Origin of the sequence: Sphingomonas sp. OK281, assembly GCF_900115295.1 — a bacterium.
In the GTDB taxonomy this organism is placed as follows: Bacteria; Pseudomonadota; Alphaproteobacteria; order Sphingomonadales; family Sphingomonadaceae; genus Sphingomonas.
In genome coordinates this window covers 855,808-913,478 of the sequence record NZ_FOVZ01000002.1, presented here as the reverse complement: position 1 = coordinate 913,478, position 57,671 = coordinate 855,808, and the positions used below count along the sequence as shown (strand labels likewise).

Below are 57,671 nucleotides of genomic sequence, written 5' to 3'. Positions count from 1 at the left end.
GGCCGGCGGGGGATGTGAGGCTCAGCACCAGCGGTACGCGAGCCTCGCCGATCGTCGGATGCACCGCGAGGCCGAACAGGGCTTGCACGCGGAGTTCGACTCGGGGCCCTCCTTCCGCGGCGTAATCGATCGCGTGCGTGCTGCCGGCGGGGCTGGTGAAATCGGGCGGGGCGAGCCGGTTGATCGTCTGCATCGCGTCCCAGCCGAGCAGGTTGCGCAAGGCTTCGGCGAGCGCGCCGGAGACGATCGCGTCGAGTCGGCGCTTGCCGGTCAGAAGCGGGGCGAGCCATTCGTCGACGCGGTCGAGCAGGGTTTCGTCGTCGAGCGGTACGCCCGCATAGGCGGCACGGTCGCGCAGGGCTCGGGCGCCATCGCTCCACGGTAGCAGCGCGAAGCCGTGCTCGCGGACGCCCTCCACCAGTGCGGCGAGGATGGCGTCGGGATCGGCGCCACTGTCGGGACCGCTCGACAGGCGGATCGCGCCGAGGCGGCGTTCGCGCAGCGTCTGGATGCCGCCGGTTGTGGAATCGAACGTGACGGTGCGACGGGATTCGATGCGATCGGCGAAGAGAGTTTCGACGGTGGCCTGGTCGATCGCTACGGCGGAGAGAATGCGCGCGCCAGCGGCCGAGCCCTGCGTGTCGGCGACGGCGAGCCATTCGGAGCGGGCGAGCTGCGAGGTCGGGTCGAGCTTGAACCCGCGGCCGCCGACCGAGGCCCAGGTTTCGCCGGACGGGTCACGGCGGCGTGCGACCCGGTCAGGGAAGCCGAGCGCGACACACACTTCTGCCCCCCCTCCCGCAAGCGGGAGGGGGCTGGGGGGGGGGCGCCCGGCCTCGACGTCGCGCGACGCGGATGGCGCGAGCCCACCCCCCAGCCCCCTCCCGCTTGCGGGAGGGGGGGCAAGTTTCGCCCACCTATCCGCCATGGCGCGTGCCGCCTGCGCCTTCGAACCGCGTTCGGTTTTCCAGCGGCGGAGGCGGGTTTCCAGATCGACGTCCTGCCCGCCAATGCCGCGTTCGCCTAGCAGCACCGCGATTTGCGCCGCTACATTTGCCAACCCGCGCTCCCCCGCTCGCAGCAGCATGTGCGCCAGTCTTGGTGGCATCGGGAGTTTAGCTATCGCGCGGCCATGCGGAGTTGGGCGGCCATCCTCGATCGCCTCCAGCGTCGTCAGCCGCGCCATCGCCTCGTCGATCGCGGCGGCGGGGGGCGGGTCGATCCAGCGGAGGTCGCGCGGATCGCCGACACCCCATAATGCACAGGCGAGCACCAGTGCGGACAGGTCCGCCTCAAGGATTTCGGGCGGATCGTACCGCGGAAGCCCGGCGGTCGCCGCCTCTTCCCACAACCGATACGCGACGCCCGGCCCCAGCCGCGCGGCGCGGCCGGCGCGTTGCGTGACCGCCGCCTGGCTCGCACGCTCGGTGACCAGGCGCGTCATCCCCGCCGCGCGGTCGTAGCGCGGGCGTCTCGCGAGCCCGGAGTCGACGACGATGCGGATGCCGTCGAGCGTCAAACTGGTCTCGGCGATGCTGGTAGCGAGCACGACTTTGCGCCGACCGTCGGGCTCGGGGAGGATCGCCGCGCGTTGCGCGGCGGGATCGAGGCTGCCGTGGAGTTCGTGCAGGACGATGTCGTCGGGGAGGTTAGCGAGGCGGTCGGCGGTGCGCTCGATCTCCGCGACGCCGGGGAGGAAGGCTAGCACGCCCCCCTCCGCTTCGCCGAGTGCGCGGCGGATCGCGGACGCGACCGAGTCCTCGATGCGGAGTTCGGCTTGGCGGCCGATGTGACGGAGGGTCAGCGGATAGCTTCGGCCTTCGCTCTCGATGACGGGAGCCTCGTCCATTAAAGCCGCGAACCTTGCACCGTCGAGCGTTGCGGACATCGCGACGATGCGGAGATCAGGGCGAAAGCCGGCTTGCACGTCGAGCGCCAGCGCGAGGCCGAAATCGCCGTCGAGGCTGCGTTCGTGGACTTCGTCGAACAGCACGGCCGAGACGCCAGCAAGTTCGGGGTCGGCCTGGATACGGACGACGAATATGCCCTCCGTGACCACCGTCACGCGGGTCGCGGCGGAGCGCTTGCTGTCCATGCGGGTGGCGTAGCCGAAGGTCTGGCCGACGGGCTCGCCAACGGTCGAGGCCATGCGTTCGGCGGCCGCGCGCGCGGCCAGGCGGCGGGGGGATAGGAGGAGAATCTCGCCGGTGCACCAGGGTTCGGTGAGGAGGGCCGGCGCTACCGCGGTGGTCTTGCCAGCGCCTGGGGGGGCAACGAGGACCGCGGAGGTGCGGTCGCGGAGAGTGGCGAGGAGGTCGGGAAGTACGGCGAGGATCGGGAGCGGCGGCGGGGTCATGCGCGCCTGCTGCCACAGTAGCGGGGTTGGCGACAGGTTTTGTCGTCGGAAGCAGTACTCACTGCGCTGTCATTCCCGCGGAGGCGGGAACCCATATTGGCTGACCTCGCGATGAAGTCGCAGGTGCCGGAGGTTATGGGCCCCCGCCTTCGCAGGGATGACGTGTTCGGAGAGAACACTCCCCGGCCTTCAGCACGGTTGGCGGACCTTGATCAGCCAATCACGTATATTCCATCCCACACCGCCCCGGCGAAGGCCGGGGTCCAATTGGGAAACGGCGGTGAAGGCCGTTGCGCTCCGTTACTGCCACGTCTCCAATTGGGCCCCGGCCTCCGCCGGGGTGGTGCACATATCCGGATGGATCGGGCACCGAACGAGTTTGTCGCTGACGAACGCGTTGCGACAGCCCGCCTCGCCCCCCGACCACCGAAGGCTGGCAAGCGCCCGCGAACCTGCTAGACGCTGCGGCAGTAATCATGGCGTCCGATCCCTCCCCCACCTCGACGACGGCGACAGGCCGCACTTCCGACCGGCTGCGCGGCAGGGTCGCGCGCGCCTGGGCGAGTCGGTGGACCAAGGCGGCGCTGGTGCTGGTCGTGCTCGGCTTCGTCGCGATCTTCGCGTTCTGGTTCGCGGTCATGCGCGACCTCCCTTCCGTGGACACGCTGCGGACGTACGAGCCACCGCTGCCGACCAACGTCCGCGGAATTGATGGCACGCCGATCCACAGCTACGCCCGCGAACGCCGCGTGGAACTGAGCTACGCCGAATATCCGCCGCTGCTGGTGAAGGCGTTCCTCGCCGCCGAGGACAAGTCGTTCTTCGAGCATCACGGCGTCGATTATCCCGGCCTCGCCGGTGCGGTGTACGATTATGCGACCAAGCTCGGCACCGGCAAACGCGCCAAGGGCGGCTCGACGATCACGCAGCAGGTCGCCAAGAACCTGTTGATCGGCAACGCCTATTCGCCGTCGCGCAAACTGCGCGAGGCGGTGCTGGCGTACAAGATCGAGGATACGCTGACCAAGGAACAGATCCTCGAGCTGTACCTCAACCAGATCGCGCTCGGCCGCAACGCGTTCGGCGTCGAGGCCGCGAGCCATGCGTATTTCGACAAGGAGCTCGACCAGCTCGATCTCGCGCAGATGGCGTATCTCGCGATCCTGCCCAAGGGTCCGTCGAACTACGATCCGGTGCGCAACACCGAGCGCGCGATGACGCGGCGCAACTATGTGCTCAACCGGATGCTCGACAACGGCTTCATCACGCGCGCGCAACATGACCAGGCCAATGCCGAGCCGCTCGGCGCGGTGATGCGGCGGACGCCGAAGTTCGAGAGCGTCGGCGGCTATTTCGTCGAGGAAGTCCGCCGTCAGCTGATGGCGAAGTTCGGCGAAAATGCGAAGGACGGACCCTACAGCGTCTATTCGGGCGGGCTGTGGGTGCGGACGTCGTTCGACGCGAAGCTGCAGGATCTCGCGCAGCAAGCCTTGCGTGATGGTCTGGTGCGGTTCGACAGCGGACGCGGCTGGAACGGCCCGATCCGTCATGTCGAGATCGAGGACGACAACTGGCTCCAGCCCCTGCTCAACAGCAATATCGCGCTCGACTACCGCGACTGGGTCGCGGCGATCGTGACGGGCAAGGACGGCAACGCCTGGAGCCTCGGCTTCCGCACCGGCAAGACCGGCACGCTGCCGCGCTATGCGGCGCAGATGCCGGTGCGCGGCAAGGGCGGCAACGCGTTCGGCGCGATCAAGACGGGCGACATCATCGCGGTGGCGCCGGACGGTGGCGAATTCTCGCTGCGAGCGATCCCCAAGGTCTCGGGCGCGTTTGTCGTCGAGGAGCCGGCATCGGGCCGCGTTCTGGCGATGCAGGGGGGCTTTGACGACCGCTTGCAGGCGTTCAACCGCGCGACTCAGGCAATGCGCCAGCCGGGCTCCACCATCAAGCCGATCGTCTATTCCGCCGCGCTCGACAACGGGATGACGCCCGCGTCGATCATCGTCGACGGGCCGTTCTGCGTGTATCAGGGCGCGCGGCTGGGGCAGAAATGCTTCCGCAACTTCGGCAATTCGCGCGGGTCCGGCCCGCACACGATGCGCTGGGGAATCGAGCAGTCGCGCAACCTGATGACCGTGCGCGCCGCCGCGCAGACCGGCATGCCCAAGGTCGTCGCGACCATCAAGAAGATGGGCGTCGGCGATTACGCGCCCTATCTCTCCTACGCGCTCGGCGCTGGCGAGACGACCGTCGGGCGGATGGTCAACGCATATTCGATCCTCGCCAACAACGGCAAGGGCGGCCCGCCGTCGCTGATCGACTTCGTCCAGGACCGTCACGGCAAGGTGATCTGGCCCGAGAACTGGCGGCCGTGCGATCGCTGCAACGCGCCCGACTGGGATGGCAAACCGATGCCGCGGCCGATCACGCGCCAGCGCCAGGTGCTCGACGCGATGACCGCGTACCAGATGGTCCACATCACCGAAGGCGTCGTCCAGCGCGGCACCGCGGTGACGTTGCGCGATCTCGATCGACCGATGTTCGGCAAGACCGGCACCAACAACGGCCCGACCGACGTGTGGTTCGTCGGGGGTACGCCGCAGTTCGTCGGCGGGCTGTATATCGGGTTCGACACGCCGAAGAACCTTGGTGGCGCAGCGCAGGGCGGTACGCTCGCCGCACCGATCTTCAAGCAGTTCGCGGTGAAAGCGTATGAGGACCTCCCCAAGCTGCCGTTCCGCGCGCCGGCGGGCATCCGCATGGTCCGGATCGATCGCGCGAGCGGTCGGCCGGTCTATGGCACGTGGCCCGATACGAGCGATCCCAAGCCCGCGGTGATCTGGGAAGCGTTCAAGCCCGAGAGCGAACCGCGCCGCGCTGCACGACGCTCGGATGTCGCCCCCACGGCGACTACGACGACGACCGCGGTGAAGAAGGCCGAAGCCCCGCGCGACAGCGATTTCTTGCAAAGACAAGGCGGAATCTACTAGCGCGCTTATATAGACGTCATCCCGGCGCCCGCCGGTGACCCGCCCCGCTCGCTTGGGACGGCGATCCCGGCCTCCGCCGGGACGACGAAATTTCCCCGGCCTCCGCCGGGGCGGCGGAATTTTTGGAGAATATCATGCGCGCCGAAGCGCAGGCTCACGTAGACACCATCAACGACGCGCTGGCGCTGCTGCGCCGCTTCCTCGACTGGGACCGCGCGCTGCGTCGTCTCGACGAGCTGAACGCGCGCGTCGAGGATCAGGCGCTCTGGTCCGATCCCAAGGCCGCGCAGGAGGTGATGCGCGAGCGTCGTCGTCTCGACGAGGCAATCAGCGCGACGCGCGCGATCCAGAGCGAGCTGTCGGACACCGCCGAACTGATCGAGATGGCCGAGGCCGAGGGCGATACCGAGATGGAAGCGGACGGCGTTGCGTCGCTCGCCGAACTCGCCGCGCGTGCCGACAAGGACAAGATCAAGGCGCTGCTGGCAGGCGAAGCCGACGCGAACGACACCTATATCGAGGTCAACGCGGGCGCCGGCGGGACCGAGAGCCAGGACTGGGCAGGCATGCTCAGCCGAATGTATTCGCGCTGGGGCGAGCGTCACGGTCTCAAGGTCGAGCTGGTCGACCAGCATTCGGGCGAGCAGGCGGGGATCAAGTCGGCGACGCTGCTGCTGAAAGGCGAGAACGCGTACGGTTACGCGAAGACCGAGAGCGGCGTGCACCGGCTCGTCCGGATCAGCCCGTACGACTCGGCGGCGCGGCGGCATACGTCGTTCGCCAGCGTCTGGGTGTATCCGGTCGTCGACGACAATATCGAGGTCGAATACAACGAGAGCGACCTGCGCATCGACACGTATCGTGCGTCGGGTGCCGGCGGCCAGCACATCAACACGACCGATTCGGCGGTGCGCATCACGCACATCCCGACCGGGATCGTCGTGCAGTGCCAAAACCAGCGCTCGCAGCACAAGAACAAGGCCGAGGCGTACAACCAGCTCCGCGCACGTCTGTACGAGCGCGAACTGGCGATCCGCGAGACTGCGGCGAATGCCGAGAACGCCGGCAAGACCGACATCGGCTGGGGTCACCAGATCCGATCGTACGTGCTTCAGCCGTACCAGATGGTGAAGGACCTGCGCACCGGCGTGGTGTCGACCAGCCCGTCGGACGTGCTCGACGGCGATCTCGAGATGTTCATGGCAGCGGCGCTGTCGCAGCGCGTGACCGGCGAGGCCGTCGAGGTGGAGGACGTCGATTGAGCTTGCGGGGTGTCCTTGCCCTGATGCTGTCGCCGGTGTTCCTGCTCGCAGCGTGCGACGGTAGCAAGCCGCTGATCAAGCGCGAGCCCAAGGGGCCGGTCTTCCCCGCCGCCGACCGTCCGGTCGCGTCGATCGTCTCGACGCGCTGGTCGAACGAGGAAGCGCGCGACCGGCTCAACGAGGCCGGCGAGGTCATGAACAAGGGCGAGATCCGCAAGGGCATGACGGTCGCGGATATCGGCGCGGGCGAAGGCTATTACACGATCCGTCTCGCGGCGCGGGTCGGCAAGGACGGCCGCGTGCTCGCGGAGGACATCATCCCGGCGGTGCGCGACCAGCTCGCGGAACGCGTCGCGCGCGAGGACCTGGCGAACGTCAGCGTGAAGCTGGGCGAGGCGAACGATCCGAAACTGCCCGAGGCGAGCTTCGACCGAGTGCTGATGGTCCACATGTATCACGAGATCGAGCAGCCGTACGAGTTCCTGTGGCGGTTGCGGCCGTCGCTGAAGCCGGACGGGCTGGTGGTGGTGGTCGATGCGAACCGGCCGACGCAGAACCACGGCACGCCGCCTGCGCTGCTGAAGTGCGAGTTCGCGGCGGTCGGCTATACGCAGGTCGATACCGACGACATGCCCTCGGCGGGCGGGTACATCGCGACGTTCCGCGCGACCGGGCCGCGGCCGGCGCCGGAAGCGATCCGGGCGTGTCGGCTGGGGTGAGATTGGATTCGGGTCGTGACCGATCCCGAGGCACCACCCCGGCGGAGGCCGGGGCCCAATTGGAAAGGTCACAGTAACCGCGAACTGCGCGTCGTTGGCGACGTCCCCCAATTGGGCCCCGGCCTCCGCCGGTGTGGTGGATTTGGGGGCAGGCACTCCTCACATCACGCCATTCCCGCAGACTTGTGAATGCGTCGCCCGCAATCCGACGACAGCCCATGCTTCCTTGTACTCCCGCGAAGGCGGGAGCCCAGTCTGGGTCCCCGCCTTCGCGGGGAAACAAGCTTTTCTGTCGTCATCTGAAAGACGACGCCCCATCTCGCTGATGCCAGCTACAGGTTCGGTAGGAATCGATGCGACACGTCAGACGATCCCCATCGCGCGCAGGCTCGTCACCTCGTCAACCGCGATCACCAGGTGATCGAGCAGCACCACCTCCAACGTCCGCAACCCCGCCGCCAACGCCCGCGTGAACGCCACGTCCCGCGCGCTCGGCGTGGCATCCCCGCTCGGATGGTTGTGCGCCATCACCGCGCCGACCGCGCCGAACGCCAGCGCATCCATCGCGACCGTCCGGATCGAGATCGCCACCTGATCCCGTCCGCCGACGACATGCCGCATCCCGAGAATCCTCCGATTCGGATCAAGATAGACGACCGCCACCGTCTCGACCGTGGCATCGCGCAGCCCGGCGAACAGCGCGCGCGCCATCGTGAGGTCGGCGATGCGACGGGAAGATATGGGCGGCGGCAGCACATACCCGACTGCGCCGCCACGCGGGCGGCTGCACGCGCAACCGCGTCCACATCGGCTTGAGCCGCCGCCGCTACGCCGCTACGCCCCCGGCATGCGCCAATATCTAGACCTCATGGACCGCGTGCTCTCGACCGGCGTCGAGACGATGGACCGCACCGGCACCGGCACGCTCAGCGTGTTCGGCGCGCAGATGCGCTTCGATCTCGCACAGGGCTTCCCCGTGCTCACCACCAAGAAGCTTCACCTCCGCTCGATCATCGTCGAACTCCTGTGGTTCCTGCGCGGCGACACCAACGTCCGCTGGCTACAGGAGCGCAAAGTCGCGATCTGGGACGAATGGGCGGACGAGAACGGCGATCTCGGCCCGGTCTATGGCAAGCAGTGGCGCGACTGGGTCGCCGCGGATGGACGCCACATCGACCAGATCGCCGAACTGATCACGCAGATCAAAACCAACCCTGCCTCGCGCCGCCAGATCGTCAGCGCGTGGAATCCCGGCGACCTCCACGCGATGGCGCTCGCGCCGTGCCACTGCCTGTTCCAGACGCATGTCGCGGGCGGCAAGCTGTCGCTCCAGCTCTACCAGCGCTCGGGCGACATCTTCCTCGGCGTGCCGTTCAACATCGCCAGCTACGCGCTGCTCACGCACATCCTCGCGCAGCAATGCGGGCTGGAGGTCGGCGAGTTCATCTGGACCGGCGGCGATTGCCACCTCTATTCGAACCATCTGGAGCAGGCGCAACTGCAACTGACGCGCTCGCCGGGGCCGTTGCCGCGGCTTGAAATTCTCCGAAAGCCGGACTCGATCGACGCCTACGAATATGAGGATTTCGTCCTTCACGACTATGTCGCGCAGGCGCACATCAAGGCCCCCGTCGCGGTCTGAACAGAGAGTAACCCCGCGACAGCGCCGCGCGACCGAATCGCAATAGGAACCGCCCGTGCGCTGTGCGGTTCAGATGCGCATGGATATCACACAGCTCATTCTCGACGAACACGCGCAGCAGCGCGCATTGTTCGCCCAGATCGATTCGATCGACGCCAAGGACACCGAGGCGCTGTCGGCGCTCTGGACCCGCCTCAAGAACCTGCTCGACGCGCACGCCGAGGCGGAGGAACGCTTCTTCTACCCGCGGCTGATGAAGATCGGCACTGGCGGCAACGACGCCGACTCGGCCGCTGAAGAGACCGAGGACGCGATCGAGGATCACAACGACATCCGCGACACCGGCGAAGCGGTCGACAAGCACCCGGTCGGGTCGGACGCATGGTTCGAAGCGGTGGGCGAATGCAACAAGGCGAACAGCGATCATCTGGCGGAGGAAGAACGCCAGGGCCTCACCGACTTCCGCAAGCATGCGACGCTTGAGGAGCGGCATGAGCTTGGCGTGCGGTTTGCGGCGTTCGAGGCGAATCACCTGAACGGGGTGAAGGTCGTCGAGAAGGATCCCGAGGCGTATGTGAAGGAACACGCGCCGGGTTGAACCCCAAACTCCACCTCCCCGGCGAAGGCCGGGGCCCAGTTGGAAAGGTGGGAGTGACGGGACGCAGCGCTTTGTTAGCAACGTTTCCCAACTGGACCCCGGCCTCCGCCGGGGAGGTGCTGTAGGTTAGGTTTGGACGTGATTGACGGAGTAGCCCTCCGCCTCTCATTCCGGCATGACCTGGAGCATGATCACCTTCTACCTCGCCCGCGCCACCAACGGCGTCATCGGCCGCAACGGCCAGCTCCCCTGGCGCATCCCCGCCGACCTGAAGCGCTTCAAGGCGCTGACGATGGGCAAGCCGATGGTGATGGGCCGCAAGACATTCGAGAGTTTCCCGAGCCCCCTGCCCGGCCGCCGTCACATCGTCCTCACGCGGGGCGACTGGACCGCGGACGGCGCTGAGGTCGCGCATTCGGTCGAGGAGGCGCTCACTATGGCGGGAGACGACGTCGCGGTCATCGGTGGCGCGCAGATCTATGCGCAGTTTCTCCCCCATGCGGACCGCATCGAACTGACCGAAGTCCATGACGAACCCGAAGGCGACGCCGTCGTCCCCGCATTCGACGGCTGGCACGAGATCGCCCGCGAGGATCACCCAGGCGAAAAGCAACGGCCCGCTTATGGCTTCGTCACCCTCACCCGCCGCTGAGTTGTTCTCCCGCGAAGGCGGGAGCCCAGGCTGGAATCCCGCCTTCGCGGGAGAACAAGGAGTTGCGGGAGACGACCGCACAGAAGGACTATCGCCTTTCGCGGCGGCTGGTTACTGAACCGCGCATGCAGCGGCTCGACGGCGGCGCGTCCATTCCTTCGCATCTCGCGAACGGGATCGTCGCGCTGGGCAATTTCGATGGATTCCACCTCGGTCACCAGGCAGTGGTCGCGCGCGCGATCGCTTGGGCCAAAGCCGAGGGCCGCCCCGCGCTGGTGGCGACGTTCGATCCGCATCCGGTCCGCCACTTCCGCCCCGACACCGCGCCGTTCCGCCTGACCACGCTCGACCAGCGCGAGCGGCTGTTCGCGGAGGCCGGCGCCGACGCGATGGTGGTGTTCCATTTCGATGGCGATCTCGCCGCGCTGACCGCCGAGGAGTTCATCGCCCAGCGGCTCGAGGACAATCTCCGCGTCGGCGGCGTCGTCACCGGCGAGGACTTCACCTTCGGCAAAAGCAAGGCCGGCACCGTCCATACGCTGGCCTCGCGCGGCCCGGTCCACGGATTCCGCGCGGAGACCGTCGGCGCGGTGGCGCTGAACGGCGAGACCGTCTCGTCCACGCGCATCCGCGATGCCCTACGCAGCGGCGACATGGCGACCGCGACGCGACTGCTCACGCGGCCGTTCGCGATCGAGGGCGTGGTGCAGCACGGCGACAAGCTCGGCCGCACGATCGGCTACCCGACCGCCAATCTCGACATGGGGAATTATCTCCGGCCTGCGTACGGGATCTATGCGGTGACCGGTCGGCTGGACGACGGCCGCGTGCTGAAGGGCGCGGCGAACCTCGGCATCCGCCCGAGCTTCGATCCGCCGAAGGAATTGCTCGAGCCGTATTTCTTCGACTTCTCGGAGGATCTGTACGGCCGTCGCGTCGAGGTATCGCTGGTCGAGTACCTCCGGCCGGAAGCGAAGTTCGACAGCCTCGAAGCTCTGACGACGCAGATGGATGCCGACTGCGATCGTGCGCGCGCGATCCTGGGCTGACTTCTCCCCTCCCTGAAAGGGAGGGGTCGGGGGTGGGTCGGCCGCTTGGCGGACGTGACGGCAATTCCGAACCAACCCACCCCCAGCCCCTCCCTTCCAGGGAGGGGAGCAAGAGCGGGACAGGGATGGCAACACGCCGCGCGACCGGCTACAGCCCGGCCCACTTATGACCGATACTCCCGCGCCCGCCCGCGATTACCGCGACACCGTCTTCCTGCCGAAGACCGACTTCCCGATGAAGGCGGGCCTCGCCGCGAAGGAGCCGGCGATCCTGGAGCGCTGGGCGAAGCTCGGCATCTACGACCGGTTGCGCGAACAGCGGCTTGGGCGCGAGCGGTTCATCCTGCACGATGGCCCGCCGTACGCGAACGGCGACATCCACATGGGCCACGCGATGAACAAGGTCCTGAAGGACATCATCGTCCGCTCGCAATCGCTGATGGGCAAGGACGCGCCCTACGTCCCCGGCTGGGACTGCCACGGCCTGCCGATCGAGTGGAAGGTCGAGGAAGCGTATCGCGCGAAGAAGCTCAACAAGGACGACGTCCCCGTCGACCAGTTCCGCGCCGAATGCCGCGCCTATGCCGAGAAATGGGTCGCCGTGCAGAAGGCCGAGTTCGAGCGCTTAGGCGTGATGGGCGACTGGGCCGATCCGTACCTGACGATGAAGTACGAGGCCGAGGCCGCGATCGTCGGCGAGCTGCTCAAGTTCGCCGAGAGCGGCCAGCTGTACCGCGGTGCCAAGCCGGTGATGTGGTCGCCGGTCGAAAAGACCGCGCTCGCCGAGGCCGAGGTCGAGTATGAGGACATCGTTTCCACGCAGATCGACGTCGCGTTCGAGATCGACTCTGCGCCGAACGCGCCCGAACTGGTCGGCGCGCATGCGGTGATCTGGACGACCACGCCGTGGACGATCCCGGTGAACCAGGCGCTGAGCTATGGGCCTGAGATCGATTATTTCGTCTTCAATTTGTATTCTGATCCCGGAATGGGCGCCGAAGAGACTGCTCGATCTGACGAACGACTGAGCGCACTTGGCTTGCCGATTGGCGTTAATTTGTTGGTTGCCAACGAGTTGTTTGACAGTTTCATTGCACGCTTGAAAAAGCGGGCTGAAGCTGCCGACTGGTCTGATCTTGGTGGACGTGTTCCCGAACTATTGGCGTTGTTCGAGACGAAGCACATCAAAGGCTCGCAACTCGAAGGCGCGACCGCGCGTCACCCGATGCACGCACTCGGCGGGTTCTTTGCGAAGCCGCGCCCGTTCCTCCCCGGCGCGTTCGTCACGACCGACGCTGGCACCGGGCTCGTCCACATGGCGCCGGACCACGGCGAGGACGATTTCGAACTCTGCAAGCAATACGGCATCGACCCGGTCTTCGCGATCGACGGCGCGGGGATGTACCGCGCCGACTGGGCATGGCTCGGCGGCCAGGGCAGCGTCATCAACAAGAAGTTCGTGAGCGCCGACGGCCCGATCTGCTCGGACCTGCGCGAGGTCGGCGGGTTGCTGGCGGCGAGCGACGACTTCAAGCACAGCTACCCGCATTCGTGGCGCTCGAAGGCCAAGGTGATCTTCCGCGCGACCCCGCAATGGTTCATCCCGATGGATGCTTCGACGTCGCTCAGCACCGACGGGCGTGCGACAGAATCCCCCTCCCGCCTGCGGGAGGGGTTAGGGGAGGGCAGTGCCGCAAATGCTGCGCTCGACGCCTCCCCTCCCCCAACCCCTCCCGCAAGCGGGAGGGGAGCAGAAGCAGTGAGCGGCAACGGCGCCACCCTCCGCGAAATCGCGCTCGACGCGATCGCCGCGACCACCTGGATCCCCGCGCGCGCGGAAAACCGGATCACGTCGATGGTGCAGGGCCGCCCCGACTGGGTCATCTCGCGCCAGCGCGCCTGGGGCGTGCCGATCGCGCTGTTCGTCAACCGCGCCACCGGCCAGTACCTCAACGACCCCGCCGTCAACGCGCGCATCGTCGAAGCCTTCCGCGAGAACGGCGCGGATGCGTGGTACGCCGACGGCCACCAGGCGCTGCTCGGCCCCGACTACGACCTCGCCGACTATGAGGTCGTGAAGGACATCCTCGACGTCTGGTTCGACTCCGGCTGCACGCACGTCTTCACCGTCGAAGCACGCTATGGCGAAGGCACGCGCGCGAACCTGTACCTCGAAGGCTCGGACCAGCATCGCGGCTGGTTCCAGTCGTCGCTGCTCGAAAGCTGCGGCACGCGCGGTCGCGCACCGTACGACGCGGTCCTCACGCACGGCTTCGCGCTCGACGGCCAGGGCCGGAAGATGTCGAAGTCGCTCGGCAACGTCGTCGATCCGCTCAAGATCATCGGCGAGTCCGGCGCGGACATCCTGCGCATGTGGGTCGCCTCGACCGACTATTTCGACGACGTGAAGATCGGCAAGGAAGTGCTCGCCACCGCCTCCGACGCATACCGCAAGCTGCGCAACACCTTCCGCTACATGCTCGGCGCACTCGAAGACTTCGACGAGTCGGAGCGCGTCGCGGTGTCCGACATGCCCGAGCTGGAGCGCTACGTGCTCCACCGCCTCGGCATGATCGACACCGAGCTGCGCCAGGCGGCCGAAGCGTACGAGTTCAACCGCTACACGCGCCTGCTGACCGACTTCGCGAGCGAGGACCTGTCCGCATTCTTCTTCGATATCCGCAAGGACTCGCTCTATTGCGACGCGCCGAGCGACATCAAGCGCCGGTCGTACCGCACCGTCCTCGACGTGCTGTTCCACGCGCTCGTCCGCTACGCCGCGCCGGTGCTCTGCTTCACCGCGGAAGAAGTGTGGCAGTCGCGCTTCCCGAGCGACGACAGCTCGGTCCACTATCTCGAATGGCCGTCGCTGCCGTCGCTCGACGCCGACGACGTGGTCGGCAGCAAGTGGCACGAAATCCGCCAGTTGCGCGTCCAGGTCACCGAGGCGATCGAACCGCTCCGCCGCGAGAAGACCGTGCGCTCCAGCTTGGAAGCGGAGATCACCGTGCCGTCGATGCTGCTCGACGCGGACGCGCTCGCCGAAGCCTTCATCGTCGCCAAGGTGACCCCGGGCGACGCCGTCACCGTCGCCCGCACCGACTTCCACAAATGCGGCCGCTGCTGGCGCCACCTCCCCGAGGTGACCGTCGATGGCGAGCTCTGCAACCGGTGCGACGAGGTGGTGGCCGATGCGTAACCTGCCCAAGGCCGGGTTCGGGGCAGCCGCCGCCCTCTTCCTCGCCGACCAGATCAGCAAATGGGCGGTGACCAAGCCGCTCGGGATCGACTCGCTCGGCGATTCGCAGACCATCACCTCGTTCTTCGACCTGCGCTTCGTGCCCAACATCGGCATCTCGCTCGGGCTGCTCCCCGCCGACGGGCACCTCACCCGCTGGGCGCTGGTACTGCTGACCGGCGCGATCGCGGTCGGCGTCGCGGTGTGGATGACGCGCGAGAAGAACCCCACCGATCAGGTCGCTCTCGGCTTCGTGCTCGGCGGCGCGATCGGCAATATCCTCGACCGGATCCGGCTCGGCTATGTGGTCGATTTCGCCGACCTGCATATCGGCGAGTGGCGTCCGTTTTTGGTCTTCAATGTCGCCGATGCAGCGATTACTGTCGGCGTGCTCGTCCTGCTTGTTCGGGCGCTCCTCGTGCGCGAGAAGCCCCCTGTGGAGAATTCCCATGCGTAAGTTCGTACCCCTGGCTGCCGGTCTGGCGAGCGCGGCCCTCCTGTCCGGTTGTGGCGCAGGCCGAAGCCTCGATCGCGCACGTCCGGACGAGTTCGCGGTCGCGCGCCAGGCGCCGCTGGTGATCCCGCCCGACTTCGCACTGGTCCCGCCGCAGCCCGGCGCCGCCCGTCCGCAGGATACCGCCGCCAACGCGCAGACGCTCGATGCGCTGTTCGGGGGTGCCGCGGCACGCAGCCCGGCGGAATCGGGCGTCGTCGCCGATGCAGGCGCGGACAGCGACGATCCCGGCATCCGCTCCAACGTTGGCGATCCCGGCACGACCGTGGTCGACAAGGGCTCGACGACGCGCGACATCGTCGCTGCACCGGAAGGCGACGGCCAGGACGCGAAGACTACTGCGAACTGATTGCGGCCTTGGTGGCTGACGAAAAAGGGCGGCTCCTCGCGGGGCCGCCCTTTTTCGTACCTGGGTGCCGCAGCATCGCCCGAAGCGGGACAATGATCCGTTCCCGCATCCGCACCCGACCCGTCATCCCAGCGGAAGATGGGGTCTCACCGTGTTGCGAACGTCGCCTGCCCCTCGGGATACCCCGGCTTTCGATGGGCGACGGCTTGGGGGATCAGGAATCAGGAGTGAGGCAATCTCGGCAAGTCCCCCTCGTTCTCCCGCAAAGGCGGGAGCCCAGACTAGGTCGCCGCCTTTGCCGGGAAACACCTTCGCCAGTCGAAGAGGGGCGCGGAAAGTGAGCCGCGCCCCTCTTCGGGCGATCAGAACGCCGCGGTCAGCGACACCAGCACCTTGCCGCCAGCGATCGACCCGCTGCCATCCTGGCCGCGGCTGAAGCTCGGCTGGAGATACGCTGACTCGCTCTTGCTGATGTCGGTGTCGACATAGGCCACGCCCAGAGTCAGCGGGGTCGTCGGGATCACGTAGTCGGCACCGAACAGCCAGTCCCAATATTCGCCCGTCGGCGACACGCTGGTCGCGAACGGCCCAAGCCCCTTGTTGCCGTTCGAATGGCCGACATGCGCCTTCACGGTCAGCCCCGTGTTCGGGATCCCGCTGCTGATATCGCCCCAGAGGTACAGATTGTCGTCCTTGGCGTTGACGCGGTCGTACACGCCGTTCGCGGCCGACGTGCCATTGGTGTACCACGGTCCCAGCGCCTGCTGCTTGGGCGCATAGGCGACACCGGCGAGCAGCGCGACCGGGCCGACGGTGCCCGACAGCTTGGCATAGGGCTCGATGAAGTCGGTGTTGTCGAAGCCGCCTGGATACATGTACCAGGTCGCGCCGACGTCGATCGTGCCACCGCCGCCGATCGGCGTCTTGTAGCCCGCGATCAGGTCGAGCTCCATGTTGGAGCCGCCGAACGTGCCCCACCCTGCGAGGTTCGAGCCCCAGGTGCCGATGTACACGCCGCTCTTGTGCGCGATCGTGATGCCGCCCTGGACCGCAAGGTTCTCGTCCGACTGCGACACGCCGCGAAAGCGATAGTCGTTGGTGAGGCCGACCGAGCCGGAGACGGTGACCTCCTTGGGAGGAGCCGTGGCCGCATCCTGTGCGAACGCTGGCGTAGCGACGACAGCCAAAGCAATGCCGCCGAGAAGAATAGTGGTGAAGCGCATCGTTTCCCTTTCGATACTGGAAATTCGATGTCCCCGCCTGCAACCGCCGACGCCGCATCTATCGAGGCATGGCCTCCAAGTGCAGTCTTTCTTGCGGTGACGAACGTGTGACAGTCCGTGGTGCGACGCACAAGCGAATCTTGCGTACATCCGGGGTTTGACGCGACTCATGTTGCGCAAGAGCCACACCGAATGTATCCGAAGGGCCACGATTGGCTTGCGAACCCTGCCGGCCAAGCCCCTCACCTTCGCCATCGTGCCGACGATGCCGACAAGCACTTTTACGTCAGAATAACGATGGCGACGCCGGCGATCGACAGGATGATGCTCGATACCACGAGCCAGCGAACCTCCGGCGTGTCGCGCGACGCACTGGCGCGGTGGACCGCGGTGAGCAGCATTGCCGTACTCACAAGGACGACGAGGCTGCCCAACAGATCGCCCTGAGTCTCCGTCATCACCCGTCCCACTGGTCCACCTGCGAATAGGGTAGTGACGCGGACCTATCGTGCGGATGACGCGGCGATGAAAACTGCGGATGAACCGCTAGCCGCGCGCTTGCCGAAAAGCATCCAGCCCGGCTTCGAGGTCGGCGATCAGGTCGGCGGGATCTTCGAGACCGATCTGGAGGCGGACCATCGGCCCGGCGGCGGCGCGCTGGGTGACGCTTCGGTAGCGGTGCGGGTCGGCGGGGATGGCGAGGCTTTCGAACCCGCCCCAGCTATAGCCTATGCCGAACAGTTGCAGGGTATCGATCAGGACGGCACGCGATGCCTCGTCGCCGCCGTTGAGGACGAACGAGAACAGGCCGCTGGAGCCCTTGAAGTCGCGGACGAACAGGTCGTGGCCAGGACAGTCGGGGAGCGCGGGGTGGAGCACCTGCGCGACTTCGGGGCGCGATTTGAGCCAGTTTGCGATCTGGAGGGCGCTCGACTGGTGCTGCGCCAGGCGGACCGCCATCGTGCGCAGGCCCCGGCTGCCGAGCCAGCAATCGTCGGGGCTGGCGACCTGGCCAAGCTGGAAACTCGTCTCGCGCAGTTTCTTGAAATGGCCCGGCGCGGCGGTGACCGAGCCGAGCATGACATCCGAATGGCCGACGACGTATTTGGTGCCGGCGAGGATCGTCAAATTGACGCCACGCTCGATCGCGGGGAAGAACAGCGGGGTCGCCCAGGTGTTGTCGAGCAGCGTAGTCACGCCCCTCGCCTTCGCAGCGGCGACGATCGCAGGAACGTCCTGCACCTCGAAGCTCAGCGAACCGGGGCTTTCCATGAAGATCGCTCGCGTGTTCTCGCCGATCAGGTCGGCGATGCCCGCACCGATCATCGGGTCGTAATAACGCGTGGTGATGCCGAACCGCTTGAGCAGCCCGCCAGCCATGCCGCGCGTCGGGTCGTAAGCGCTGTCGACCAACAGCAGTTCGTCGCCAGGCGACAGCACAGACAGCAGTGCCGCCGCGATCGCCGCAACGCCAGAGCAATAGAGGAACGTCCCTTCCGCACCGGGCTCGAGCGAGGTCAGCGCGTCGGCGAGGCTCCACTGCGTCGGCGTACCCTTCCGCCCGTAGAACAGCCGGTGATGCGTATCGCGCGTGGCGCTGTCGCGGAGATGGCCGACCGAGTCGTACAGGATCGTCGAGGCGCGCCAGACCGGCGGACTGACGATTCCTTGAGTCCATTCCGGGCGACGACCGGCGAGGACGACCTTGGTCGCGTCGCCGACCGGCTTGTTCGTGTCGCTCATGCCGTGCCTGTCGCCTTTGGTGTCTCGGGATCGCCGCCCCATTCGGACCAGCTCCCGTCATACAGCGCCGCGTCGCTGCCGAGCAGGTGCGCGCCGAACGCGAGCACCGACGCGGTAATGCCCGAGCCGCAGGTCATCACGATCGGCTTCGCCAGGTCGATGCCCGCCTTGTCGAACTCGGCCTTGAGCGCGTCGCCGGTCTTCCACGTGCCGTCCGCGTTGAACACAGCGCCCTGCGGCAGGTTCTTCGAGCCCGGAATATGCCCCGGCGCGGTGCCCGGCCGCGGATCTTCCTCCGCGCCGGTGAAGCGCGTCGCGGACCGCGCGTCGAGCACCTGCTCCGCGCCGCTTGCGACGTTCGCCTTCATCTGGTCGAGATTGCGCACGCCCTTCAGGTCCGCCCAGGTCGTGAAGTGGCGATGCCGCGGCGTCTCTTTCCCCGTCGCGGTCTCGCGCCCCTGGGCCTGCCATTTGGCGAACCCACCATCGAGGATCGCGACGTTGTGCGCGCCGAACAGCCGCAGCATCCACCACGCCCGCGCGGCCGTGTGCCAGGGCGAGCTGTCGTACAGCACGATCCGGCTGCCATCGCCGAGCCCCAGCGTCTGCATCCGGCTCGCGAACTTCTCCGCCGAGGGCAGAGTATTCGGCAGGTCGCTATCGGTATCGCGCAACTCGCTGAGGTTCATGAACACCGCGCCGGGGATATGCGCCGCCTCATACTCCGCCGCCGCATCGCGCCCTTCCGCGTGTGTCGCGTCGACGATCCGAAGATCGCTCGCGCCCAGTTCGTTCGCCAGCCATTCGGTGCTTACCAACGCGTCCATATGCCGCTCCTTGTGCTCGATCGGTCAGTAGCCAGCCGGGCCGCTCGCGTCGAGGGAGGCGAGGAACCCCGCCGCCTGCGCACGCGTCGCCTCGCGGTCCGCCTCCGACTGTTTCGCCCAGTTGCGATACGGCATCGCCAGCCGGTTGTTGCGCCCGAGCTTGTCCTCGTGCCGCGCTAGGAAATCCCAATACAGCGCGTTGAACGGGCACGCATCGGGCCCGATCCGCTGCTTCACGTTGTACCGGCAGCTCCCGCAATAATCGGACATCCGATCGATATACGCGCCCGACGAGATATACGGCTTCGACCCGAGCAGCCCGCCATCGCCGAACTGGCTCATCCCCAGCGTGTTGGGCAGTTCCACCCACTCGTAGGCGTCGACATACACCTCAAGATACCAGAGGTGCACCTTGGCCGGGTCCGCGCCGATCAGCAGCGCGAAATTACCCGTTACCATCAGCCGCTGGATGTGATGCGCGTGAGCGGTCTCCAGCGTCTGGCCGATCGCCTCGCGCAGACAGTGCATGTCGGTCTCGCCGGTCCAGTACCAGCCGGGGAGTTCGCGGTGATGGTCGAGGAAGTTGCGCTCGACGTAATCCGGTCCCTCGCGCCAATAGATCCCGCGCATATATTCGCGCCAGCCGATGATCTGGCGGATATACCCCTCGACCGCGTTGAGCGGCGCGCGCCCGGCGCGATACTCCGCCTCCGCCCGCCGGCACAGGTCGAGCGGATCGAGCAGCCCCGAATTGATGTACGGCGACAGGATCGAGTGCCACAGATGCCGCTCGCCGGTGAGCATCGCATCCTCGTAATCCCCGAACTGCGCCAGCGCGTGCTTGAAAAAGTTCGCCGCCTGCCGCTCCGCATCCTTCGCGGTCACGGCGTATCCGAACCCGTCGAGACTCCCCGGATGATCCGCGAACCGCTCCGCCACCAGCGCCAGCACATCCTGCGTGATCGCGTCCGGCTTGAAGACCAGCGGGCGCGGCATCAGCAGGTCGTTCTTCGCGGGCTTGCGGTTCTCCTTGTCGAAGTTCCAGCGACCGCCCTCCGGCTTGCCAGCGGTCATCAACAGTCCGGTGCGCGTCCGCATCTGGCGATAGAACCACTCCATCGTCAGCGACTTGCGCTCCGCCGCCCAGGTCTCGAAATCGGCATGGCTGGCGAGGAAACGGTCGTCGCTGCGGATCTCGACCGGGATGCCGAACAGCGTCTCCCAGCTTTCGAGCATCGCCATCACCCGCCACTCGCCACCCTCCGTGACGACGATCTGCTCGGGGTCATGCCGCTCGACCGCGCGCGCGATCTCGCCGGTGAAGCTGCCCGCATTATCGGGGTCGTCGAGCTGTGTGTATTCGACCGTCCACCCGGCCTCGCGCAGCGCCTCGGCATGATTCCGCATCGCCGACAGGATGTACGCGATCTTGCGCTTGTGGTGACGGACATAGGTCGTCTCCTCGGCGACCTCCATCATCAGCACGATCGTGGTTTCGGGATCACAGTCGCGCAGCGAAGCAAGGTCGATCGTGAGTTGGTCGCCGAGGATCGGTACGAGTGTGCTGACGGTCACGCTGCGGCCCCCATCGTCACAAGCCTGCGCTCGTCATTCCCGCGCAGGCGGGAACCCATACTGGCAGGCTTCGCGGCATGATCGCGACGGTTTGAGGATATGGGTCCCCGCCTCCGCGGGGATGACGAGCGGGCAAAGCCAATATCAAACATGTAACCCACTTTGCGGCACCCCCTGTACATCCTACATGGCGGCACATGACCGCTCCCCAGAACCCATTGCATCTCGGCCAGAACAGCGCCCTCCCCGCCTCTCCAGAAGAGGCCGTGCTCGATTATGTTCCGAACCCGCGGCCGGGTCGCACGTACCTGGTCCGGTTCGCGGCGCCCGAGTTCACGTCGCTGTGCCCCGTCACCGGCCAGCCCGACTTCGCGCATCTCGTCATCGACTATGTCCCCGGCGAGACGATCGTCGAATCCAAGTCGCTCAAACTCTTCCTGAGCAGCTTCCGCAACCATGCCGGGTTCCACGAGGATTGCACCGTCGGCATCGGCGAGCGCCTGTTCGACGAGATGAAACCGGCGTGGCTGCGCATCGGCGGCTATTGGTATCCGCGTGGCGGAATCCCGATCGACGTGTTCTGGCAATCGAGTGCACCGCCGCAAGATCTGTGGCTGCCGGACCAGGGAGTGGCCTCCTATCGCGGTCGCGGTTGAGGGCCCAGGACGAGGACGCGAAATATCGATTTGATTTAGATTGATATTATTCCCGTGCTGCACTGCAGTATGTGATGAAACTTTATGCTACCTGAACCGTTCAAATGGATGCGCGACCGGGTTCTCCCAGAAGTGCGCGCTCAAACGAGGGACAGGGTATGGTGAAACCGGCGGACGGTGGGAATATCGCGCGACTGGCGCTGATCGGTAATTTCCTGCCGAGACAGTGCGGCATCGCCACTTTCACGACCGACGTTTTCACGGCCATGCGCGCGCGCTTCCCCGAGATCGCCGTCGACGTCTACGCGATGGACGATCATCCCGGCAAATACGACTACCCGGCCGAAGTCACCGGTACGATCCCCGAGCCCGAGCTGTCGGCCTATATCGACACCGCGCGGAAGATCGAGGCCAGCGGCGCGCAGGCGATCTGGCTCCAGCACGAATACGGCATCTTCGGCGGCCCGGCAGGCGAGCACATCCTCGCGCTGCTCGATCGCACCACGCTGCCGGTCATCGTCACGCTGCACACGATCCTCGAAAAGCCCAATGCCGATGAGCGCCGCGTGCTCGAAGGGTTGCTCCGTCGCGCTGCCCGCGTGGTCGTCATGGCCGAGCGAGGCCGCGACATCCTCCAGCGTGTCTATGGTGCGAACTCGCGCCAGATCGTCATGATCCCGCACGGCGTGCCCGATCGCGACCTGCTCGATCCGGCCGTGCTGAAGGACAAGTTCGGCTGGGAAGGCCGCAAGGTCATGCTGACGTTCGGCCTGCTCGCTCCCAACAAGGGGATCGAGACGGTCATCAACGCGCTCCCCGCGGTGATCGCGAAGCATCCCGACCTGTTGTACGTCGTGCTCGGCGCGACCCACCCGAACCTCGTCGCGTACGAGGGTGAGAAGTACCGCGACAAGCTGAAGGCGCTCGCCGCCGAAAAGGGCGTCGCCGACAACGTCTCGTTCGTCGATGCCTTCCTCGAGCATGGCGAACTGCTCGATTATCTCCAGGCGTCGGACGTCTATGTGACGCCGTATACCAACCCCGCGCAGATCACGTCGGGCACGCTCAGCTACGCGATCGGTGTCGGCAAGCCCGTCATCTCGACGCCGTACGTGCACGCTACCGAGATCCTCGCGGATGGCCACGGCGTGCTCGTCCCGTTCGGTGACGTCGACGCGTTCGCGCGCGAGATCGATGCGCTGATGTCGAACGACCGCGATCGCAATCGTCTGGCCGAGTGTGCCTATGCGCGCGGCCGCACGATGATCTGGCCTAAGCTCGCCGAGGCGATGATGACGGAGATCCGTGCGATCGTGGCGGCGCGCCCTTTTCGCCTCGCCAAGGTGCCAGCCCCGCTGAAGCAGCTGACGCCTGATTTCGCCGCCGTGGAGCGGATGAGCGATTCGACCGGGATGCTCCAGCATTCGATCTATTCGATCCCCGATCGTCGTCACGGCTACTGCATCGACGACAATTGTCGTGCGCTGATGCTGATGAGCGCGCTGCCCGACCTCGACGATGTCACCCGCGACAAGTGGATGACAATCTACGCGTCGTTCGTGCAGTATGCGTGGAATCCGGACACGCGCCGGTTCCGCAACTTCATGAACTTCGATCGCACCTGGTGCGAGGATTCGGGGTCGGAAGATTCGAACGGCCGCACGCTCTGGTCGCTCGGCGTCACCGCGCGCGATGCGCAAGCTGCCAAGCACCGCGACTGGGCGACAGCGATGTTCGATTCGACCGCATCGATGGCGCTCGAACTCGGCTCCTTGCGCGCGCAGGCGTTCGCGATGCTCGGCGCGGCGGCGATGCTGGAGGCCAAGCCCGGTCACCAGCTGTCGCTGTCGATCCTCGAAGCCTTCCCCAAGGTCCATCTCGACCTGCTCGCCAAGGCGCGCCGTCCCGAGTGGCAGTGGTTCGAGATCGTCCTCGCCTACGACAATACGCGCCTCCCGCAGGCGCTGATCCGCGCAGGCCAGGCGCTCGGTCGTCAGGACCTGATCGATTGCGGCCTCGCCACGCTCGACTGGATCGTCGCCAAGCAGACCTCGCCGGAGGGTCGCTTCCGCGCGGTCGGGTCGGAGAGCTTCAACCGGCCTTATGCGGAGCCGTTGCAGTTCGACCAGCAGCCGCTCGAGGCGCAGGCGACCGTCGATGCGTGCGCCGCGGCCTATGACGCGACCGGCGACGTGCGCTGGCGTGACGAAGCGTTGCGCGCCTACGGCTGGTTCCTCGGCGTCAACGACCTCGACCTGCCGCTCGCGAGCGTCGCGGATGGCGGTTGCTATGACGGTTTGATGCCGACCGGGCTCAACCGAAACCAGGGTGCCGAGTCGATTTTGGCGCTCCAACTCGCAAGTTGTGCCATTTCAGGGGTATCAAAGGCAGCGCAAAGCGTGGCAGGAGCGGCGCGCGTCGTCGCCTAGCCACGCTAGAGACAGCCTGACAGGCGACGGTGCGCTGAGTGGAACGACGCGGGGCACTGCTACGATGGATCTGTTCAACCACCAGCTGCGGCTGCACGCGGACCCTTCGCGTGTCGTCGTGCGGCCGTTCCATATCGCTTGGGGCGGTCACGGCGGCGCACCGAGCCGCACCGAGCGGCTCGTCGGCGAAGTGCTGGAAATGTCGCCCGCACAGGCGCGTGCGCAACTCGAGGTCGTGCTGAAGGATTTCGAGGCACGCCACTGGCAGACGCGGCGCGTGTTCATGACGCGCTACGACCAGATCGAGGACATGCTCGGGCTGAACGGCGCGGAGATCGGTGACGAGAAGCGCCAGCTGATCGGCGCGTATTTCTGCCACGAATACAGCTACGCCGCCGCCGCGCTGATGAACCCTAGCGCGGTGCCGCATTTCGACCAGTCGGGCATGCCGCCGGGCTCGATGCGCATTCTCATGAGCCTGCGCGCAGTCGGCGAGGGCCACATCTCCTCCGTGGCGTTCCGCGAGGGGATCATCACCTGCGAAAACCAGATGAAGCTCGCGCCCGAGCCGCCGTTCGCGACCGCGACCGACGCGGTCGGCAGCGGTGAGGACGAGATGCCGATCGGCCCCGTCACCGTCTATCGCCACCGCGACAGCACGCTCAGCGGCACGGTGATCTTCCCGATCACGCAGGCGCAGTCGAAGGGCCTAGAGGATCTCCGCATCGTCCGCTTCCAGCACGACGACGGCGATTACGAGTGGATCGGCACCTACACCGCGTATAACGGCTCGGTGATCCAGTCCGAACTGATGCGCACCCGCGATTTCCGCGCGTTCGACCTCGTGCCGATGACCGGCCCGGCGGCGCGCAACAAGGGCATGGCGCTGTTCCCGCGGAAGGTGAACGGCCAGTACATGATGATCGGCCGGCAGGACGGCGAGAATTTGTTCCTGCTCAAGTCGGACACGCTGACCGACTGGGACGACGGCGAGAAGATCCTGACGCCCGAATATCCGTGGGAGCTGGTGCAGATCGGCAATTGCGGCCCGCCGATCGAACTCGACGAGGGTTGGCTGCTGCTGACCCACGGCGTCGGCGCGATGCGGAAGTATTCGATCGGCGCGGTGCTGCTCGACAAGGACGATCCGTCGAAGGTGATCGGCCGGACGAGCCAGCCGATCCTGGCCGCGAAGGACCAGGACCGCGAGGGGTATGTGCCCAACGTCGTCTATAGCTGCGGCGCGTTGAAGCATGGCGATACGATCTTCATGCCGTACGGGATCGCGGACAGCTCGGTGGGCTTCGCGTTCGTGCCGATCAAGGACATGCTTGCTGCGATGAAGTGAGGGGGGCATGGCTCAAATGGAGCGGGCGCTCACCCGTCCTCCGTTGCGCCCGTCCTCCATTCCGTCTCCTCTTCCGTCCCCCTCTTCGTTCCACCCCTCTTCCGTTCGTCCTGAGTAGCCATCGAGTAGCTGCTCTTGCAGCGTATCGAGAGGGCGTATCGAAGGACAGGTTGGCGCGCGGAACCCATGCTTCGATACGCGCCCTCGATACGCTTCTGCGAAGCTACTCGGTCGCTACTCAGCACGAACGGGAGGGGGTCTTGTTCTCCCGCGAAGGCGGGACCCCGGTCTGGATCCCCGCCTTTGCGGGGAAACACGCTCACTTACCCCCTCTCCCCTCGGGGGAGAGGGAAGGGGCCCGCCCGGCGCTTGCCGGGTGGGAAGGGTGAGGGCACGAGACTAGCGCGAAGCAGCCATCGTCCGCCGGTACATCACCCAAGTCAGCACCGCGAACAACAGCGTCCCGCCAACCAGCGCCACGCCAGCAAACCCATCCCCAACCAACGCCAACGGCGTCTCCTTGTTGGTCAGATACACGATCCCCGCAAAGCCGACGCCCCACAGCGACTCCCCGACGATCATCCCTGTCGCGGTCAACACACCCATCCGCTTGGCCAGCTCAGGATCCCGAGCCCGGTCCGCCCAGCGATCATACGCAAACCCCACTACAGCCCCGATCGTGACCGGCAACGTCACCGACATCGGCAAATACACACCGAGCCCGACCCCGAGCGGCGGCAACCGCAGCTTCCCCGCCTTGCCAAGCAACTCGTCGACCGCGATCACGACCACACCGGTAAGCGCCCCATACCCAATCATCGCCCAATTGAGGTTCCCCCCCAGCACACCCTTCGCGAGCGCCGAGATCAACGCCGCCTGAGGCGCCGCCAGCGCATTCGGCCCCGCCCCCGGCGCACCGGCAAACCCGAGCGTGCTCCCCAGCAAGTTCAACACCGGCGGCACCACGATCGAGCCGAACACCACGCCGATCAGCAGCGCGACCTGCTGCTTCCACGGCGTCGCGCCGACCAGCTGGCCCGTCTTCAGATCCTGCAAATTGTCATTCGAGATCGTCGCGATCCCGAACACGATGCCCGTGACGATCAGTCCGTAGGCGACCAAGGCCTGCGTCGTCCCCGGCTCGATAGCGCGACCGAACCACGACACCAGCAGGATCGACGCCGCGAGGATCGCGAGGATGCCGATCCCCGATACCGGCGAGTTCGACGCGCCGATCAGCCCCGCCATGTACCCGCACACCGCCGCGATCACGAGACCGATGACGAGGATGAACACGAGGCTCCCCGCGATCAGCCCGATCGCCGACGCCTCCAGCGGACCGCCCTGCAGCACGGTCCACAACAGGATGCCGATCGGCACTAGCATCGCCAGCGAGCCGATCCCGACGATCCCGATCGGAATGTCGCGCTCTTCGAGGGCCAGCACTTCGCCGCCACGCTTCGCGGCCGACGCTGCCAGCGCCGAACGGACGCCGCCGACCACCGGCCCGGCGATCTTCAACAACGTCCAGATCGCCGCGACACCGATCACGCCCGCGCCAAAGAAGCGCACGTCCGAGCGGAACACGGTGTTGGCGATCACCTCCGCGGTCCCGGTGACGCTCCCGCCCGAGGTCAGGATCGGCAGCAGGATCCACCAGCCGATCACCACCCCCGCAAACATCGCCATACCGACCGAGATGCCGACCAGATGCCCCGCGCCGAGCAACGCGAACGACAGCCCGCCCGAAATCCCGGTCGCGCCAGCGCCCACGCGGAACCACGTCGCGGCTTCGGCGGCGACGAGCTTGGTCTGCGTCAGGATCGCGAACCCGGCCGAGACGACCGCGTTGGCGACGATGATGCCAAGCCCGCGCGCGCTTTCCTCGCCGCCTTCGCGACTACCCGCGCCGACCTTCAGCACCTCGGCGGCCGCGCGGCCTTCCGGATACGGCAACACGGTGTCGACGACGAGCGCACGACGCAGCGGTACCGAGAACAGCACGCCGAGCACGCCGCCGAACATCGTGATCGCCGCGGTGGTGAAGAACGGAAAGCCCTGCCACCAGCCGATCATCACCAGCCCCGGCAGCACGAAGATGATCGCCGCCAGCGTGCCCGCCGCGGACGCGATCGTCTGGACGATGTTGTTCTCGAGGATCGTCGAATCCTTGAACAACCGCAGCACCGCCATCGAGATCACCGCAGCCGGGATCGACGTCGCGAACGTCAGCCCGATCTTGAGCCCGAGATACACGTTAGCCGCGGTGAACAGCAGCGTGATGATCCCGCCGAGCACGATCCCGCGAAACGTAAGCTCGCGCATGCTGGTCTCGGGGCCCGTGTCGGTTACGCCCCGCGTCGCGTCGGTCATCTGGTCAGCCTCAAAGCAATTCGGGCGACTTGTGACACGATGTGGGGCGGGAGGAAACCGCAACTCCCGCCAGAAGCATGTTCTCCCGCGAAGGCGGGAGTCCAGACTGGGCTCCCGCCTTCGCGGGAGAACAAGGAAGGGCGGGCTGACCTCGCCCAACCCGCAACCCAGACCTACCGCGTCGCCATCCGCCGAGCGAAATGCACTTCGACCGCCCGCGTGACGCTCTCCGCGATCCGGTGCCGCCCCTCGCTGCTGTCCAGGAACGCCGCGTCCTGCGGGTTCGAGATATACCCCGTCTCGAACAGGATCGACGGCATGTCCGGCGCCTTCAGCACCATCAGCGACGCCATCCGGTGGAAGTTCGCCTTCAACGGCATCAACGGCCTGGCCTCCCGCCCGAGCAGTCGCGCGAAGGTCGCCGACGCGTTCATAGTCTCGCGTTGCGTCAGGTCGATCAGGATCGACGACACGTCCGCGGGCGCCTCGCCGAGATTGACGCCCGAGATCACATCGGCCTTGTTCTCGCGCGCCGCCAGCCGTGCGGCCTCCTTGTCCGACGCCACCTCGGACAACGTGTACGCCGTCGCACCGGTAGCATTCTCCGAGCCAGTGCTGTCGCAGTGGATCGAGATGAACAGATCACCCTTGAGCCGCCGCGCGACCCCGTACCGCTCGCGCAGAATCAAATAGCGGTCGTCGTTCCGCGTCAGCGCCACGCGGACGCGCCCCGATGCGAGCAACTCGTCGCGGATCGCCTTGGCGACCTTCAGCGTCACGTCCTTCTCGCGCAGCCCGTTCGGCCCGATCGCGCCGGGATCGACACCGCCATGCCCCGCATCGATCACCACCAGCGGTCGCGTGTCGTCGCCCTGCACGCGCGGCAGTTTCATGCCCCGCGCCTTGGGCGGCACCGGCACCGACACCTTGTACTTCGGCCGCGACGCAGCCCCAAAATTGAACGGGAAGAAGTTCAGCGGCCCGGCGATCCCGGCTTCCGCAAACTGATCGTAATCGACCGTGCGCAATGCCAGCGTCAGCTCGCGCCCGTCGGAGTCGAAGCCGCCATCTGTGACGATCGCCGGCTCGGCCAGATCGAACACCATCCGCATCCCCGATCGACCACTGCGCATCTGCGTGACGCCGGTCACCAGCCCGCGTCCGACGACCTCCCGCCCCGGCGTAGCGCCCGACACGTCGACCGCGATCTGTCGCGGCCCGGTCAGCACGCGGCTGGCGGCATCGCCGACCGCCTCGTCGAAGCGGATGACGATCCGCCCGTCCCGGATCGCGACGCTCTGCACGGTCGCCGCCCAGGCGGGGACGCTCGCCAGCCAGCCGGCGATGAGGGCAATGACCGTCAACACCCCGCGTCCTTGCCGTGCGGCCCTGCCGCCGGTCCAGCGAAAACCCATGCTACACCCCTTTGATCGATACATCCGATCTCTGCGAGCGAGCGATAGCGCCTCGCATCACAAGACGCGGTTGCGCAGTGCGGTTAATTTGCCGTTTGCCACGTATTTGCCGGCAAGGCTCTGCCGCCCCGGCAAGTCTGCGCCTCGCTGCCCCTATTTCGAGCCGAAACGCCCGCGAAACCAGCCTTTCCGGGGCTAGTTGCGAGATCGGGTATGCAGTGCTAGTCCTGTCGTACAGCCGTGTGTCGCCTGGATTTTACCAGCGACGCGCCGGTCTCGACGCCCGCCAGCGGATTCTCGCCGGCGCGGCAATTCAGGTTGACGCTCGAATGACGCATTCCCCCCGCCCCGCACTCCGACCGGCCTTCGCCGACGGACTCGCGGTCGTGCGGGCGCCGCAGGGAGAGTTCCCGCGGCATGCACTTCGCGCAGAGGCAGTTTCGCACACCATCCGCGAGTCCGGGCGTCCGTGCCCGACCGCACCACCATCAAGCGCGCGACGGCTGCCGACAGGCCCGGCGCGCGCGCGGAGAATCTATAATGACAACGCGCATGCTGATCGACGCACGCCACCGGGAAGAGACCCGGATCGCAGTCGTCAAGGGTAACCGGATCGAGGAATTCGATTTCGAGAGTGCCGAACGCAAGCAGCTCAAGGGCAATATCTACCTCGCCAAGGTCACGCGGGTCGAGCCGTCGCTCCAGGCGGCGTTCATCGATTACGGCGGCAATCGCCACGGCTTCCTCGCGTTCAGCGAGATCCACCCCGATTACTACCAGATCCCCAAGGAAGATCGCGACGCGCTGCTCCGTGAGGAAGCCGAGCACGCCGCCGAGGAAGCCGCCCTTCGCGCCGACTACGACTCGGACGAAGACGAGGGTGACGACGAGGACGACATCGAGCGCTTCGAGGACGATGGCGGGGTAGATCCCGACGTCGCCGAGGAACTCGAAGGTGGCGAAGCGGGCGAAGCACCCCGCCGCAAGCGCAAGCCGAGTGCCGACGATGCCGCGGTCGAGGACCTGCGCGAGCGTCGCATGAACCTGCGCCGCCGCTACAAGATCCAGGACGTGATCCATCGCCGCCAGGTGCTGCTCGTCCAGGTCGTCAAGGAGGAGCGCGGCAACAAGGGCGCAGCGCTGACCACCTACCTGTCGCTCGCCGGTCGCTACTGCGTGCTGATGCCGAACACGTCGCACGGCGGCGGCATCTCGCGGAAGATCTCGAACGCAGGCGATCGCAAGCGTCTCAAGACGATCATGGCCGACATGCAGCTGCCGCCGTCGATGGGCTGCATCGTCCGCACCGCGGGCCTCCAGCGCTCGAAGGTCGAGATCAAGCGCGACTTCGATTACCTTGCGCGTCTCTGGGACGGCATCCGCGAAGCCACGCTCAAAGCGTCGGCCCCCGCGCTCGTCTACGGCGACAGCGACCTGATCAAGCGCGCGATCCGCGACATCTACAACAAGGAAATCGAAGAGGTCATCGTCGAGGGCGAGGACGGCTATCGTCAGGCGCGCGAGTTCATGCGCCTGCTGATGCCGACGCACGCACGGCGCATCAAGCATTACGCCGACCCCGTGCCGCTGTTCCAGCGCGCCGGCGTCGAGGATCAGCTTGCCGCGATGTACCACCCCGTCGTCCAGCTGAAGTCGGGCGGCTACCTGGTCATCAACCCGACCGAGGCGCTCGTCTCGATCGACATCAACTCGGGGAGGTCGACGCGCGAGCATAGCATCGAGCAGACCGCGACCGCGACCAACCTCGAGGCAGCCCAGGAAATCGGCCGCCAACTCCGCCTGCGCGACATGGCCGGGCTCGTCGTCATCGACTTCATCGACATGGATAACAATTCCAACGTCCGTAAGGTCGAGAAGGCGATGAAGGAGGCGCTCAAGAACGATCGCGCGCGCATCCAGATCGGCCGCATCTCGTCGTTCGGCCTGATGGAAATGAGCCGCCAGCGCCTGCGCACCGGCGTGCTCGAAGCGTCGACCCGCGCCTGCCCGCATTGCGAGGGCACCGGCCTCGTTCGCACCGCATCGTCGTCGGGCATCTCCGCGCTTCGCCTCATCGAGGACGAGGCCGCCCGCGGTCGCGGTTCGCTGCTCACCCTGCGCGCGAGCCAGGAAGCGGCGGTCTACATCCTCAACCGCAAGCGCGCCGACATCGCCGAGATCGAGGATCGCTACGGCGTGATCGTCGAGATCATCCCCGGCCAGGACGAGGAAGGCGCACACATGACGGTCGAGGCCAGCGGCCCGCCGCCCGCGCACGCGCCGAAGTTCGTCCAGATCATCGAGGAAGACGAGGACGACCTCCCCGAGGAGATCGAGGACGAGATCGAGGAAGAAGAGGTCGAGGAGGCCGAGGCCGAGCAGCCGCGTCGTCGTGAGGGGGGTCGCGAAGGTAACGGCGAGCAGCGCGCGCCCCGTGAGGCTCGCGATGCGGACGGTGAAGGCGGCAAGAAGCGTCGTCGTCGCCGCGGTCGTCGCGGTCGCGCGCGTCCCGGTGAGGAAGGTGCAGCTGAGGGCGTCAACGAGGACGGCACGTTCGAGGACGCCGACACCAACGTCGAGGAGATCGACGAGGTCGAGGGCGAGATCGTCGAAGTCGGCGGTGGCGAAATGGTCTCGGCTGGCGCACCTGCCGAGCAGGCTAACGGCGCAGAGGGCGAAGGTCGTCGTCGGCGCGGTCGTCGGGGACGTCGTGGCGGTCGCCGCAACGAGCAGGGCGCCGAGAACGGCCAGTCGGTCGTCGTCAGCAGCGTCGACGACGCCCAGCTGATCGCCGAGGCCCCCGAGCCGGAAGCCTATGAGCCGGTCGAGTCGACCTATGCCGAGCCGCCTTACGAGCCGGCGTTCGAACCGGTCGTCGAGGAAACTCCGGTGGCGGAAGTCGTTGAGGGTCCGAAGATGCGCCGTCGTCCGCGTGCCCGTGCAGCAGCCGCAGCGGCGAACATCGCCGAGGCGGTCGCCGATGCAGCCCCCAAGGCTCGCCGTGGTCGCAAGCCCCGCGCGGTCGAAGCGGACGCCGAGACGGTTGCACCGGAGCCAGTGGTTCCGGCGCCGATCGCTCCGGAGCCCGTCGCGGCCGAGCCGGCTGCACCGAAGCCCGGCCGTCGCCGTCGCGAAGCGGTCGCAGAGGCGACGATGGACGAGGTGAGCGCAACGCCCGCCGAGACGATCGAAGCGTCGGCGCCCAAGCCCAAGCGTGCGCGTCGCAAGGCGTCGGACGCGGTGGTCGAAGCCCCGGCGGTTGAAGAGATCGTCGAGGAAGCGCCCGCCAAGGTCGCCAAGCCCCGCGGTCGTCCGCGGAAAGCAGCCGTGGTCGATGCCGGCGATGCCGCCCCGACCGGCGAGCCCCTCGCCGAGCCGATCGCAACCACCCCGCCCAAGGCCGAAGTCCAGCCCCAGGACGTCGCGACCTCGGACACCAACGACGGCGCCAACGACGACCCCGACGGCGCCCCCCGCCGCGGCTGGTGGCAGCGCACTTTCGGCTAACGCAGGACGCTGAGACCAAAGAACGGGCGCGACCGAAAGGCCGCGCCCGTTTTCGTTCGTGGGGAAGCGCCGAAGCTACCGGTGAAACGCTCCATCCGACAAAAGTATGTTTCCCCGCGAAGGCGGGGACCCAGACTGGGCACCCGCCTTCGCGGGTGAACACGACACAGGGGCGATACGAGGTTTGGGTTCTGCCAGTGAGGCACCACCCAGCCCCCCCCTAAACCACCACCCCGGCGAAGGCCGGGGCCCAGTTGGAAAGGTGGTAATAACGAAGCGCCGCCCTCAGTTAGCGACGTGTCCCAACTGGACCCCGGCCTCCGCCGGGGAGGTGCCACATCATGGAGGCCCGACTCCCGCAAGGGCAGGCAAACACCAGCAAGCAGCGCGCGCGCCCCTCAAACCCCTGTCCTACACACCCAAACCCTGCTCCCCTCCCCCAATGCCACCCACACTCCCCGCACCCCCGCAAAACCGCTCCCAGCGTCTGCACTTCCTATACTTCACTCCACCGCACGCCCGACCGCACGACCATTGCCCCCCCGCCCCCAATCGACGATACCCCGTAAAATGAAGCGCCTAGTAGCCGCCGCAGCCACCGCCCTCCTCCTCTGGACGACGCCCCTCCAGGCCCAGTCGATCCTCCGCGACGCCGAGACCGAAACCATGTTCGCGGAGATTTCGAACCCGCTGATCAAGGCGGCCGGGCTCTCGACGCGCGACGTGAAGGTCGTCCTCATCAACGACGAGTCGATCAACGCGTTCGTCGCCGGCGGGCAGACCGTCTACGTCCACTCAGGACTCATCCAGGCCGCCGACAACGCCAACGAAGTCCAGGGCGTCATCGCGCACGAGCTCGGCCACATCGCCGACGGCCACGTCGTCCTCGCCGATCGCGGCACCAAGCCGGCAATGGGCATGTACCTGCTCTCGATGGTCCTCGGCCTAGCCGCAATGGCCGCGGGCAGCGGCGAGGCCGGCGCCGGTATCATGGCGGCAGGCCAGCAGGCGGCGATGGGCACCTACCTCTCGTTCAGCCGAGTCCAGGAATCGACCGCAGACGCCACCGGCGCGAAGTTCCTGCGCGAGGCGAACGTCTCCGGCCGCGGCATGCTCAGCTTCTTCAAGAAATTGCAGCAGCAGGAATACCGCTTCGGCACCGCCAACATCGATCCGTTCATGCAGTCGCATCCGCTCTCCGGCGAGCGCGTCGCGACGCTCACCGCCGACCTGCAAGCCTCGCCCGCCTGGGCCAACAAACCCGACGCCGCGCTGGAGGAACGCTTCCGCCGCGTGAAGGCCAAGCTTGCCGGCTACGTCATGCCCGCCGACCAGACGCTGCAAGCCTACCCGCCCAGCAACCAGTCGATCTACGCGCACTACGCCCGCGCCTACGCGTATCACAAAGCCGGCTACCCCGACAAAGCCGACGCCGAAGCCAACGCGCTGGTAAAGGCCGAGCCCACCGATCCGTATTTCCTCGAGATCAAGGGGCAGATTTTGCTCGAAGCCGGCAAGCCGACCGAGTCGCTCGTCCCCCTGCGCGAAGCCACGGAGGGTTCGCGCAACAACCCGCTGATCGCCACCACCTTCGGCCACGCGCTGATCGCGACCGAGAACAAGGCGAACTACCCCGAAGCGACCAGGGTCCTGCGCACCGCGGTCGGCCGCGACGACCAAAACCCGTTCGCCTGGATGCAGCTCGGCACCGTCTACGAACTGACCGGCGACACCGCGCGCGCCGCGCTCGCCACCGCCGAGCGCGCAAGCATGGGCGGCGACATGCGGACCGCCTCGGCGAGCGCGCAATATGCGCTGGCGAACATCCCGGCCAACACCACCGACTGGATCCGCGCGCAGGATATCGCGATGGCCGCGCAGAACGAGATGGACGATAATCCCAAGCAGTATAAGCGCCGCAAATGAGCAAACTCACATTCCCGGCAATCGCAGTCGCTGGCGCCGTCATCGGAGGCCTCGCGGTCTGGGGCTTTGACCGCCAAGGCGGCGGCGTAGAGCGCGCGCAGGTCGAATCGATCGTCCACGACTATGTCCTGGCGCATCCCGAGATCCTGCCCGAGGCGATGGAGAAACTGCGCGACCGCGAGTCCGGCAAGACCGTCACCGCGAACCGCGACGCGATCGTCACGCCGTTCGGCAGCGCCTGGGCCGGCAATCCCAAGGGCGACGTCACGCTCGTCGAGTATTTCGATTACAATTGCGGGTATTGCCGCGCGAGCCTGCCGATGATCGCCAAGCTGATCGCCGCCGACCCGAAAGTCCGCGTCGTCTTCCGCGAACTCCCGATCCTCAGCGCCGAAAGCCGCATCGCCGCGCGCGCCAGCCTCGCCGCCGCACAACAGGGCAAGTTCGCCACCTTCCACGACGCGCTCTACGCCGGCGGCCCCGTCAGCGACGCCTCGATCGCCGCGGCAGCGGGGAAGGCCGGAGTCGACACGACGCAGGCAAGCTTCACCAAGACCGCCGACGCGGAAATCGCCAAGAACATGGAAACCGCCGCCAAGCTCGGCATGACCGGCACGCCGAGCTGGGTGGTCGGCGACCGAGTCCTGTCCGGCGCTTTGCCGCTCGAAGACCTCCAGAAAGCCGTAGCAGCCGCTCGCGCCGGTTGACGCTCCCCTCCTTGTTTCCCCGCGAAGGCGGGGACCCAGTCTGGGCTCCCGCCTTCGCGGGAGAACAAGAAGGCGCGGGAAGGCCTATCATTCACGTCCCACCACCCCCATCTTCCCCTCACAAAAAGGGGTGCCAATGACCGAACCGATCCTGTCCATCGCGGGCGTCACCAAGACCTACAAGAGCGGCACCACAGCCCTCCACCCCGTCGACCTCGACATCCAGAAAGGCGAGATCTTCGCGCTCCTCGGCCCTAACGGCGCGGGCAAGACGACGCTCATCAGCATCATCTGCGGCATCGTCACGCCGTCCGCCGGCACGATCAAGGTCGCAGGCTACGACGCGATCCGCGATTATAAGCAGGCGCGCAGCCGGATCGGCCTCGTGCCGCAGGAACTCAACGTCGACATGTTCGAGACGGTTCTCGCCACCGTCACCTTCAGCCGCCGCCTCTTCGGTCGCTCGGGCCACAGCGCGTACATCGAACAGGTGCTCCGCGACCTTTCGCTCTGGGACAAGCGCGACGCGAAGATCCGCGAACTCTCGGGCGGCATGAAGCGCCGCGTGCTGATCGCCAAGGCCCTCGCGCACGAACCCGAAATCCTGTTTCTCGACGAGCCCACCGCGGGCGTCGACGTAGCGCTGCGTCGCGACATGTGGAAGCTGGTCCACCGCCTGCGCGAGGGCGGCACGACGATCATCCTGACGACGCATTACATCGAGGAGGCCGAGGAAATGGCGGACCGCGTCGGCGTCATCGACAAGGGCAAGCTGCTCCTCGTCGACGACAAGGCGTCGCTGATGAAGAAGCTCGGCAAGCGCGAACTCGACATCGCGCTCCAGGACCCGATGACGGCGATTCCCGCCGACCTCGCAGAGTGGGACCTGTCGCTGGAAGACGACGGCAAGCGCTTGCGCTACGTGTTCGACGCACAGGCCGACCACACCGGAATCCCGTCGCTTCTTCGCAAACTCAGCGAACTCGGCATCGGCTTCAAGGATCTCGAAACCAGCAAATCGAGCCTCGAAGACATCTTCGTCGATCTCGTCGGAGAACGCGCATGAATACCCACGGCATCTGGGCGATCTACCGCTTCGAAATGGCGCGCGCTCTGCGCACCCTTTGGCAGAGCCTAGTCACCCCCGTCCTCACGACCTCACTCTATTTCATCGTCTTCGGCGGCGCGATCGGCAGCCGGATGCAGCAGGTCGGCGGCGTCGGTTACGGCAGCTTCATCGTCCCCGGTCTGATCATGCTGTCGCTGCTCACGCAGAGCATCTCGAACGCGTCGATCGGCATCTACTTCCCGAAGTTCACCGGCACGATCTACGAGCTGTTGTCGGCGCCCGTCTCGGCGATGGAGATGGTGATCGGCTATGTCGGCGCGGCGACCACCAAGTCGGTGATCCTCGGGCTGATCATCCTCGCCACCGCCTCGTTCTTCGTGCCGCTGCGGATCGAACACCCGTTCGCGATGATCGCGTTCCTGATCCTAACCGCGGTGGCTTTCAGTCTGTTCGGGTTCATCATCGGCGTCTGGGCCAACGGCTTCGAGCAGCTGAACTTCGTCCCCGCGCTGCTGATCACGCCGCTGACGTTCCTCGGCGGCGCGTTCTACTCGATCGACATGCTGCCCCAGCCCTGGCGGACGTTCAGCCTGTTCAACCCGGTCGTCTACTTGGTGAGCGGCTTCCGCTGGAGCTTCTTCGGGGTCGGCGATGTCGCGGTCGGGGTCAGCCTCGCGGTGACGGCGGGCTTCCTTGCGGTGTGCCTGATCGCGATCGCCTGGATCTTCAAGACCGGCTGGCGGATGAAGAACTGACGCCGGAACCATGTTTCCCCGCGAAGGCGGGGACCCAGTCTGGGCTTCCGCCTTCGCGGGAGAACAAGCTTTTCAGCGCATGACCGGCAACGTGATCCGCGAGCCCGCACAAACCTTCTGCGTCGCCTTCACATAATCCGCCGCCTTCGCCCGCCCGATGTTCGGCACGAACGACTGCGGGTTGCGGTCGATCATCGGGAACCAGCTTGACTGGATTTGGACCATAATCCGGTGCCCCGCCTTGAACACATGGTCATGGTCGCGCAGCGGCACGTCCCACGCGACCACCTTCCCCGGCACGAGAGGCTGCGGGGCAGTATCGCTCGCCAGGAACCGCCCGCGCCGCACCTCCATCGCAATCGGCAACTGATACCCATTGAGTGTCCGGGCATAGTCGCCCGGCTGAAGGCTACGGCCCTTCATCGACTCGGTATCGTCGGGCAGCACATCGATCAGCTTCACCACGAAATCGCTGTCCGTCCCGCTGGTCGACGCCTGCAACGTCGCCGACAGCGCTCCCGTCACGGTCAGGTCGGCAGTCAGAGGCTCCGACACATAACCCAGCACATCGGGCCGGTGATCGACGAAACGCTGGTCGTCCGCCTCCCACCATGCCCAGTCAGGACTGGCATAGGTCGCCGACATCGGTCGCCGGCGGAACGGCACCGGGTTCGCCGGATCGGACACGTAGTCGCGGCACCCCTCGCCCGCCGCGGGCGCGGTGAACGACAGGCTGCCGTCCGCATGCAGATATAGGTCGGTCGCCTTCGCCCCGGTCGGAGGCCAGGCGGCATAGGTCTTCCACACGTTCGAGCCCGACTGGAACATCTTCGCCGCAAAGTCCGGCCGCGGGCCCTTGTCGTGCAGCCAGTACGCGAAGAACGGCGCCTGGATCTGTTCCTGGAACTGCGTCCCGCTCGCCGTCCCCAGCGGGATCGGCCCGAGATGATCCGCCACCCCCTGCCACCCGCCATGCCGCCACGGCCCCGCAACCATCTGCGCCAGATGGTTCGGATCATTGCGTTTCTGCTTGGCGTAGATCTGCCACGATCCCCACGGATCCTCCTGATCCCAGAACCCGGCGACGTTCAGCGCCGGCACGGTCGTCTTGCCGAGCGCATCGGTCCAGCGTTGCGCAGTATAGAACGCATCATGATTGGGGTGATCGAGCAGCGACGTGAACATCGGCACGCGCCCCTTGAACACGGTCCGATCGATCGCCTCAGCCGAGCCGGCCTTGAGGAAATAATCGTACGTATCGCTCGGATACGCGAAGTCGGAATTCTTCGTCTTGTCGAGCTGCAGCGACGACACCCAGTCGGTCGCATAGCTCAACCGCAGCGCGCCGTTGCGGTGCAGGTCGTCCGACTGCCAGTAATCGATCCACGCCGCCTGCGGGGATACCGCCTTCAGCGCGGGGTGCGGCTCGACCAGCGCGATCGCGGCGGCGAATCCGGGGTAAGACACGCCCCACATGCCGACCTTGCCGTTGTTGGCGGGGACATTCTTCACCAGCCAGTCGATCGTGTCGTACGCATCGGTAAGTTCGTCGACGGTGGAGGGATGTTCGGTATGCGCCGCGGTCGACAGCGTGAAGACACCGTCCGACTTGAACCGCCCCCGCATCGACTGGAACACGAAGATATAGCTGTCCTTCATCAACGCTGCGAAGCGATCGGCGTTGGGAAACGGCGCATCGGGCACGCCGTAAGGGGTCCGCTGGAACAAGATCGGCAGCGGTCCGGTCATCCCGCGTGGCCGCATGATGACCGTCTGCAACTTCGCATTGTCGCGCATCGGCACCATCACCTCCTCAAACGTGAAAGGCGACTGGGTCATAGTCTGCGGTGCGGTCTGCGCGAGCGTCGCGGCGGGAACCGCCACGGCAACCGCAAGCGCGAACAGGAGGGCGTGGCGCGACATTGTGTTCCCCTTGGAGGTTTGCGCGATTGGACGAATCCACACGTGCAAAGTCAAGTCGCGCGCCATGCTCCGCTCAGTATCGGACGCAATACCAGCGAGTTAAGATCGATCAGCGCGTGCAGGACCATCGCCAGCCACAGCTCGCCGGTCATCAGATAGATCGCCGCCATCAACGCGCCGACGAGCGTGGTCGCGATCACGCCCGCCCGCCCCTGATACAGGTGCATCGCGCCGAACGCCGCCACCGCGATCCCGAACGCGACGAACGCGCTGCCGGTGACGAGCGCAACCAGCAGCGGCAGGAACAGGCGGAAGGCAAGTTCCTCGGACACGCCGGCGGCGATCGACATGGCAGCGGCATGCGCGATCTCCGGTCGGTTGCGCGGGAGCAGCGAGCCGACATTGCCGATCGTCTTGAGTATCCGCCAGTTACGCCGCGTCGCGAGCACTGCGCCGATGATCAGGCCCCCCAGCGCACTGCCGCCGATCATGCCGAGCAGTTCCACGCGGCTGTTGCCATCGACGCTGGGGAGAAGCGCGCGGAGGGCGCCGAACTCGGGCGGCACCGTGACGAGCGCGTCGAGGCGGCCGAGCAGGACTAGCCCGATCATCGCCGGGAGGACGAAGGCGATCGCGGCCTTGGCGATCCACAGGCGGTAGGTCTTCTGGCGCGATGCCGTGTCGGGGCGGCGCTTGATCCGGCGGTAGCCCAGCAGGTCGCCTTTCAGGAACCAGACGAGGCTCATGATCGTGACGAGGAGGAGGGCGTTGGGAAGGATCATGCCGACACTTCGCCCCTCATGCGTTCCACCGCTCGGCCTTGTAGTTCTCCCGCGAAGGCGGGAGCCCAGTCTGTGTCCCCGCCTTCGCGGGGACACATGGTGCTGGTTCACCACCCTAATTCAGTACTCCACCCCGGAAGAGGCCGGGGCCCAATTGGGAAACGTCGCTAACGGAGCTTTGCGCTTAGTTACTCCGGACGTTCCAATTGGGCCCCGGCCTTCGCCGGGGTGGTATTGGGGGATCAATCCGTACGATGCTCACCCTTGACCCAGCGCACCGTCCCTGAAGACGCGCGCATCACCACGCTTTCGGTGGTCATCTTGCCCTTCTTCCGCTTCACGCCCGCCAGTAACGACCCATCCGTCACCCCGGTCGCCGCAAAGATGCAGTCGCCCTTCGCCAGCTCGGACAGGTCATACTGCTTGTCGAGGTCCGTGATCCCCCACTTCGCCGCACGCCCACGCTCGTCGTCGTTGCGGAACAGCAGGCGCCCCTTGAACTGCCCACCGACGCAGCGCAGCGCCGCGCACGCCAGCACGCCCTCGGGAGCGCCGCCCGAACCCATGTACACGTCGACCGTGGTCTCGGGATCGGACGTCGCGATCACGCCGGCGACGTCGCCGTCACCGATCAGCATGATCCCGCAGCCAACCTGGCGCAGTTCGGCGATCAGCGCCTCGTGACGCGGACGATCGAGCACGCACACGATCAGGTCGCGCGCGGGCACGCCTTTGGCGGCGGCGACGGCGTTAATGTTCTCGGTCGGCGTCTTGTCGAGATCGATGATACCCTCGGGATAGCCCGGCCCCACCGCGATCTTGTCCATGTAGACGTCAGGCGCGTTGAGCAGCCCGCCCTCTTCGGCGATCGCCAGCACGGCGAGGCTGTTCGGCCCCGCGGTCGCACAGATCGTCGTGCCTTCGAGCGGATCGAGCGCGATGTCGATCTTCGGGCCCTTGCCGATCGCCGAGCCGACCTTCTCGCCGATGAACAGCATCGGGGCCTCGTCGCGCTCGCCCTCGCCGATCACGACGGTGCCGTCCATGTACAGCGAGTTGAGCGCCTCGCGCATCGCCTCGACCGCCGCCGCATCCGCTGCCTTCTCGTCGCCGCGCCCGACGAGCGTGGAGGCGGCGATCGCCGCCGCCTCGGTCACGCGGACCATTTCGAGGACGAGTACGCGGTCGAGAACCTGGCTGGCAGCAGCGGTCAAAGTCTATCTCCTCGGTATGTTTCGACCCGGATAGGCAGCGCCCGCCGGGTTGTCGACCCGATCAGTCCCTCAGCAGGTCGTTGATCGAGGTTTTGGAACGCGTTTGCGCATCGACACGCTTGACGATCACCGCGCAGTACAAGGCCGGCTTGCCGTCCCCGCCACCGATCGAGCCCGGCACGACGACGGAATAGGGCGGCACTTCGCCCTTAAACACTTCGCCAGTCGCGCGGTCGATGATCTTCGTCGAGGCGCCCAGATACACGCCCATCGACAGCACCGCGCCCTCACCGACTCGCACGCCCTCGGCGACTTCCGCCCGCGCGCCGATGAAAGCGCCATCGCCGATGATGACGGGATCGGCCTGCAACGGCTCGAGCACGCCACCGATGCCGGCGCCGCCCGACAGATGCACGTTCTTGCCGATCTGCGCGCACGACCCGACCGTCGCCCAGGCGTCGACCATCGTCCCCTCGCCGACATACGCGCCGATGTTGACGAAGCTCGGCATCAGGATCGCGCCCTTGGCGATGAAGCTGCCGCGGCGCGCGACCGCGCCAGGAACGACGCGGATACCCGCCGAACGGAACTCGGCTTCACCCCAGCTCGAGAACTTCGACGGCACCTTGTCGAACCCCGGGGACCCCGCCGAACCGCCATCGATCACGACGTTGTCGTTGAGCCGGAACGACAGCAGCACCGCCTTCTTCAACCACTGGTTGACCTGCCAGCCGTCAGCAGTCGGCTCGGCAACACGCGCGGTGCCGGCATCCAGCATCGCCAGCGCGGACTCGACGGCGTCGCGAACCTCGCCCTTGGTATCGAGCCCAAGGTTCGCGCGGTCGTCCCAGGCGGCGTCGATGATGGTCTGCAAGGTCATGATGTCTCCAGGATGGTTTCGAGCCACGGCGCAAGCACCGGCACGGTGAAATCGATATGATCGCGCGCCGCGTCGGGCGACTGCTCGGAGCCATTGTCGATCCACACGGTGGTCATCCCGATCGCCTTGGCCGGCGTCAGGTTGCGCGCCATGTCGTCGGCGAACAGCGACTCCCGCGGATCGATGTCGAACGCCGCGCAGAACCCTGCATAGGCCGACGCATGCGGCTTCGGCATCAGGTTCATCGCGTGGATGTCGTGGATCGCCTCGAAGCTCTCGCCGAGCCCGAGCCGGTCGAGGATCTTGAGCGCATAGGGCTTGTCGCCATTAGTGAAGACGAGTTTCCACCCCGGCAGCTTCGCGATCGCGGCGACCAGCGGCGCGTCGTGCTCCAACACGTCCATCTCGATGTCGTGGACATGCGCCAGGAACGCGTGCGGATCGACGTGATGCTCGGCCATCAGCCCCGACAGCGTCGTGCCGTGATTGTGGAAATACCCCTTCTGCACGCGCCGCGCCTCGTCATGCTCCAGCCCGAGCAGATCCTGGATGAACCCGGTCATCCGCGCGTCGACCTGCGCGAACAGGTCCGCGCTCGCCGGATACAGCGTGTTGTCGAGATCGAAGATCCAGTTGCGGACATGGTCGAGGCGGGGGTCAAGGCGGGCAAGCATCGGCCGGAACCTCTACGGACCGCCGCGCGCGGCGACAAGCGGGGTGCGACACTGCCGACCTTGATGGCCGATGTTTACGATCGCGCAAGGCTTTGCATTCCAGTATGTTACGGAAAATTACAAAAGGGCGGACTGGATGCGCGGCACGAAGGCGGGGCTGCTGAGAACGGCGGCGGTGGCAAGTGGCCTGCTGCTCGCCGCCTGTGGAGGCAGCGGTGGTGGCGGCGTCAACAGCACGCCGGCCCCTCCCACGGTTTCCACCCCGACGCCGACTCCGCTCCCGACGCCAGCGCCCTCCCCTGCTCCGACTCCCGCGCCGACCCCGACCCCGACCCCGACACCTTCCAGCAACGACACCAGCGAATATCGTGCGACCGTCGGCGCGGTCTCGATGAACGCGCTGGCCGCGTACAACGTCGGCGCGACCGGCAGGGGGATCGGCGTCGGCGTGATTGACAGCGGTATCGACCTGCAAAGCCAGGAGTTCGGCAGCCGCGTATCGTCCGCCTCGCAGGACGTCGCCGGCAATAGCTCGATCGACGACGAAGGCGGCCACGGCACCGCGGTCGCCTTCACGCTGGCGGGCCGGAGAAATGGCGCGGGCTCGCACGGCGTGGCGTTCGACGCGACGCTGATCGTCCTCCGCGCCGACCGCCCCGGTACTTGCGCCACCGCGAGCAAGGACGACGAGGATTCGGGCTGCAAGTTCGGCACCGACGCGATCACCCGCGGGCTCGATGCGGCCCGCACGGCCGGTGCGAAGGTCGTCAACATCTCGCTTGGCGGCTCCGAGATGCCGCAAAGCCTCAAGGACGCGATCGGCCGCGCGACTGCTGCCGGGCTGGTCGTCGTGATCGCGGCGGGCAATGACGGTTCGGTCAATCCCGATCCGTTCACCAACGTCGCCGGCGAAGCGCAGGGCCGCAACCAGGTGATCATCGCCGGCTCGGTCGGCGCCAGCGACGGGATCTCCACCTTCAGCGACCGCGCGGGGACTGGCGCCGCGCACTTCCTAACCGCGGTCGGCGAAAGCGTCCGTGCGCCCGACGCGACCGACACGGCCTATCTCTGGTCGGGCACGTCGTTCGCCGCGCCGCAGATTTCCGGCGCGGTGGCGTTGCTGGCGCAGGCCTTCCCCAACCTGACCGGCGCGCAGATCGTCGACATCCTCTTTCGCAGCGCACGCGATGTCGGCGCCCCCGGAGTCGACGCGGTGTACGGCAACGGCGTGCTCGACCTGACGCGCGCGTTCCAGCCGCTCGGCACGACCTCGATCGCAGGATCGAAAGCGGTCGTCTCTACGATCAGCAACGGCAGCCTGTCCGCGCCGATGGGCGACGCAACCCAGGGCGAACTCGGCGCGGTGATCCTCGACGGCTACAGCCGCGCGTTCGCGATCGACCTCGCCAAGACGATCGCCCGCCGGAGCCCGGAACGTTCGCTCGGCGGCGCGCTCCAGTCACGGTTCCGGACCGTCGCGTTGGCGCAAGGCGGCATGACCGTCTCGATGACGCTCGCGCCGCGCGCGAACGGCGACGTCGCGCTCGATCGCACGTCGTTGTCGAGCGCCGACGCGACCAGCGCACGCGCGATCGCCGGGATGGTGACGCAGAAGCTCGGCAGCACGCTGTCGTTCGGCTTCGGCTTCGCACAAGGATCGAGCGCGCTCAGTGCGCAGTTGTCGGGCCAAGCCGAACCCGCCTTCCTGATCGCCAACACCGGCGGCCTTGGCTTCGACAGCAGCATCCGGGCCTCCAGCGCGATGCGGCAGAGCGTCGGTGGGTTCGGCTTCACCGCGGGCATCGAGAATGGCGACGTCCTGACGCAACGCGACAGCGACCTCCGCCTGCGCGACCGCTGGCAGCGCTCCGTCTACAACCGCGCCTCGCTGACCGTCGACCGCCGCTTCGGCGCGCTCTCGACGATGGTAGCCGCCACCCGCATGGACGAGCGCGACACCGTCCTCGGCGCGCGCTTCGACGCGGCGCTCGGCGCGACCCGCGCAGCAACGTGGTTCGTGGATACCAAGGCGCGGTTCGATGCCGGCGCCGGCTGGAGCATCGGAGGATCGATGCGCCAGGGCTGGACCCGCGCGGCGGTGCGCGGTGGTCTCAGCGGCGACGGTCTGGTCCGCACCAACGCCTTCGCCGCCGACATCGGCAAGGACGGCGTGTTCGGCCACGACACGCTCGGGCTCCGCATCGCGCAACCGTTGCGGGTAGCGCGCGGCGGCATCGACCTCGGGCTCCCGACCTATTTCGATTACACGTCCGGTAACGTCACCGACTGGACCACCCAACGCCTAAACCTCGCCCCGCAAGGCCGCGAACTCGATGTCGAGATGCGCTACGGCGTGCCCGCGTTCGGCGGCGGCCTCGACACCAACCTGTTCTTCCGCCGCGACCCCGGCAACTTCGCGGCGCTCCCGAACGACTACGGCATGGCGATGCGCTACAGCCTGGGGTTCTGATCCCCCCGCCCCCCAATCCGTCATCCTGACGAACGTCAGGATCCAGAGTAACGGGCGTTGCCGTATTAGGCTCTGGATCCTGACTTTCGTCAGGATGACGGACGTAACAGACCGGCGGGGCTGGATAAGCTACCGTTCGGTACCTATCTCTGCCGCATGACACGCTATTCCCTGCTCGATCTGGTCCCCGTCATCGAAGGCGGCACCGTCTCCCAATCGCTCGCCAACGCGGCCGACCTCGCGCGGCACGCCGAGAGCGTCGGGTTCCAGCGTTACTGGGTCGCCGAACACCACGGCATGACCGGCATCGCGTCGGCCGCCACCGCAGTCGTGATCGCGCACATCGCCGCCGCCACGAAGACCATCCGCGTCGGCTCGGGCGGCATCATGCTTCCCAACCACGCGCCGCTGACGATCGCCGAGCAGTTCGGCACGCTCGACGCGCTGTTCCCCGGCCGCATCGATCTCGGCCTCGGCCGTGCACCCGGCTCCGACCAGCGCGTCGCGCGCGCCATGCGCCGCACGCTGGAGACCGACGCCAACGCGTTCCCGCAGGACGTGATGGAGCTTCAGAGCTACTTCGCCAACGACGGCCAGACCGGTATCGTCGCGACTCCGGGCGCAGGCGCGGACGTCGAAATGTGGATCCTCGGCTCCAGCACCTTCGGCGCGCAGTTGGCAGCCGCGCTCGGTCTGCCCTACGCGTTCGCCTCGCACTTCGCGCCCGACGCGCTCGATGCCGCGCTGGCGATCTACCGCCGTGACTTCCGCCCCTCGGCGCGGCTTGCCAAGCCGCACGTCATGGCCGGCTTCAACGTGTTCGCAGCCGAGACCGACGCGGAAGCCGAACTACTCGCCACCTCGCAGCAGCAGTCGTTCGTGGCGTTGCGCACCGGCAACCCAGGCCAGATGAAGCCACCTCTCGCCGGCTATCGCGAGTCGCTCGGCGCGCAGGGCAACCAGATCCTCGACCATGTGCTGCAATGCTCGGCGGTCGGCAGCCCGGCCAAGGTCGCGCGCGGCATTGCGGCGTTCGTCGAGCGGACCGGCGTCGACGAGGTCATGGTCACGAGCGCGATCTACGACCACGAGGCTCGGAAGCGGAGCCTGTCGATCACCGCCGACGTGATGCAGGAATTGAAGATCGCCGCGTAAGTCGGCCGCGAACCGCCTTCAACACAGGCACCGCCCCGGCGGAGGCCGGGGCCCAGTTGGGGGACGGTGGTGACGAATGGAGGCGCTTAGTTACTGCGACCTCTCCAACTGGGCCCCGGCCTCCGCCGGGGTGGTGCCCACCGGGAGACAGTTCACCTACTCCCCCGCCCACTCCTTCAGCAGCGTGTACGCGATCGCATAAGGCGGCGGCGCCACGAACGGCCCCTCCTCCCCGCGCAACACCGCGCGCACCATCTCGCGCGGCACCCACATCGCGTCCTCGAGCTCGTTCACATCGAGCGTGATCGCATCGTCCTCCGCCTCGGCAACGCAAGCCATCATCAGCGAAGACGGAAACGGCCAGGGCTGGCTCGCGACATACCGCACCTTGCCGACCCGAACGCCCGACTCTTCGAGGATTTCGCGCGCAACCGCTTCCTCGATCGATTCGGCCGGCTCGACGAAACCGGCAAGCGCGGAATACCGCCCCGGCGGCCACCCCCTGCCCCGCCCGAGCAGCGCGCGCCCGTCATGCTCGGCGATCATGATGACCACCGGATCGACCCGCGGGAAATGCTCGGTCCCGCAGTTCGGGCACTTCCGCGCCCACCCCGCCCGGAACATTTCGGTCGGCGATCCGCACTTCGCGCAGAAGCCGTGCCGGACATGCCAGTCGATCACACTCCGCGCGCCAGCGTACGTCGCCGCCTCACCCGGCGCGAGCGCAGCCAGCACCGCCATCAGCGCGGGCGAGCGCATCGCGGGTGCATTGTCGACGCGCATCCCGTTCAGCAGCGCCGCGAAATGCGGCCGCCCGCTTTCGTCGAGTCCAAGCAGGATCGGCTCGGCATCGTCGGGCATATCCGCCATCGACGTCCAGGCAAGATGCCCGTGGTCGGTCGTGCCCGGCAGCAGCCCATCGAGCACCAGCAACCGCGCCCGCCAATCGCGCTGCGCCGCCGCCAGCCCTTCCGGATCGTGGCGCAACGCATCCGACCGGTCGAGCGTCCCACCGGTAAACCCAGGTGCCTCCATCACGCTCATCGGCGCAACCTCGCCGCATCCTGCATCAATGCCGCGACCACCTGCTCCCGCAGCGGAATTCGGTCCGCAGGGAAGTAGTTGACCATCACGTTGCCGCGCGACCGCTTGACCGGATCGACCCAGGCGATCGTCCCCGCCGCGCCGCCCCAGGCATAGGTGCCCTTGCCCGGACCGTTCGGCGTGGTGGCCAGCACCACCGATCCGCCCGCGCCGAAGCCCATGTTGCTGCCATTCGTCCCGCCGGTGCCACCGCTTACGCTGCCATAGGTCACACCCGCCGGCAACAAGTTCGACGTCGCCAGCGCGATCGTCTCGGGCTTCATCACGCGCACGCCGTCGAGCATGCCGCCGTCCTGGATCATGTGCAGAAACCGATCGTAATCGCGCGCCGACATCACCAGGCCCGCACCGCCATACGGGAAGCTCGGCTTCTGCAGGAACACCGACGTCGCAGCCGGATCGAGCGGCGTCCGCGTGTCGCCGACGAACGCATAGTTGGTCGCCAGCCGCCCGACCTCGCTCTGCGGCACCTGCCAGAAGCTCGACTTCATCTTGAGCGGATCGAACAACCGCGTCTGGACGAACCGCTCGAAGCTCATACCGCTCGCGACCTCGATCACACGGCCCATCACGTCGAGCCCGATCGAATAGCTCCACTTGGTACCCGGCTCGGCGATCAACGGCAGCGTCGCGACGCGGTTGGCGAACTCCTTGAGTGACTGGGGCCGGACGGGTCGCATCTTCTCTTCCATCGCCGCGCTGACCGACAGCGGCAGGATGCCGAGCCGCTCATATTCCTTGAGCAGCGGCCCCTTGGTGACGATCGTGTAGCCGAGCCCGGCGGTATGCGTCAGCAGGTTGCGGATCGTGATCGGCCGCGTCGCCGGGCGCGTGGTGAGCGACGTGTCGGGGCTGGTCGCGACCTTCATGTCCTTGAACGCCGGGATATATTTGCTGACCGGATCGTCGAGGTTGAGCTTGCCGTCCTCGACCAGCATCATCGCCGACATGCCGGTGATCGGCTTGCTCATCGAATAGACGCGCCACAGCGAATCGGGGCCGGCGGCCGGAGCACTTGGGTCGTCGCTGATCTTGCCCGCCGACGGGAACAACGTCGGCCCATCACCAGCCCCAAACGCGCCGACGATCCCCGGCATCTTGTTCTGCGCAACATAGCTGTCGAACAGCGCGGACGTGGCAGGCAGCAGTGCGTTGACCGGGATCGTCATCCGCGGCGTCGGCCGAGCCTGCGGGCTCACCTGCGGACGCGGTTGCGCCTGCTGGGCATAGGCCGTGGCGGCGGCCAACGCGGCAAGTCCGCCCGTCGAAATCCAGTGCACCAGTTTCATGCAGCTCTCCGTATGGTCTTGCCGGCCTTGGCGAAAACGGTCGGGAGGCCGGCGGTATCCAGCTCGTCGATCGGCCACCATTCGCTTGCCGTTGGAACGCGCAGTTGATGCGCCTCGACCGTCGCCACCGCAAGCGTCAGTTGCAGATCGAAATGCGTAAATCCGTGCGCCACGGTCTCGTCCAGCATCCGCCAGTCCGCCTGCGCCGGCGCGTCCTCGAAACCGGGGGGAACATCACCCCAAGGCCCGGTCGGAAACGCGCGCATCCCGCCCAGCAAACCCTTGTCCGGCCGCCGCACCAGCAACACCTGCCCGTCGCGCTCCAGCCAGAAGATCGTCCCGTACCGCTGAGGCTTTGCCGTCTTGCTCGCCTTCACCGGCAACCGCTCGGGCGCGCCCTGCTTGAAGCCTTCGCAAAACGCGCGGATCGGACACAGCAGGCATTTCGGCGCGCGCGTCGTGCAGATCCCCGACCCCAGATCCATCATCGCCTGCGCAAAGTCGCCCGCCCGAGTATCCGGTGTGATCGAATCCGCCGCCACCCGGATAGCAGGCCGCGCAGCCGGCAAAGGCGTCTGAATCGCGAACAGCCGCGCGGCCACCCTCTCGACATTCGCGTCGACCACCACCGCCCGCTCGCCGAACGCGATCGCCGCCACTGCCGCCGCCGTATAAGCGCCCAGACCCGGCAAAGCGCGCAGCTCCACCTCGGTCCGCGGAAATACGCCGCCATGCTCGGCCACCACGGCCTTCGCCGCTTTCACCAGATTGCGCGCCCGAGCGTAATACCCAAGCCCCGCCCAAGCCGCCATCACATCGGCATCGTCCGCCGCCGCTAAGCTCGCGAAATCCGGCCACCGCGCGGTCCACGTGAGGAACCGCGGCGTCACCGCGGCCACCGTCGTCTGCTGCAACATCACCTCGGACAGCCACACCCGGTACGGATCGACCGCCTCGCCCGGCTTCGCGCGCCACGGCAGGTCGCGACGATGCGCGTCATACCAGTCGAGCAGGGCGCCGGAGACCGAAGAGCGCTTGGCGTTCACGCGTCGCCTATGGCATGGGTTCGCAGATGAGCAAGCCGCCCGTTTCTCTGCCCAAAGCCGCGACGCCCAAGCCGGCGACGAAGCGCATTAAAGGCAGGACCGACCCAGACGCCCCGCGCGAGAACCGCTCGCGCGCGGTCGCCGAGCTGTTGCCCGCGATCGGCGGCGCGGCATTCCGGCGATTCGGCTTCGTCCAGTCGTCGATCGTCAGCCGCTGGCCCGAGATCGTCGGCGCGAAACTGGCGGGCGCGAGCATCCCCGAATCGATCCGTTTCCCGGTCGGCAAGAAACAGGACGGCGTCCTGACCCTTACCGTCCGCGGCGCGCATGCCCCGATGATGCAGCACATCGCGCCCGAAATCATCGAGCGCGTGAACCGCTTCTTCGGCTATGCCGCGATCGTGAAGGTCGCGATCCGACAAGGCGAGGTCGCCGCGCCCGTGCCGCGGAAAGCACCGCCATCGATCCGCCCGGTCCCCGTCGATCTCGGTATGAGCCTGAAGGGCATCGCCGATCCGGAACTGCGCGCCGTCCTCGAATCCCTCGCCGCTGGCGTCGCCTCGACGCACGGCATTCCCAGGATCACCTGATGCGCGTCCTCTTTGCCGTCTTCGCCCTCTTCCTCCTGACCGGTGCCGCGCCCAAGCGCGACTGGTCGCAGACCGCGCGCATCCTCCCCTCGGGCGCCTACCTGATCGGCAACCCCGCCGCCCGCGTGAAGCTCGTCGAATACGCCAGCTACACCTGCTCGCACTGCGCCGACTTCTCGGTGAAGTCCGAACCCGTGCTCAAGCGCCAAATGATCGCATCCGGCTCGACCAGCCTCGAAGTCCGCAGCTTCATCCGCGACCGGCTCGATCTGGCAGCGGCGATCCTCGCCCGCTGCACCGGCCCGAAAGGCTTCTCCGCCACCTCGTCCGCGATCTTCGCCGCACAGCCGCAATGGCTCGAGCGCGGGATCGAATACCAGCAAGGCAACGCCGCGCGCCTGAACATGTACCCGGCGGCGGCACAAATCCGCGCCAACGCAGACGGCTCCGGCCTGACCGCGTTCGTCAAGGCGCGCGGGCTGTCGGACGCGGCGATCAACGCGTGCTTCGCCAACCAGCCCGAGATCGACCGCATCGTCAAACTGACCGCCGACGCGCCGAAGGAGATCGACTCCACGCCGACCTTCTACCTCAACGGCAGACTCGTCCCGCATGTCGGCTGGGAACAGCTCGAACCCGCCCTCCGCAAGGCCGGCGCCCGTTAATTCACGTGATTCACTGGAGTAACCCGATGAAGTTCCTGACCACGCTCGCCGTCCTGCCGCTCGCGCTCGCCGCCTGCTCGAAGAACGATTCGACCGGCAACGTCGACCAGCCCGCCGCCGCGCCCGTCGCGGCCGCCGCAGCCCCCGCCGGCCAGAACTGGACCGAGACGGTCGTGAAGACCCCCGAGGGCTATCTGATGGGCAACCCCAACGCGCCGATCAAGCTGGTCGAATATGGCGCGCGCTCGTGCCCGACCTGCGGCGCGTTCGGCCGCGAGGCCTACAAGCCGCTGACCGAGAAGTACGTCTCGACCGGGAAAGTCAGCTTCGAATTCCGCGATTTCCTCGTCCACGGCGCGCCCGACGTGGCGCTGACCCTGCTCGGCCAGTGCGGCGGCGTCGCGCCGTTCTTCCCGATCCTCGAGCAGATGTACGGCAACCAGATCGCCTTCCTCGACAAGCTTCAGGCGATGACCCCCGACCAGCAGAAGGCGCTCGCCAACCAGCCGCCGACGGTCGTCGCGACCAAGCTCGCCGAACAGATGGGCGCGATCGATTTCGTCAAGCAGCGCGGGATCCCGGAAGCGAAGGCGCGCGCATGCCTCGCGGATCAGAAGCAGCTCGAAGTGATGGCCAAGCCGACCGAAAACGCGATGCAGGCGGGCACGGTTACGGGCACGCCGACGTTCCTGATCAACGACAAGAAGCTCGATCAGGTCGTGAGCTGGGATCAGATGGAGAAGGCGCTGAAGGCGGCTGGGGCGTAAGCTACCCCCGCCATCAGTAACTACCACCCCGGCGAAGGCCGGGGCCCAATTGGGGGACGTTGCTAACGGAGATCAGCGCTTCGTTACCGCGACCTCTCCCGTTGGGCCCCGGCCTTCGCCGGGGTGGAGGCAAGGGCGGTAAGCGTGCCCACGGGCAGCCCACCCCCTTGTTCTCCCGCGAAGGCGGGAGCCCAGTCTGGGTCCCCGCCTTCGCGGGGAAACAACATCGCAACGGTCCGGGGTAAGATCCAACTTAAGTCGTCGGGGGGCGCAAGAATGCAGATCAAGCGCCTCCGCATCACCGGCTTCAAGAGCTTCGTCGACCCAGCCGATCTCCGCATAGAACCCGGTCTCACCGGCGTCGTCGGCCCGAACGGCTGCGGTAAATCCAACCTCCTCGAAGCGCTCCGCTGGACGATGGGCGAGGCGAGCGCGAAATCCCTGCGCGGCGCCGGCATGGAGGACGTGATCTTCGCCGGCACCGCGACCCGCCCCCCGCGCGACTTCGCCGAAGTCTCGATCCTCGCCGAAATTGCGGGCGACGAACGCGAGATCGTCCGCCGGATCGAACGCGGCGCCGGCTCCGCCTACCGGATCGACGGCCGCGACGTCCGCGCGAAAGACGTCGGCCTGCTCTTCGCAGACGCCGCTACCGGCGCGCACTCCCCCGCACTGGTCAGCCAAGGCAAGATCGGCGCGGTCATCGCCGCCAAACCCGCAGACCGCCGCGCGATGCTCGAGGAAGCCGCCGGGATCGCCGGTCTCCACGTCCGGCGGAAAGACGCCGAGGGGAAACTCCGCGCCACCGAGGCCAATCTCGCCAAGCTCGACGAGATCATCTCCGACCAGGATGCGCGCGCCGCGGCACTGAAACGCCAGGCCCGCGCCGCCGAACGCTATCGCCTCATCTCCGCGCAGATCCGCGTCGCCGAAGCGCGCACAGTGTTCGCCCGATGGCGCGAAGCCGCCACCGCAGCGGATGCCACCAAGGTCGAAGCCACCGCCGCCGAAACCCGCGTCCGCGCGACCACCGAAGCCGAACGCGCAGCCGCCGCAGACCAACACCGTGCGATCGAAGCCGTCGCCACCGCCCGCACCGCAGCGCTCGCCGCGCGCGACCTGGTCGGCGACCTCGCCCACCGCCTCGCCGCGCTCAAAACCGAAAAGGCCAGCGTCGAGCGGAGGATCGCCGACCTGACCGACGCCCGCACCCGGATCGCCGACGACCGCGCCCGCGAAGGATCGCTCGCCAGCGACGCCGCGGCCGCGCTCGCCCGCCTCGCCGACGAGGCCAGGGCGCTCGACACCGCGATCGCCGACGCCACCGCCGCAATCCCCGATCTCGACGCAGCCCTCGCCGAAACCGAACGCAGCGTCCGCGACGCAGAAGTCTCCCTCGCCCAGGCGCTCGCCACGCAAGCCCGCGACGCCGCCGAGGTCCGCGTCGCCAGCGCCGCGCTCGCCGCCGCCCGCACCCGCGCCGACCGCGCCAACCGCGATGCCGCGCAGATCGCCGCCGCCCTCCTCGCCCTCGGCGACCCCGCGCCGCTAGCCGCAGAGCGCGAAACCGCCGCCGAAACCCGACGCGCCGCGACCGCTGCAGCAGAATCCGCCCGCAAAGCCATCACCCAGGCAGACACCGACGAAGCCACCGCGACCAGCGCGCGAGATGCCGCCGAAACCACCCGCGCCACCGCCCGCGCAGACCTCGCCGCAATCGATAGCGAAGTGACGGCGCTTACCAAGGCAACGCAGCGCAGCGGCCGCGACCGGCTGCTCGACCATGTCTCCGCCAACACCGGCTACGAACGCGCGCTAGCCGCAGCACTCGGCGACGACCTCGACACCGGCCTCGACGCATGGGCGGGCGCCAAGCCCCGCGAAGACGACCCCGCCGCACCCGCCGACGCAGAACCGCTGGCAGAGCATGTCGACGCGCCCCCCGCTCTCGCCCGCAGGCTCGCGCAGGTCTTCGTCGTCGACACCGACGGCCAGCAACACCTCGCCGTCGGCCAGCGCATTGTTACCCGGCACGGCCAACTCCGCCGCTGGGACGGTTTCACCGCAACCGGCACCGGCGCAGCCGCCGCCGAACGCCTCGTCCGCCGCAACCGCCTCGCCGCGCTCCAGGCCGCCCGCCCCGCCGCGGCCAAGGCGCTGGACGAGGCCGAACGAACCCGCGCCGCGATCGACGAGCGAATCGCCCAGGCTAGAGGCCAGTCGCAAACCGCCCGCGCCGCCCTGCAACGCGCCGAAACCGCCGCGCGCGACGCGATCCGCCAGGAAGACCGCGCCGCCGCCGCGCTCGAACGCCTCGCAACCCAGCGCGCAGACCTCGACGTTCGCGCGCACCGCATCGCCGACGACGTCGCCGACGCCCACGCCGACCTTACCCGCGCCGAAGCCGCGATGGCCGCCGTCCCCGACGGCATCGCCAACGCGCGTCAGGTCGCCGCGCTTCAATACGACGCCGAGCGCGCCCGCGCCGCCGTCGCGCAGGCCCGCGCCGATCGCACCACGCTCGACCGCAGCATCGCCACCCACCGCGAACGCCTGTCCGCCGCGCAAGCCGACACCCGAAGCTGGCGCGCGCGTGCCGGTGAAGCCGCCAAACGCATCGCCGCCATGGACACGCGCGAAACCACGCTCGCCACCGACCTCGCCGCGATCGCCGCTCGCCCCGCCGCCCTCGACGCAGAGATCGAGACGCTCGACGCCGAACACCAAGACGCGCGCACAACCGCCGACGCGCTCCTCGCCACCGAACGCACCGCGGAAACCGCCGCCCGCACCGCCGACAACGCCCACCGCGCCGCCACCGAAGCGCTCGCCGTCGCCCGCGAAGCCCGCGCCGGCGCGATCGCCCGCGTCGAGAACCACGAAGCGCGCCGCCTCGATCTCGGCCGCCTCTCGGGCGAGCGCTTCCAATGCCCCGCCCCCGTCCTCCCCGAACGCCTCGGCTTCGCGGTCGCCGACGTCCGCGCGCCAACCGAAGAGTCCGCCACGCACGACCGCCTCACCACCGATCGCGAGCGGATCGGCCCGGTCAACCTCGTCGCCGAAATCGAACTCGCCGAACTGGAAGACTCCGCACTGGGCAACGCGGTGGAGCGCGACGAACTCGGCCAAGCCGTCAACCGCCTGCGCGGCTCGATCGGCACGCTGAACCGCGAAGGTCGCCAGCGCCTGCTCGCCGCGTTCGAGGCGGTCAACGGCCATTTCCAGCGCCTCTTCACCACGCTGTTCGACGGCGGCGCCGCGCACTTGGAACTGATAGACTCCGACGATCCGCTCGAAGCAGGACTCGAGATCATGGCACAACCGCCCGGCAAACGCCTCCAGTCGCTCACCCTCCTGTCGGGCGGCGAGCAGGCGCTGACCGCGGTCGCGCTGATCTTCGGTCTGTTCCTCACCAATCCCGCGCCGATCTGCGTCCTCGACGAGGTCGACGCGCCGCTCGACGACGCCAATATCGAGCGCTTCTGCGACCTGCTCGACCGGATGTCGCGCGACACCGACACGCGCTACCTCGTCGTCACGCACAATGCCGTCACGATGAGCCGCATGCACCGCCTGTTCGGCGTGACGATGATCGAACGCGGTGTCAGCCGCCTCGTCTCGGTCGACCTGCAAGCCGCGACCGGACTGATCGCCAAGGGTTGATCTTTGGGGTAGGCTGGCCAGAATATTCCCTTATCTTTCGAGGATCAAAGACCATGGCCGTCAAGGTAGTTGCGTTGGTTACCGTCAAGCCCGGGCAGGACGAGGCGTTCGTCGCCGCCGCGAAGACCTGCGTCGCGGCATCGCGCGCCGAGCCCGGCGTACTACACTACGAGCTGTGGCAGGAAGGCGAAGGCGAGCGCCGCTTCGTATTCAACGAACTGTATGCAGATGACGCTGCAGTCCAGCAGCACATGGCGTCCGATCATTTCAAGGCATTCGGCCTCGCCGCACGCGACCTCGCCGCTGCTCGCCCGACGATCATCGTGACGCATCCGGTCGATATCGGCTGATCCCTGCCCCGTTGTCGTATGGACGACGACGGGTCCGTATCACGCGGCAAATCGCCGGCGCCCTGCTTCGACGTCGCGTGTGCCGCGACGTGCGCGGCGCGACGCCGCGTTTCGCAGGACACGCTCGAAATGCTCGATCTGGTCGTTGCCGGGGACGACGGGTCGGCCGACGAGATAGCCCTGCACGGCATCGCAGCCGATCATCCGCAACAGGTCCAGCTGGTCCCTGGTTTCCACGCCCTCGGCATGGGTCAGCACGCCGAGTTCCTTGCCGACGCCGACGATGCCACGCAGCACCGCCATCGACCGCGGATCGTATCCTGCCCGCACCACGAAGCTCCGATCGATCTTGATCCGGTCGAACTGGAAATCGCGCAGATGCGATAGTGACGACTGGCCGGTGCCGAAATCGTCGAGCGCCACCTTCACGCCGATCCTGCGGATTCGGTCTATGGTCGCCGCCGTCCGGTCCGCATCGTCGATCAGCGCCGTCTCGGTGATCTCGATTTCGATCCGCTCGGCCGCGACACCGTGGACGAAGATCGCCTGGGTCAGATGATGCTCCAGCGCGTTCGACTTGAGCTGCGCCGCGGACACATTGATCGCGACGTTCAGGTGCGACGACCAGCCGGACAGCTGTCGGCAGGCGTCCATGATCACCCACCGGCCGATCTCCTCGATCAGCCCGCAATCCTCCGCGATCGGGATGAAAATAGCCGGCGGTATCCACCCCTTTGTCGGATGGTTCCACCGGATGAGCGCCTCATACCCCGTGGTGATACCGGAGGAGAGCTGCACCACCGGCTGGAACGCGAGCACGAAATCAGCGGTATGGACGGCTTCATGCAGGTCGTCGACGATCTGCTGGCGTTCCGCGAGGCGCTCGGCCAGTCCCGGGACATAGGGTTGCGCCCGCCGTCGCCCGAGCCGCTTCGCCTCGTACAACGCCATGTCCGCGCGCTTCATCAGATCCTCGGGCGATAGATCGCCGGCGAATCCCGCGATGCCGATGCTGCAGCTCGGGAGCAGCCGGCGTCCCTCGATGACTACGGGTGCGCTCAACCGCACGACGATCGCGTCCGCCAGCGCGGTCGCCGCATCGCCGATCTCACAGGACAGAAGCGCGATCTCGTCCCCGCCCATCCGCGCGATCACGCTCCCGGCCGGCAACAGCGCGGTGAGTTCGGTCGCAATGTGCACGAGCAGCTTGTCGCCGACGCCGTGCCCGAACGCGTCGTTGATCCGCTTGAACTCGTCGAGATCGATCAACAACAGCGAGAACGGAAAGCCCAGTTCGATCCGTACCTCTTTCTGCTCGCGCAACGCGCGACGGTTACCGAGCCCTGTCAGCGAATCGTGATAGGCAAGATGCTTCAAATTGCTGAGCGCAGTCCGCTCCGCGCTGATATCGGTGAAAGTCAGGACGATGCCTTGCCCTACCACCGGCCGACACTGCATGTGATAGGTCCGCCCGTCCTCCATCTCGCATTCGCGATCAAAGCCCGTATCGGCATCGATCCACTGCTTCATCGCTCCACCGACGACTGCGCGCTTCTCTGCGGTCCAGGCACGATATCGGGCGATCGCATCGAGGAAGTCGTCGATCGTCAGACCGGACTCGATCGCCTCGGCCGGGGTATCGAACAGATCGAGAAACCGCATGTTGAAGTGGCGAAGACGTCCGCCATTGTCGATGAAAACCAGCCCGTCGGTCATGCTTTCCAGCACGGCGCGCAGTGCTCTCGCTTCGTGCTCGCGCGCGGCCTTCACGCGCGTGAACGTCAGCAGGCTGCCGAGACAGGTCGCGGATACGGCCAGCGCAATGCAGGCGGCGAATAATCCCTGCGACATGATCCCCGTTCGCCCCTCGTCGATGCTCGCGACGACCACATCACCCGCCAGTGACACGAAATGCGTCGCGCATACCGCCATGGCGAAGAGCAGCGCCCCGGCAGGACGCGACCGCGACCACCGCTCGTTGCGCTGCCATGACACCATCACCACCGTGCCAAGGACTATCCCGGCAATGTTGGTGGGCCAGGAAAAGAAATGCGCGCAGTCGAGCATTCCAGTGATGCCAACAGCGTGCATGCACCAGATCCCCGCACCTGCCGCGGCGGCGGCGATGCAGCGTGCCCGCCGCGTTCGCGCCCGGGTGACCGCCACCATCG

General features: G+C 67.0%; 43 protein-coding genes (2 of these 43 only partly in view). 25 read left to right on the top strand and 18 right to left on the bottom strand.

Annotated features, from left to right (window positions below):
- Positions 1-2,356, bottom strand: partial view of an ATP-dependent helicase HrpB gene (gene hrpB / locus BM244_RS10260; protein WP_093398780.1) — the 5' portion only. It extends 173 nt beyond the left edge of the window; only the first 2,356 of its 2,529 coding nucleotides appear in the window; its start codon is at positions 2,354-2,356; its stop codon lies beyond the left edge, outside the window.
- A gap of 476 nt (positions 2,357-2,832) precedes the next feature.
- Here hrpB and BM244_RS10255 point away from each other — a divergent pair, with 476 nt between their 5' ends.
- The 3 genes from BM244_RS10255 to BM244_RS10245 all read left to right on the top strand — a co-directional run bounded on the left by BM244_RS10255 (position 2,833) and on the right by BM244_RS10245 (position 7,333).
- Complete coding sequence (locus BM244_RS10255) at positions 2,833-5,352, top strand: penicillin-binding protein 1A (RefSeq protein WP_093398779.1); 2,520 nt, start codon at positions 2,833-2,835, stop codon at positions 5,350-5,352.
- A 134-nt stretch (positions 5,353-5,486) separates the two neighbouring features.
- A complete protein-coding gene (prfB, locus tag BM244_RS10250) occupies positions 5,487-6,614 on the top strand; it encodes a peptide chain release factor 2 (RefSeq protein ID WP_056051599.1) in 1,128 nt (375 codons plus the stop codon).
- Positions 6,615-6,637: 23 nt separating this feature from the next.
- Complete coding sequence (locus tag BM244_RS10245) at positions 6,638-7,333, top strand: class I SAM-dependent methyltransferase (protein WP_093398778.1); 696 nt, start codon at positions 6,638-6,640, stop codon at positions 7,331-7,333.
- A 363-nt stretch (positions 7,334-7,696) separates the two neighbouring features.
- Here BM244_RS10245 and BM244_RS10240 read toward each other — a convergent pair whose 3' ends face one another.
- Positions 7,697-8,044: a JAB domain-containing protein gene (locus BM244_RS10240; protein WP_093398777.1), complete on the bottom strand. Its 348-nt coding sequence runs from the start codon at positions 8,042-8,044 to the stop codon at positions 7,697-7,699.
- Positions 8,045-8,180: 136 nt separating this feature from the next.
- Here BM244_RS10240 and BM244_RS10235 point away from each other — a divergent pair, with 136 nt between their 5' ends.
- The 7 genes from BM244_RS10235 (at position 8,181) to BM244_RS10205 (ending at position 15,375) form a co-directional block, all read left to right on the top strand.
- Positions 8,181-8,975, top strand: a complete 795-nt coding sequence (locus tag BM244_RS10235) for a thymidylate synthase (protein WP_093399097.1) — start codon at positions 8,181-8,183, stop codon at positions 8,973-8,975.
- A gap of 79 nt (positions 8,976-9,054) precedes the next feature.
- Positions 9,055-9,573 carry a hemerythrin domain-containing protein gene (locus tag BM244_RS10230; RefSeq protein ID WP_093399096.1) on the top strand — a complete coding sequence of 173 codons (519 nt, stop codon included), beginning with the start codon at positions 9,055-9,057 and terminating at the stop codon, positions 9,571-9,573.
- 187 nt (positions 9,574-9,760) lie between these two features.
- A complete protein-coding gene (locus BM244_RS10225; protein WP_093399095.1) occupies positions 9,761-10,225 on the top strand; it encodes a dihydrofolate reductase in 465 nt (154 codons plus the stop codon).
- Positions 10,226-10,350: 125 nt separating this feature from the next.
- Positions 10,351-11,274: a bifunctional riboflavin kinase/FAD synthetase gene (locus tag BM244_RS10220; RefSeq protein WP_093398776.1), complete on the top strand. Its 924-nt coding sequence runs from the start codon at positions 10,351-10,353 to the stop codon at positions 11,272-11,274.
- A gap of 166 nt (positions 11,275-11,440) precedes the next feature.
- Entirely contained in the window at positions 11,441-14,473 is a 3,033-nt protein-coding gene (locus BM244_RS10215) for an isoleucine--tRNA ligase (protein WP_093398775.1), read from the top strand.
- Complete coding sequence (gene lspA / locus BM244_RS10210) at positions 14,466-14,969, top strand: signal peptidase II (protein ID WP_093398774.1); 504 nt, start codon at positions 14,466-14,468, stop codon at positions 14,967-14,969. The genes BM244_RS10215 and lspA overlap by 8 nt, the downstream gene beginning before the upstream one ends.
- A complete protein-coding gene (locus BM244_RS10205; RefSeq protein ID WP_093398773.1) occupies positions 14,962-15,375 on the top strand; it encodes a DUF3035 domain-containing protein in 414 nt (137 codons plus the stop codon). Before lspA ends, BM244_RS10205 begins: the two co-directional genes overlap by 8 nt.
- A 362-nt stretch (positions 15,376-15,737) precedes the next feature.
- Here BM244_RS10205 and BM244_RS10200 read toward each other — a convergent pair whose 3' ends face one another.
- The 5 genes from BM244_RS10200 to BM244_RS10185 form a co-directional block, all read right to left on the bottom strand.
- Positions 15,738-16,598 (bottom strand): TorF family putative porin, encoded by an 861-nt coding sequence (locus tag BM244_RS10200; protein WP_093398772.1) that lies wholly within the window; start codon positions 16,596-16,598, stop codon positions 15,738-15,740.
- 281 nt (positions 16,599-16,879) lie between these two features.
- Positions 16,880-17,056, bottom strand: coding sequence for a hypothetical protein (locus BM244_RS23090; RefSeq protein WP_175518155.1), 177 nt, complete (start codon positions 17,054-17,056; stop codon positions 16,880-16,882).
- 88 nt (positions 17,057-17,144) lie between these two features.
- Positions 17,145-18,341 (bottom strand): cystathionine beta-lyase, encoded by a 1,197-nt coding sequence (gene metC / locus BM244_RS10195; protein ID WP_093398771.1) that lies wholly within the window; start codon positions 18,339-18,341, stop codon positions 17,145-17,147.
- Positions 18,338-19,168 carry a sulfurtransferase gene (locus BM244_RS10190; RefSeq protein WP_093398770.1) on the bottom strand — a complete coding sequence of 277 codons (831 nt, stop codon included), beginning with the start codon at positions 19,166-19,168 and terminating at the stop codon, positions 18,338-18,340. The genes metC and BM244_RS10190 overlap by 4 nt, the downstream gene beginning before the upstream one ends.
- Before the next feature lie 24 nt (positions 19,169-19,192).
- Entirely contained in the window at positions 19,193-20,743 is a 1,551-nt protein-coding gene (locus BM244_RS10185; RefSeq protein ID WP_093398769.1) for a cryptochrome/photolyase family protein, read from the bottom strand.
- Positions 20,744-20,940: 197 nt separating this feature from the next.
- Between BM244_RS10185 and queF the strand changes: the two genes are divergently transcribed.
- From queF to BM244_RS10170, 3 genes are all read left to right on the top strand, one after another.
- Positions 20,941-21,399 (top strand): preQ(1) synthase, encoded by a 459-nt coding sequence (queF, locus tag BM244_RS10180; protein WP_093398768.1) that lies wholly within the window; start codon positions 20,941-20,943, stop codon positions 21,397-21,399.
- 158 nt (positions 21,400-21,557) lie between these two features.
- The gene (locus BM244_RS10175) at positions 21,558-23,828 is read left to right on the top strand and encodes a glycosyltransferase family 4 protein (RefSeq protein ID WP_093398767.1); all 2,271 of its coding nucleotides are present in this window, start codon (positions 21,558-21,560) and stop codon (positions 23,826-23,828) included.
- Between the two features lie 64 nt (positions 23,829-23,892).
- Positions 23,893-25,176 (top strand): glycoside hydrolase family 130 protein, encoded by a 1,284-nt coding sequence (locus BM244_RS10170; protein WP_056065833.1) that lies wholly within the window; start codon positions 23,893-23,895, stop codon positions 25,174-25,176.
- A 399-nt stretch (positions 25,177-25,575) separates the two neighbouring features.
- Here the strand turns inward: BM244_RS10170 and BM244_RS10165 are convergent, their stop codons facing one another.
- The gene (locus tag BM244_RS10165) at positions 25,576-27,549 is read right to left on the bottom strand and encodes an OPT family oligopeptide transporter (protein ID WP_254784370.1); all 1,974 of its coding nucleotides are present in this window, start codon (positions 27,547-27,549) and stop codon (positions 25,576-25,578) included.
- 173 nt (positions 27,550-27,722) lie between these two features.
- Entirely contained in the window at positions 27,723-28,964 is a 1,242-nt protein-coding gene (locus BM244_RS10160; RefSeq protein ID WP_093398766.1) for an N-acetylmuramoyl-L-alanine amidase, read from the bottom strand.
- 540 nt (positions 28,965-29,504) lie between these two features.
- On the opposite strand from BM244_RS10160, the gene BM244_RS10155 reads away from it, so the two are divergent.
- From BM244_RS10155 to BM244_RS10135, 5 genes are all read left to right on the top strand, one after another.
- Entirely contained in the window at positions 29,505-32,471 is a 2,967-nt protein-coding gene (locus BM244_RS10155; RefSeq protein ID WP_254784369.1) for a ribonuclease E/G, read from the top strand.
- Positions 32,472-33,041: 570 nt separating this feature from the next.
- Positions 33,042-34,397, top strand: coding sequence for a M48 family metalloprotease (locus tag BM244_RS10150; RefSeq protein ID WP_093398764.1), 1,356 nt, complete (start codon positions 33,042-33,044; stop codon positions 34,395-34,397).
- A complete protein-coding gene (locus BM244_RS10145) occupies positions 34,394-35,104 on the top strand; it encodes a DsbA family protein (RefSeq protein ID WP_093398763.1) in 711 nt (236 codons plus the stop codon). The genes BM244_RS10150 and BM244_RS10145 overlap by 4 nt, the downstream gene beginning before the upstream one ends.
- Before the next feature lie 136 nt (positions 35,105-35,240).
- Complete coding sequence (locus tag BM244_RS10140; RefSeq protein WP_093398762.1) at positions 35,241-36,170, top strand: ABC transporter ATP-binding protein; 930 nt, start codon at positions 35,241-35,243, stop codon at positions 36,168-36,170.
- Positions 36,167-36,928, top strand: coding sequence for an ABC transporter permease (locus BM244_RS10135; RefSeq protein ID WP_056065813.1), 762 nt, complete (start codon positions 36,167-36,169; stop codon positions 36,926-36,928). The genes BM244_RS10140 and BM244_RS10135 overlap by 4 nt, the downstream gene beginning before the upstream one ends.
- Before the next feature lie 72 nt (positions 36,929-37,000).
- On the opposite strand, the gene BM244_RS10130 is transcribed toward BM244_RS10135, so the two are convergent.
- The 5 genes from BM244_RS10130 to BM244_RS10110 all read right to left on the bottom strand — a co-directional run bounded on the left by BM244_RS10130 (position 37,001) and on the right by BM244_RS10110 (position 42,401).
- Positions 37,001-38,851 carry a CocE/NonD family hydrolase gene (locus BM244_RS10130; protein ID WP_093399093.1) on the bottom strand — a complete coding sequence of 617 codons (1,851 nt, stop codon included), beginning with the start codon at positions 38,849-38,851 and terminating at the stop codon, positions 37,001-37,003.
- Between the two features lie 50 nt (positions 38,852-38,901).
- Positions 38,902-39,633: a CPBP family intramembrane glutamic endopeptidase gene (locus BM244_RS10125; RefSeq protein WP_093398761.1), complete on the bottom strand. Its 732-nt coding sequence runs from the start codon at positions 39,631-39,633 to the stop codon at positions 38,902-38,904.
- Positions 39,634-39,875: 242 nt separating this feature from the next.
- A complete protein-coding gene (glpX, locus tag BM244_RS10120) occupies positions 39,876-40,847 on the bottom strand; it encodes a class II fructose-bisphosphatase (protein WP_056065803.1) in 972 nt (323 codons plus the stop codon).
- A gap of 61 nt (positions 40,848-40,908) precedes the next feature.
- Positions 40,909-41,727, bottom strand: a complete 819-nt coding sequence (dapD, locus tag BM244_RS10115) for a 2,3,4,5-tetrahydropyridine-2,6-dicarboxylate N-succinyltransferase (RefSeq protein WP_093398760.1) — start codon at positions 41,725-41,727, stop codon at positions 40,909-40,911.
- Entirely contained in the window at positions 41,724-42,401 is a 678-nt protein-coding gene (locus BM244_RS10110; RefSeq protein WP_093398759.1) for a pyrimidine 5'-nucleotidase, read from the bottom strand. Before BM244_RS10110 ends, dapD begins: the two co-directional genes overlap by 4 nt.
- A gap of 136 nt (positions 42,402-42,537) precedes the next feature.
- Here BM244_RS10110 and BM244_RS10105 point away from each other — a divergent pair, with 136 nt between their 5' ends.
- On the top strand, positions 42,538-44,871 hold the full coding sequence (locus BM244_RS10105; RefSeq protein WP_093399092.1) for a S8 family peptidase: 2,334 nt from the start codon (positions 42,538-42,540) through the stop codon (positions 44,869-44,871).
- Between the two features lie 156 nt (positions 44,872-45,027).
- Positions 45,028-46,026: an LLM class flavin-dependent oxidoreductase gene (locus BM244_RS10100; RefSeq protein ID WP_093398758.1), complete on the top strand. Its 999-nt coding sequence runs from the start codon at positions 45,028-45,030 to the stop codon at positions 46,024-46,026.
- Positions 46,027-46,182: 156 nt separating this feature from the next.
- Here BM244_RS10100 and nudC read toward each other — a convergent pair whose 3' ends face one another.
- From nudC to BM244_RS10085, 3 genes are read right to left on the bottom strand one after another with little or no spacing between them, the layout of a single operon-like run.
- Positions 46,183-47,061 (bottom strand): NAD(+) diphosphatase, encoded by an 879-nt coding sequence (gene nudC / locus BM244_RS10095; RefSeq protein WP_093399091.1) that lies wholly within the window; start codon positions 47,059-47,061, stop codon positions 46,183-46,185.
- Positions 47,062-47,066: 5 nt separating this feature from the next.
- Entirely contained in the window at positions 47,067-48,419 is a 1,353-nt protein-coding gene (locus BM244_RS10090) for a serine hydrolase domain-containing protein (protein ID WP_093398757.1), read from the bottom strand.
- Positions 48,416-49,432 (bottom strand): A/G-specific adenine glycosylase, encoded by a 1,017-nt coding sequence (locus BM244_RS10085; protein WP_093399090.1) that lies wholly within the window; start codon positions 49,430-49,432, stop codon positions 48,416-48,418. The genes BM244_RS10090 and BM244_RS10085 overlap by 4 nt, the downstream gene beginning before the upstream one ends.
- A gap of 59 nt (positions 49,433-49,491) precedes the next feature.
- Here BM244_RS10085 and BM244_RS10080 point away from each other — a divergent pair, with 59 nt between their 5' ends.
- The 5 genes from BM244_RS10080 to BM244_RS10055 all read left to right on the top strand — a co-directional run bounded on the left by BM244_RS10080 (position 49,492) and on the right by BM244_RS10055 (position 55,500).
- The gene (locus tag BM244_RS10080; RefSeq protein WP_093399089.1) at positions 49,492-50,055 is read left to right on the top strand and encodes a DUF721 domain-containing protein; all 564 of its coding nucleotides are present in this window, start codon (positions 49,492-49,494) and stop codon (positions 50,053-50,055) included.
- On the top strand, positions 50,055-50,720 hold the full coding sequence (locus BM244_RS10075; protein WP_093398756.1) for a thioredoxin domain-containing protein: 666 nt from the start codon (positions 50,055-50,057) through the stop codon (positions 50,718-50,720). The genes BM244_RS10080 and BM244_RS10075 overlap by 1 nt, the downstream gene beginning before the upstream one ends.
- Positions 50,721-50,746: 26 nt before the next feature.
- A complete protein-coding gene (locus BM244_RS10070; RefSeq protein ID WP_056051660.1) occupies positions 50,747-51,487 on the top strand; it encodes a thioredoxin domain-containing protein in 741 nt (246 codons plus the stop codon).
- A gap of 276 nt (positions 51,488-51,763) precedes the next feature.
- On the top strand, positions 51,764-55,150 hold the full coding sequence (locus BM244_RS10060) for a chromosome segregation SMC family protein (RefSeq protein ID WP_093398754.1): 3,387 nt from the start codon (positions 51,764-51,766) through the stop codon (positions 55,148-55,150).
- 53 nt (positions 55,151-55,203) lie between these two features.
- Positions 55,204-55,500: a putative quinol monooxygenase gene (locus BM244_RS10055; protein ID WP_093398753.1), complete on the top strand. Its 297-nt coding sequence runs from the start codon at positions 55,204-55,206 to the stop codon at positions 55,498-55,500.
- Between the two features lie 39 nt (positions 55,501-55,539).
- Here the strand turns inward: BM244_RS10055 and BM244_RS10050 are convergent, their stop codons facing one another.
- Positions 55,540-57,671: the 3' portion of a bifunctional diguanylate cyclase/phosphodiesterase gene (locus BM244_RS10050; RefSeq protein WP_093398752.1), read on the bottom strand. Its footprint extends 295 nt past the window's final position; 2,132 of the gene's 2,427 nt are visible here — the last part of the coding sequence; the start codon falls outside the window, past its right edge; the stop codon is at positions 55,540-55,542.

Coding starts and splice junctions, on each gene's coding strand:
- BM244_RS23090 (WP_175518155.1), bottom strand. CDS start 17,056: ATGACGGAGACTCAGGGCGATCTGTTGGGCAGCCTCGTCGTCCTTGTG.
- BM244_RS10125 (WP_093398761.1), bottom strand. CDS start 39,633: ATGATCCTTCCCAACGCCCTCCTCCTCGTCACGATCATGAGCCTCGTC.
- BM244_RS10205 (WP_093398773.1), top strand. CDS start 14,962: ATGCGTAAGTTCGTACCCCTGGCTGCCGGTCTGGCGAGCGCGGCCCTC.
- BM244_RS10225 (WP_093399095.1), top strand. CDS start 9,761: ATGATCACCTTCTACCTCGCCCGCGCCACCAACGGCGTCATCGGCCGC.
- BM244_RS10060 (WP_093398754.1), top strand. CDS start 51,764: ATGCAGATCAAGCGCCTCCGCATCACCGGCTTCAAGAGCTTCGTCGAC.
- dapD (WP_093398760.1), bottom strand. CDS start 41,727: ATGACCTTGCAGACCATCATCGACGCCGCCTGGGACGACCGCGCGAAC.
- BM244_RS10155 (WP_254784369.1), top strand. CDS start 29,505: ATGACAACGCGCATGCTGATCGACGCACGCCACCGGGAAGAGACCCGG.
- BM244_RS10100 (WP_093398758.1), top strand. CDS start 45,028: ATGACACGCTATTCCCTGCTCGATCTGGTCCCCGTCATCGAAGGCGGC.
- BM244_RS10080 (WP_093399089.1), top strand. CDS start 49,492: ATGAGCAAGCCGCCCGTTTCTCTGCCCAAAGCCGCGACGCCCAAGCCG.
- BM244_RS10240 (WP_093398777.1), bottom strand. CDS start 8,044: ATGGCGCGCGCGCTGTTCGCCGGGCTGCGCGATGCCACGGTCGAGACG.
- BM244_RS10090 (WP_093398757.1), bottom strand. CDS start 48,419: ATGAAACTGGTGCACTGGATTTCGACGGGCGGACTTGCCGCGTTGGCC.
- BM244_RS10145 (WP_093398763.1), top strand. CDS start 34,394: ATGAGCAAACTCACATTCCCGGCAATCGCAGTCGCTGGCGCCGTCATC.
- BM244_RS10245 (WP_093398778.1), top strand. CDS start 6,638: ATGCTGTCGCCGGTGTTCCTGCTCGCAGCGTGCGACGGTAGCAAGCCG.
- BM244_RS10105 (WP_093399092.1), top strand. CDS start 42,538: ATGCGCGGCACGAAGGCGGGGCTGCTGAGAACGGCGGCGGTGGCAAGT.
- BM244_RS10160 (WP_093398766.1), bottom strand. CDS start 28,964: ATGGGTTTTCGCTGGACCGGCGGCAGGGCCGCACGGCAAGGACGCGGG.
- BM244_RS10110 (WP_093398759.1), bottom strand. CDS start 42,401: ATGCTTGCCCGCCTTGACCCCCGCCTCGACCATGTCCGCAACTGGATC.
- metC (WP_093398771.1), bottom strand. CDS start 18,341: ATGAGCGACACGAACAAGCCGGTCGGCGACGCGACCAAGGTCGTCCTC.
- BM244_RS10175 (WP_093398767.1), top strand. CDS start 21,558: ATGGTGAAACCGGCGGACGGTGGGAATATCGCGCGACTGGCGCTGATC.
- prfB (WP_056051599.1), top strand. CDS start 5,487: ATGCGCGCCGAAGCGCAGGCTCACGTAGACACCATCAACGACGCGCTG.
- BM244_RS10075 (WP_093398756.1), top strand. CDS start 50,055: ATGCGCGTCCTCTTTGCCGTCTTCGCCCTCTTCCTCCTGACCGGTGCC.
- BM244_RS10165 (WP_254784370.1), bottom strand. CDS start 27,549: ATGACCGACGCGACGCGGGGCGTAACCGACACGGGCCCCGAGACCAGC.
- BM244_RS10140 (WP_093398762.1), top strand. CDS start 35,241: ATGACCGAACCGATCCTGTCCATCGCGGGCGTCACCAAGACCTACAAG.
- BM244_RS10130 (WP_093399093.1), bottom strand. CDS start 38,851: ATGTCGCGCCACGCCCTCCTGTTCGCGCTTGCGGTTGCCGTGGCGGTT.
- BM244_RS10220 (WP_093398776.1), top strand. CDS start 10,351: ATGCAGCGGCTCGACGGCGGCGCGTCCATTCCTTCGCATCTCGCGAAC.
- BM244_RS10135 (WP_056065813.1), top strand. CDS start 36,167: ATGAATACCCACGGCATCTGGGCGATCTACCGCTTCGAAATGGCGCGC.
- lspA (WP_093398774.1), top strand. CDS start 14,466: ATGCGTAACCTGCCCAAGGCCGGGTTCGGGGCAGCCGCCGCCCTCTTC.
- BM244_RS10215 (WP_093398775.1), top strand. CDS start 11,441: ATGACCGATACTCCCGCGCCCGCCCGCGATTACCGCGACACCGTCTTC.
- BM244_RS10190 (WP_093398770.1), bottom strand. CDS start 19,168: ATGGACGCGTTGGTAAGCACCGAATGGCTGGCGAACGAACTGGGCGCG.
- BM244_RS10150 (WP_093398764.1), top strand. CDS start 33,042: ATGAAGCGCCTAGTAGCCGCCGCAGCCACCGCCCTCCTCCTCTGGACG.
- BM244_RS10200 (WP_093398772.1), bottom strand. CDS start 16,598: ATGCGCTTCACCACTATTCTTCTCGGCGGCATTGCTTTGGCTGTCGTC.
- nudC (WP_093399091.1), bottom strand. CDS start 47,061: ATGGAGGCACCTGGGTTTACCGGTGGGACGCTCGACCGGTCGGATGCG.
- BM244_RS10235 (WP_093399097.1), top strand. CDS start 8,181: ATGCGCCAATATCTAGACCTCATGGACCGCGTGCTCTCGACCGGCGTC.
- queF (WP_093398768.1), top strand. CDS start 20,941: ATGACCGCTCCCCAGAACCCATTGCATCTCGGCCAGAACAGCGCCCTC.
- BM244_RS10170 (WP_056065833.1), top strand. CDS start 23,893: ATGGATCTGTTCAACCACCAGCTGCGGCTGCACGCGGACCCTTCGCGT.
- BM244_RS10070 (WP_056051660.1), top strand. CDS start 50,747: ATGAAGTTCCTGACCACGCTCGCCGTCCTGCCGCTCGCGCTCGCCGCC.
- BM244_RS10255 (WP_093398779.1), top strand. CDS start 2,833: ATGGCGTCCGATCCCTCCCCCACCTCGACGACGGCGACAGGCCGCACT.
- BM244_RS10055 (WP_093398753.1), top strand. CDS start 55,204: ATGGCCGTCAAGGTAGTTGCGTTGGTTACCGTCAAGCCCGGGCAGGAC.
- BM244_RS10230 (WP_093399096.1), top strand. CDS start 9,055: ATGGATATCACACAGCTCATTCTCGACGAACACGCGCAGCAGCGCGCA.